This is a genomic window from Cytobacillus oceanisediminis (genome assembly GCF_004366035.1).
GTDB classification, from domain to species: domain Bacteria; phylum Bacillota; class Bacilli; order Bacillales; family Cytobacillaceae; genus Cytobacillus; species Cytobacillus oceanisediminis_C.
Window position 1 is genome coordinate 9,989 of the sequence record NZ_SOEE01000008.1, and the last position, 55,227, is coordinate 65,215.

Here is a 55,227-nt window from a genome sequence, read left to right on the forward strand (position 1 = left end):
TATTTTCGGCGTTAATCCCTCTGATTAACTACCATTTTCTCTCCCCTCTCCTATTTTCGGCGTTAATCCCTCTGATTAACTACCATTTTCTCTCCCTTCTCCTTTTTTCGGCGTTAATCCCTCTGATTAACTACCATTTTCTCTCCCTTCTCCTTTTTTCGGCGTTAATCCATCCGATTAACTACCATTTATCTCTTGCAGTCCTTTTTTCGGCGTTAATCCCTCTGATTAACTACCATTTTCTCTCCCTTCTCCTTTTTTCGGCGTTAATCCATCCGATTAACTACCATTTATCTCTTGCAGTCCTTATTTTCGGCGTTAATCCCTCTGATTAACTACCATTTTTCTCTCCCTTCTCCTTTTTTCGGCGTTAATCTATCCGATTAACTACCATTTATCTCTTGCAGTCCTTATTTTCGGCGTTAATCCCTCTCTGACCTCCATTCACTTTTTCTTCCATTTGGCATGCTTGGTAATAAGAACCTTTCCCCCTCCCCTTTTTCTCATAATTTCTCCCCAATATTCTCTGCACCACTTTCCCAGAACCAATACCACCGCACCAATCCACTATTGTATTTGTAGTCAGTTTCCTATCCGGAAACAAAACCGCAAATTCCTTTACACTTCTCAGTACCGCAGTGTCTACCTTTTCTTTCAATCCACATTCTCTGCAGGATAAGTAGCCTTGAGTAAAGGGGGCTAAAAACGAAGTACACGAACTGCATATTATCCCTTTCCTCAATTGGTCATAAGTGTATTCCGGAATTCGCACATAGGGGTTCTCCTTCAAGCAGCGGGCCTTTAACTGTTCAGCCAGCTTCAGGTTTCTCGATTTCGCCGCATTAGGAATAGTTTTTAATTTCTCCAGGAATCGTTTAATCTGCGCAGGAAATACTGCAGGAATAGTGATAGGAGCTTGATAAAGCTGAAAGCCGGGGTTAATGAAGATCAGATGTGACTTGATGGGAAGATGGTAGCCGAATTCTTTAAGAAGCCCTCGTAAAAGGGTTTCACTTCTTTGCAGCTGAAGGAGGGGATTTTTTATTTCTGTTTTGGATAGCAGTGAATACCATCTTTCATTTTCTATGTAATAGTCCCCTTCGTAGTTTTTAACTTCAAAGACGAATATAGTGCCGCCGGCGATAAGGAGTGTATCGATTTGGAAATGGGTATTGCTGTTTTCCAGCAATAGATCATTTAGAATAATGCAGGAGTCCGGCAAGTCCTGAAGCTCCCTGTCAAAATGCAGCTCGCCTGCATAGCCCTTCTCTAAATGCAGATACTGATTCTCATTTTTCAAAGGCAGCTCCAGGCGGCGGGACAGAAAGCGGAGCATTTCCAGCTCCTTTGGTTCGAAACGGAGTCTGTTTATCATCACTCACATCCTTTATTAAGATAATTTAATTTTATGAAAATTCCACCATGACTACAAGCAAAATCCCCTTGGTTTTAATAACAAGGGGATTTATAGTACATATTCAGCAAGCACGCTCTGCACTTCGTATATGTTCAAGTTCTTATTAAAATGCTTTTCAAGTGGTTCGCCTGATCCTGAGATCCAAATTTTTAATTCGGCCTCCAGATCGAAGCTGCCTGCGGTTTCAATGCTAAAATGGGTGATGTTTTTGTAAGGGATGGAATGATACTCGATTTTTTTCCCTGTAATTCCTTGCTTATCCACCAGAATCAGGCGCTTGTTTGTAAAAATGAATAAATCGCGGACGAGCCTGTAGGCTTTTTCAACCTGTTCACTCGGGGCAAGGACTGCTGAAAATTCCTCCTGAACCTCATTAATGTCCGCTTCAGATGCATTGCCGATAAAACCATCGAAAATTCCCATTTAACCAACCTCCATTATAAGGTTTAACTCCATTATACGAATCCTTCGGGAAAATTCCCAGTGATAAAGGCTCCCCCTCCCAGGAAAGCCTTCAATTATTTATTCTTCTGTTGATTGATCGTCCTGTGCTTTTTTCTGTCCTTCTTCTTCTTTATCTTTTGAAATCCGGCCGCAGGCAATGCGTTCTCCTGAGTCTCCTGCCGGCTGAGTCATGCCATCATCTGGTCCGTCATGAATGACAATGGAGGTCCCTTCCTTTGTCAGCAAAGAGTTTTTGTCTTCTTTTAACGTGACCTGGGGCGCCATAAAGTCAATCTTAGCCTTGCCGTCATCCTCAACTATCAGGTTGGGAAGATCACCCGCATGTGATCCTTTGGGGTGAAGCAGCCCATGCTCCTTATTGTCAGGATTGAAATGATTTCCTGCCGATTTAAAATCAGGTGGTTCACATTTTGCTTCTTCGTGGATATGTATGGCAAGTTCCCCCGGCGGAAGTCCGCTTAGATCCCCGCTCAATTTTACTCCGCTCGCCTGTTCCTGCACCTTAATTGTGCCTAATGAATCGCCTGCAGCATTAAACATTTCCACTTCCGTATTCGTAATGTTCTCTTCACCGCAGCCGGACAGAAGAAGAACAAAACCAAGCATCAGCGCTTTTCTCATAATTAAATCCTCCATCAAGACATTTTGTCTTTAGTGTTGCCCAATCACTTTATCAATAAACAAAAAAAGAAGAACAGCCGCTCAGCTGTTCCCCCCTTGTCTATTTTGCCTATCGATGCGCTCTTCAAGCTCTTTCGCCTTGGCTGCTTCGCGCTTTGACACACGGATAATTAATCTCATTGTAAGAATGGCCGCAACTAAAAAGATGGCAAACGTTACAGCTGCAGGGCCATATTCTGATTTATCTTCCGGAAAATATAGAAACAGCGACAGTACATACCATTGCAACATCCTAATCAATCCTTTCTGCTAAAAGCAGTGTCCACCCGAATTATTATATCAGCAATGATTACACAGTCCAATGTTTATACATTTATTTTAAAACCTCTATCTTTTCAATAACCACATCTTCCGCAGGCTTGTCCTGTTCAGCAGTTTCCACTGCTGCGATACTGTCGACTACATCCATTCCCTCAACAACCTGTCCAAAAACGGAGTGCTTATTGTCAAGCCAAGGTGTACCGCCTTTTTCATAAGCTTTGATAATTTCTTCCGGATAACCGGCCTTTTCCATTTGCTCTTTCAAGCTTGGATCAAGCGTTGTGTTCTGAACAATAAAGAATTGGCTTCCGTTAGTATTGGGACCAGAATTCGCCATGGATAAAGCTCCGCGGATATTATAAAGCTCATTGGAGAATTCATCCTCAAATGCTTCACCGTAAATGCTCTCTCCGCCCATGCCGGTTCCCTCAGGGTCGCCGCCCTGAATCATAAAGTCCTGAATGACCCGGTGAAAAATCAAGCCGTCGTAATAGCCATCTTCACTATGCTTAATGAAATTTTCAACCGCTTTGGGAGCATGATCCGGGAAAAGTTTAATTTTAATATTCCCTTTTGATGTCTGCATTTCCACCAGTCTTTCATTTCCCTCGACTTCTTCGGTTAATTGCGGAAAGCTGTCCGGTGCTTCTTCGCTTGCCTGGTTATCTGTCTGGCTTTCTTCAGCAGCAGAGCCATTTGCCTTGTCCTCTTCTTTTTCAGTGCTTGTCCCGCATGCTGCCAGAATCAGCATCAGAAAAAGAAGCGGTGTTAGAAAACGCCATTTCATTTTCTCATCCTCCTATGAAAAAACTAATCATTTTTTAGCTTACCTGATTTATTGAAAATTTGCACTTTGTTTTTTCAAGCTTCATAATAGGGCTAAAGAAAAATGAAAAGGAGAGGTTAGATTGGCAGAAGTAAAGATCGGCGACAAAGTAACAGCCATCTATAAAACAGGCAAATATATCGGGGAAGTTACAGATATCCGGCCACAGCATTACCTGGTCAGAGTGCTTGCGGTCATAAAGCATCCAATGCAGGGCGATTTGCATAATCCTAAAGAGGCAGACGTGATGCTTTTCCATGAGCGCCGCGCGCTTGCATTCAGAGAGCAGACCAATGTGCCTAAGCAGATGGTAAAGCCTTTTGAAGAAGAAATACCAGATTATAAGGATTCGCTGCAAATAGCTTTGGATAAAATGAGAACGGAGCTGGAAGGAGATTCTTCACCCTGGGCAGAACAAAGTATAAGGAATCTAGACTCATTGGAGAAGGATTATTTTAAGTAAATGAAAGCAAGCCAAATCGTTTTGATGGATTTGGCTTGTCAGGCAAATTTATTAAACAGTTTCGAGAAGTCCACCCGATCGCCAATTGTAGTAGGTTCCGGCTTCTGCAGATACTTCTTATCTTTTTCTACCAATCTGAAAATATTGTAAGTCGTTAAAGCATCATCCAAAGCTCGATGATGTTTTCCTGTTCCTTCTTTGCCGTATTCCTGAACGGCTTTCCATAATCCTGTCTGGTTTTGATCCCCGAAAAAACGTTTGTATTCCATCGAAAGATCCACTTCCCTGCCTCTGAACGGAAAGTCAACTCCCGCGTGGGCACAATTATTTCTAAGCACCTTCATATCCATATTTCCCCACGTAACGATCGTGCATGGACGGTTCCTGTTCATATCCATCATTTTTTTCACCAGTTCAAGAAAATCGATGCCCTGGTCTACCTGTTCCTGTGTTATATGCAGAAAGGATTTGCAACGCTCGGACAATTTCGGAAACCGGATGGGAGTTACATATGAAGAGAACTCTTCACAAACTTGATTGCTGATGACTGATACAATTCCCGCTTCGATAATTTCCGGAAAAAACCCTCTGAAAGCACTGCCTTTCTCAGGCATGGTAAATTCAAAATCAATAAATAGATATTGGTGTTCCTCCCCCATGTTTTCACCTGCTTTCCATTGAAAATTCACGCACATAATTTCTTATATTATAGCATGAAATATTTCAATTTTCTGAGTAAATTGTATTTAAACCGGAATTTTTCAGCAGGGTCTGTCTTCTTTAAAAAAACTTAACTCCTTAGAAAAAAAGCCGAAAAATAGGATAGAAGTTCAAAATATCGGAGGCGGATTCCTTTGCGTTCCTGGTCTGGATTTATGATTATCATTCTTTTGCTTCCTATTTTTTCTTTACTGATATTTGCTGTCTCTGCTGAATCGCAAAAGGTCCAGGGGTTTCATGAGCTGCTGGATGAAAAGCTTGAAATAAAAGAAGCCATCCTGCCCCAGACAAGTTATATTAAAGCAGGCAACGGCCAAGTAATCTCTGAAATGGATCATCCGGTAAACAGAATCAGCCTATCGCCAGGTGACATTTCCCCTTTTCTTAAAAATATATTTATCACAGCGGAGGATCAGCACTTTTATGATCATGCCGGATTCGATATCGCTGCCATTGGACGTGCCCTGGCCATCAACATCCAATCGGGTGATATCGAACAGGGTGCCAGCACCATTACTCAGCAGCTGGCTCGTAATATTTTTCTGAGTCATGAACAATCCTATAACCGCAAACTCAGTGAACTCCTATATGCATATGAGCTGGAGCGGAAATTATCCAAAGAAAAAATTCTGGAATTGTATATTAATGCAATTTATTTCCATAATGGAGCTTACGGAATTGAGGCTGCATCCCAGCTTTATTTTAAAAAAAGCGCCAAAGACCTGACCAAAGCTCAAGAAGCTTTTTTGGCCGCCATTCCAAACAATCCATCCTTATATGATCCTATAAAACACTTTGACCATACAAAAGAAAGACAAGAGCGGCTGATTGATCAACTAAAGGAAAAAGAGCTGATTTCCTCTAAGGTAGCAGAGACGATGAAAAGTGAACGGATTCAGCTTCAGGTCAAACAAAGAATAGATTTATATCCGGATTATGTTTCATTTGTCGAAGCGGAGCTGCGGGATTTAATTTCTATTAAAGAAGGCTATCAGGATAAGCTCCTTAAAGCAGGTGAACAGGAAAAAGCATCATTGAGCGCCAAGCTTGATAAGAGAATATCCCAAATAATGGAGCAAGGCATAATCATTGAAACTGCCCTGAATCCTGCCCTTCAGGAAAAGGCTGTAAATTCCCTTAATAAGCGCCTGACCTACAAGGATGTGGAAGGTGCAGCAGCCGTGATCGATAATGGATCACATGAAATTACAGCTCTCGCAGGCGGAAAAAATTATAAGAAATATAACTTTAATCGAGCTTTTCAGGCATACAGGCAGCCTGGTTCCGCTATTAAGCCGCTCCTTGTTTATGCACCCTATTTTGAGCACACCAGCGCAGGTATTCATGATCAAGTGAATGCAGGCCCTTTCTGCAAAAATGGGTATTGCCCCCAGAATTATGGCGGTGCCCGCTATGGATTGACCACACTCGAAAAAGCCTTTATTTATTCATATAATACACCTGCAGTAAGACTGCTGGACGACATTGGAATTGAAAATGGTTTTCGTGACTTAGATAAGTTTGGTTTTAAAATGGTTTCAGAGAAGGATCATGCTCTTTCTGCAGCTATAGGCGGATTTACATACGGAATGACACCGCTTGAGCTCACATCAGCATATACTGTGTTTGCAAATGATGGTTATTACCAGCCTGCAAGAGCCATCCGTAAAATCACTGACCTGAAAGGAAAATTGCTTTATAGCTGGGAGGATTCTAAAACGCAAGTTTGGAGCGAAAAAACGATAGAAAAAGTGAGGGATTTAATGGCCAGGACCGTTCAATCCGGCACTGCACGGAAAGCACGTCTGCCAATTGGATATGCCGGCGGCAAAACAGGAACCACTAATGGCTATCATGATTACTGGTTCGTGGGCTTAACAGGCCAGTATACAGCAGGTGTCTGGGTTGGAAAAGATCGGCCCGGCAATCTGGCTGCTATCGAAACGTCTTCTCCCCAGCTGCTGATTTGGAAGGATATAATGTCTGATTAAATTGAATTGTTTACCTTGAAAAGGAGGCCCTTTCTGCGGCCTCCTTTTCCTATATCGGCAGACTGGCCATGATGCTGTTGTATATTTTCAAAGAAAGATAGAGTATCCCTGTTAAAAGAGAAGACCAGACTATAACCTGAAAAAAAATCACACCAGCAATGCCTGCTGCAGTCAATGAAGAACTGGCTTTATAAACAAAATAACTGAAATAAATAAAGGTAGCGGCCGCAAAAAAGATGCCAATCCCGATATAACTGAACAAACTCAAAAGCGACAAAGCGCCTCCAATAAAATAGATGGCCGAACCTTGCCTTGACTTTGTCAGACTTTCCCCTTCCAGATCTTTAGAAAAGAACAGAAGTGACAGTCCATTGATTGTATCCGCCACCAATTTCAAGGCTGCAAACACCATAAAAAAAAGGACCAGGAGCAGGACCGTAAGTGACAGCTTTACGCCGCCTTCTGAAAAGAACTCTAGCATCCCCTGGTAAATCCCTGTCTTTTCCAGGAAATAGACTAACTCCATCTGAGTTTTTAATGCCAGAGAAGTACTAAACAAGACAATCGCCAAGAGCGGAAAATAACTCGTCAGATATGTATTTTTCATTTTTCCCCATCCATATATGTCTTTCTTTGCTCTAGCTATCTATTATCAGATATTTTCATAATTTTTACAATAGCTATCCAATCTGTATATTTCCATGTTTCCCGGCATAGACATAAACCATATTCTAGTAAGTTTTGCATTTAATAGAGAAAAAGGGGGAAGGAAATGAAAAAAGGAATATGCTGTTTTTTGTTTGCCGTCTTGCTGTCAGTTCAGTACCTTATGCCAGCAAAAGCTGCTGATGCTGAAAAAGAGTTCGAGGACATACTTGAAGAACAGCTTCGCAGCACTGTCCATTATTACAGCGAAGACTCTTTTTCAGTTATTGATGCATACGGGATACAGGGGCAAGTAACAAAGATTGTTACATCTGATGACCCTCAAACATCAGAAAATGAAGAGGAAATTGAAGAATATTCATCTCATATTGGAATTGTTTTTTTGGAATTAGAACAAAAAAGAGATGGCTTATTTATTTTTAAGAAAAAGGATTTCTTATACTATGATTATGACAATAATGAATTCCTGACAGCATCCAATGTACTCGGCAATGAATCAATCAGGGATTTTTTTGAACTGTATGCAGACGATATTGAGAAAAATATTACGCCCTTCTCCAAATTTCTCATCTTATTCTTTCTTTCCTTCATCATTACTGTCCCGCTATTCATCATGATCTTTCATAACCGTGGCCAAAGCAAATTTTAATACAGCAGTAAGAGAGGATGAGTCATATCTCATCCTCTTCTTGTTATGATGCTGTCTGTATCCTCACATATTCTCTCGGTTCAAATACCTTCAGCTTTTGCTTATTTTCAGCTTCCATTTCGTAATTTGCCGGTAATAATTCTACCACTTCTTCTTCGTCTGCCGGAATATAGAATTCCCTTTTGGTTTGGTGGTCCAATATCCAGGCGCCTGCAAACAGAAGGGCAAAGATTGTAATGGCTGCTGAAATTTTATGCTTAATCATGCACAACACCACCTAAGAGTAGTGTGCGTTGATCAATGTTTTTTTATACAAAAATGCTGTTTTTAGAGACATTTTTTCAAAAAAATTTTTCCTGATTAATTCGTGTTTCTACCTATTTAATAAGAATGGATAAATCCTTTACTGATAAGGGTTTGAAGAATGCACAGTCTTTATTTTTAGGTTATAATTTGTTCTGAGGTGCATGAGCGGATAGTAATGACGATTATGGCACGCCTGTCTTGCCTGCCCTGTCTGGATAATATGGGGGAAGGTGGAAAAACTTTTATTAAGCGCTTTTATCGCGGAAAAAGTTTTATACATGCTGCGGAAGAAAAATACAGTTTTCCAAATATGCTGAACTGTCAGATGCCATATAGCCGTTTCATTAAGCTGCATACTAGGATGCTTTGTTGGGTTAACACACAATTAATTTAAAGGGGGTAATGTTTTGTCTCTGCTTCACCTGGCAATAATTTCACCATTTTTGCTTGCCATCCTTGTGCCTATTGCGTACAAGCTGTTTAGGCAGATACATACGGGTTGGTTCGTACTTCCTCTGCCAATCCTTTTATTCAGTTATTTTATCTCTTATTTATCCATCACCTCCAATCAGCAATCCGTCACAAAATCTTTTTCATGGATTCCCACTCTTGGAATCGATTTCACGGCAAAAGTAGACGGTCTTGGTTTGCTTTTTGCTTTGCTGATCACCGGAATAGGAGCCTTGGTTGTTCTGTATTCCATCTATTACTTGGATAAAAATAAAGAAAAACTGAACACCTTCTATGTTTACTTGCTTCTATTTATGGGAGCTATGCTTGGAGTTGTCCTTTCGGATAACTTGATTGTGCTTTATACTTTCTGGGAATTTACGAGCTTTTCTTCATTCCTGCTAATCGGGTACTGGTACCACAGAGAGAAATCAAGATATGGTGCACAGAAGTCGATGATCATCACGGTTTTCGGCGGTCTTTCTATGCTTGGAGGCATCATACTTCTTTATTTGATGACAGGTACTTTCAGCATTTCCGAAATTATTGCTCAATCAGATGAGATATTTTCACACGCATTATTCGTTCCTGCTTTGCTCTGCATTTTGCTTGGGGCTTTTACCAAGTCTGCACAATTTCCATTTCACATCTGGCTCCCGGATGCCATGGAAGCACCAACACCCGTCAGTGCATATCTGCATTCGGCAACCATGGTTAAAGCAGGCATTTATTTAGTAGCACGTATGAGTCCGGTATTTGCGGAGCACTCGCTCTGGCTCTGGCTCATTGCAGGATTTGGCATTACAACATTATTCTGGGGTTCTTTCTCAGCTGTCAAACAGACTGACCTTAAAGCCATCCTGGCTTTCTCAACAGTCAGCCAGCTGGGGATGATCATGTCCCTTCTCGGCATTGGCGCTGCAGCACTTCACTTCGAAACAGTAGAAGACAGTATTTTTACGGTTGCCACTACAGCTGCTGTCTTTCATTTGATCAACCATGCCACCTTTAAAGGAAGTCTATTCATGGTTGCTGGAATCGTAGACCACGAAACCGGCACCCGTGATATCCGCAAGCTTGGCGGTCTGATGAATTTTATGCCGATTACCTTTACTTTGGCGATTATCGGCACATTTTCCATGGCCGGACTTCCTCCTTTTAATGGGTTCTTAAGTAAGGAAATGTTCTTCACAGGAATGGTCCGTGTTCTTGAAATGGATATTTTCAATTTGGATACATGGGGTTTCTTGTTCCCTGTTCTTGCCTGGGTGGCAAGTGTATTCACATTTATTTACAGCATGATTCTTGTATTCAAGACGTTCACAGGCAAGTTCCAGCCTGAACAATTAGAAAAGAAACCGCACGAAGCTCCAATCGGGATGCTCATATCACCGATTATCCTGGCTTCACTAGTGATCATTATCGGTTTCTTCCCTAATATTATTTCAAACACGCTCATCTCTCCTGCACAGGCAGCCATCATGCCTGTTGAAGGGTATGTGTATGATACTCATATATACTTCTGGCATGGATTCACGCCTGAGCTGTTCATGACTTTGGGTGTTATTACATTGGGCATACTGCTTTTTGTCACTCTGCCGAAGTGGAGAAGTGTGTATAATTTGTTCCCTGAGAAGTTGGCGCTAAATCGCTTTTACGATTCTATGCTGGAAGTATCACAAAGGGCTTCCTTCAACTTAACAAAATTATATATGAACGGATTTATCAGAACCTATCTTGTGTATATTTTTTCATTTTTTATTGTGGCTTTGGCTGCCACACTGGTTCTGAAAGATGCTTTTAAATTCGATACGAGCGAAGTGGCCACCATCCATTATGCGGAGGTTCTGCTGGCATTAGTCATCGCTGCTGCATCTGTCTCCATTCTTTTTGTAAAATCCAGAATGACATCCATCATTCTGCTGGGGGCAGTCGGATATACTGTTTCATTGTTCTTTGTTATTTTCCGGGCGCCTGACCTTGCATTAACACAGCTTGTAATCGAGACGATTTCTGTCTCTTTATTCCTGCTAGCTTTCTACCATCTGCCAAAGCTTCGGCATGAGGAGCGGATGGGATTTAAAATGACGAATGCCCTTATATCTGTAGGGGTGGGTGCGATTGTCACGATGATTGCCCTATCTGCCCACAGCAATAAGATGTTTCCTTCAATTGCAAAATATTACGTGGAGAATACGTATAAGGAAGCAGCCGGGAAAAACATGGTAAACGTTATTCTTGTTGATTTCCGGGGCTTTGATACCATGTTTGAAATTACGGTTCTTGGAATTGCAGCTCTTGGAATTTTCGCTATGATTAAACTTCGCCTGGAAGGAGGAAAGAAAAATGAAAACAAATGATATTATTTTGCAGACCGCTACGAAAGTAGTTTTGTTTCTCATTATTCTTTTCTCTATCCATATCTTTTTTGCCGGCCATTATACACCGGGCGGCGGATTCGTTGGCGGATTGCTGACATCGGGGGCAATTGTGCTGCTGCTGCTGGCTTTTGACATGAAAACAGTCTCAAAGATTCTTCCTGTCAATTATATTCACATGATTGCAGTTGGACTGCTTTTTGCAATTGGCACAGGGGCGGGAGCATTGCTATTTAATGTCCCTTTCCTTACTCATGCTTTTGGACATGTTGACTTGCCAATCCTGGGGGACACGTCCCTCCATACAGCTACACTGTTTGACCTGGGTGTTTTTCTGGTTGTTGTTGGCGTTACGATGACCATTATTCAAACGATAGGGGAGGATGAATAATGGAAATATTAATGGCTTTCGTAATTGGAATTTTATTTATGTCAGCTACTTATCTTATGCTGTCAAAAAGCTTGCTGCGCATTATTGTCGGGACCGGGCTTTTAAGTCATGGGGCACATATGCTGATTTTAACGATGGGCGGTTTAAAAACAGGATCTGCCCCGCTGCTGGGTGAAAACGCACCCTATACCGATCCGATTCCCCAGGCTCTTATCCTGACGGCAATTGTAATCAGCTTCGGGGTCACCGCGTTTTTCCTTGTACTGGCATACCGTGCCTACCAGGAGCTTGGCACTGATAATATGGATCGAATGAGAGGAACTGAAGGAAATGATTAACTTTTTGATATTGCCCATCCTGATCCCTTTAGTTACGGGTGTCCTTCTCATCTTCGCCGCTAAAAGAATCATGCTGCAAAGGTGGATTGCAGGCATTTCATCAGTGATTGCGATCATTCTTTCTGCCTTGCTGGTTCAGAAGGTTCGAGTTGACGGGATACAAACGCTGGATGTTTCAAGCTGGGAGGCTCCGTTTGGGATCACGCTTGTTTCTGACATGATGTCAGCTCTGCTGGTGCTGACAACCAGTATAATCGCATTTCTATGCTTGATTTATTCATTTTGGAGCATCGGGGAAGCCAGGGAGAAGTTTTACTATTATGCTGCGTTCAACTTTTTAATTGTTGGCGTAAACGGTGCCTTTACAACTGGAGATATCTTCAACCTTTTCGTATTTTTCGAGGTTATGCTGATGGCTTCCTATGTTTTGCTTGTACTGGGAGGAAAGAAGGCACAGCTTAGGGAGTCCATTAAATATATCCTTGTAAATGTTATATCTTCTGCACTGTTTGTTATAGCTGTAGCCTATCTTTATTCTGTTGTAGGAACGCTCAATATGGCGCATATATCCGTCCGCATCAGCGAAGCCAGCCAAGGGAATCCCCCAGGAATCATAACAGTGATTGCTGTGCTATTTTTAATCGTATTTGGATTGAAAGGAGCCATTTTTCCTTTATATTTCTGGATGCCGGGCTCTTACTATGCACCGCCTGCTCCTGTTTTGGCTTTATTCGGAGCTCTGCTGACAAAAGTCGGAGTTTACTCCATCACAAGAACCTATACGTTGTTCTTTTATCATGATACTGGCTTTACCCATCAGCTCTTGAGCTTTTTGGCGATTATGTCGATCATCGCCGGAGTCATTGGAGCAATTGCCTACTGGGATATTAAGAAAATAATCATCTACAATATCATCATTGCTGTAGGGGCGATTTTGTTTGGAGTATCAGCGATGACGACTGATTCCCTTACCGGGTCCATCTTCTATTTGATTCATGATATGATTATTAAGGCGGCTTTATTTTTACTTGCCGGCATCATTATAGCGATAGCGGGTACAAGCAACTTGCATAAGATAAGCGGGTTGATCAAGCGCTATCCTGGTCTGGGCTGGACCTTCTTCATCGCAGCGCTTGCACTTGCGGGGATCCCGCCGTTAAGCGGCTTTGTTGGAAAGCTTCTAATTATTAAAGGCGGTTTCGAAGCAGAACATTACTGGGGAGCAGGGATTGTTTTAATGTCCAGTCTTCTTGTGCTGTTTTCAATCATGAAAATCTTTATTAATGGCTTTTGGGGTACACCTCGCGCCTATAAAGGGGAAGACAAAGTTCCTGTCGGCAAAATGATGATTGCCCCAGTTATCCTTGTTGTCATTGCCGTTTTCTACGGAGCCGGCTCGGAGTATGTTTATCCGTATATCTTACAGGCTGCTGAAACTCTTGCAAATCCAGAAATATATATTGAAGCAGTTTTAAAGGAGTATTGAGTATGGCATTTCAAATATTATTAAATGTGTTCCTTGGGTTTATGTGGATGTTTTTAACAGGATCATACGAACCGGTTGCGTTCCTTAAAGGATACCTTTTTGGCCTGCTCATCATCTTTACTTTCAGAAGATTTTTCGATTCACGCTTTTATCTATTAAGAGTTGTGGCAGTAATCAATCTTTTGTTTCTTTTCATCAAAGAGCTTATCTTAGCGAACATCGGGGTGCTCAAAGTATTGTTAAGACCCCAGCTTGATATGCGTCCAGGCATTTTTGCCTACCCCACTGTCCTGAAAAAGGACTGGGAAATTACAGTGCTATCGAATTTGATCACATTAACTCCAGGGACATTGGTTGTAGACGTATCCCCGGATAATAAGATTCTTTACATTCATGCAATTGATATTGAAGATGCAGAGGAAACCATTGATTCAATAAGAAACTCGTTTGAAAAAGCAATCTTGGAGGTGAGCCGATAATGCTGAATACTATTGTTCTAAGTGCCATCCTTATCATTTCGGCTGCCACCATCGGTTTGGTTTACAGAGTGATTAAAGGGCCAACCACACCAGACCGTGTGGTTGCACTTGATGCAATTGGCATAAATCTTGTTGCAATTGTTGCATTGATTTCGATCGCCCTTAATACAAGTGCGTATGTGGAGGTTATCCTTCTGATCGGGATCCTTGCCTTTATTGGGACCGTAGCCTTCTCTAAATATCTGGAGAAGGGGGTTATTATCGAAAATGATCGAGATCGCTAATATTGTCATTATTGTGCTGATTATTCTGGGAGCCTTTTTAAGCCTTGTCGCAGCATATGGTGTTATCAGGCTTCCTGATATTTATACCAGGAACCATGCGGCATCAAAGTCCGCAACACTGGGGGTTATGTCCATACTGCTCGGAGCCCTGCTGTTCTTTTATATTAAAGATGGCTTTTTCAATTCCAGAGTGCTGCTCGGAATTATATTCATCTTCATGACATCACCTGTAGCCGGGCATTTAATCGCCCGGGCAGCTTATAACTCCGGTGTAGAGCTATGGGATAAAAGTGTACAGGATGACTTAAAAGATGCACCACATATGAAAAAGGCAGGCAGCAAGGAACAATCATAAATAGGAAAACCGCAAGAAATCCTCTTGCGGTTTTTTTATTTTATTTTCTTTTAATTACGGCCATTGTGCATCTGGATGTACAAATCAGCTTGTCATTTTCATCCGTTATTTTGATATCCCATACCATTGTGGTTCTTCCCTGATGCAGCACTGTTGCAACGGCCGTCACAATTCCATCCTTTTTAGCACGTATATGGTTGGCATTGATTTCAAGCCCTGCAACAGATTCCGTTTCTTTGTCGCAAAGTTCAAATGCTCCAATGCTTGCAACAGTTTCCGCAAGGGCGACAGACGCCCCTCCATGCAGCAGGCCAAACGGCTGGCGGGTGCGTTCATCAACAGGCATGGTAGCAACTACACGGCCCTTTTCAAGTGACACGATTTCCATTCCGAGTGTTTCGATTAATGTATCTTTCAGCTCCATTCCCCTATCCCCTTTCCATATGTAAAATGTTGTCATACTATACTTCATTATATAAGAACAAACTATGTATGTCCTGTAGGACAATCATAAAAAAGAGGTGACCGTCATGAATCGCGTTCGCGAAGGATTAATTCCAACTGTTCTCGGCACCGCTGTTACTGCGGCTGGATATGCAATGAAACAAAACCGCAGAACCAATAACATGTTATCAGATACCATCGTTGGTTTCGGGCTCGCCCATATTGTACTGGGAGCCATCGACCTGGTTGAGCACCGCAATCAGTATTAAATAAAAAAGGCAGCTTTCCAGGCTGCCTTTTTATATTACAGTCCCAACCCCTGATCATGCAGTTTTTCCTGCTCCTTCCCGCGCTTTCTTCTGGTGAAGCGGAAAATGAGAAAGAGCAAAGTAAAGCCTGCCAGGCCAAGCAGTAATTCTTTTTCATGTTTGATGATGGCATCAATATGATCTCCAAATATATAGCCGATCGTGAAAGTCACTGACAGCCAGATCAGAGCGCCGCTGTAGGCAAATAAAGCGAATTTTTTAAATGGCAATTTACTGAAGCCGTATAAGAAAGGGAGGAAATTTCTGATACCCGGAACAAAATAACTGAAGGAGAGGGAAAAGGCATGATACTTTTCCATTAGTTTTAAAGAAGCATCAATCATTTTAGACATTCTTTTACTTTTTTGAAAGTATTTCAGCAGTGGCCTCCCGATCAAACGCCCGATTGTATAACAGGTTGACAATGCAGCCAAGATGCCAAGATAAATGACAATGAAAGCAAGCACAGGGTGAAGTGTCTTTAAAGAGGAAGAAAGGCCAACAGTCATTACAATCACTTCATTTGGCACAGGAAAAATAAAGACCCCTACCCAAAGCCAAAGAAACAGCCCCAAATATCCGTTATTCTCAATGATCTCCAATATCAGTTCCAGTTCCATCCGGGGCCTCCCATCTATGCAAGCAGTGCTCACTTATTTATATTCATTACATTAATATATTCTTCATGCGGTTCTTTTACCCCTTTTCTAATTATATCAATCCTTATAAAAATTGCCTTTCTAATGCACACTATGCAAACCCTTTTTATCTATGCAGGGTGTAAGCCATATTTTTGCGAGAAAGCATTTCATTTTGTTTTCTCATAGGAATAGCCTTCATTTCATATATTGGGAATGCGTGCATTAATTATTAATCGAAAGGGGCAGAACCGGATGTACCCCTATTATTATTTTCGCTACCCAAAGCCTGGATACAATCCTCAGCTTCAAAACTGCTGGAATTATCCGCATGCATATCAGTCTTATTATCATCCTGTCCATTTCTACAGAACCTTTCCCGCTGTTAATCCTCAACTGTTCATGAGCTCCGCTAAAAAAATGGAAGTCCTCATGAGGGACGCCAGCACATTGCTTGTAAAAATGGCAGAATCAAAAAAGTTTTCATATGAACTTATGGCAGCCGCTCAGCAGTCAAAAAAGGATGCAGTCGAAAAAATGATAAAATCAACAGGTATTTCCCGAATTCCTGCGGTGTCCTATACACCTGACGGGCTCAGCCTCCATTTCGAATCTGATAAAGAGGATACCCAGAAATGCTGTGATCTTACACTAAAACTGAGATGGATGTAAGCAAACAAAAAAGCTCTCAATCAAGAGAGCTTTTACCTGTTCAGCGATAATAAGGGTTTCCATATGGTCCATAGCCAGGGTATCCGCCTCCGCCATAAGGAGCATATGGTGCAGCTGGCGGGCCATAGAATGGCGGCGGAGGGCCGTAAAATGGACGGGGAGCAAATAATGCTGCTCCCAGCCCCCCTCCCAGGAAACCGCCGAGCAGGCCGCCGACAAAAGGAGCTCCTAAAAAGAAGAACCTTTCGCCCCCGTTTCTATATGGGCCTCTATAATAATACATGCAGGGTAACCTCCTTAATTTTCAATGCCTTCTCTATTTAATATGCAGATGTCCGCATTTTGAGTGGGCTACAAGAAAAGCGGAAGCGCCTTTCCCACCCCCGACAAGCACAAGACGGGCCTCACGGATAGGCGACCTTTGCCTTTTTGGGAGGCTTGGCTTGTGACCTAGAGGGGGTAGGCGCTGGAGCTAGACAGCATTAGAAAAGCGGAAGGCGCCCGCCTATCGGCGACAGGCCTAAGACGAGCCGGCTAAAAGGTTGCTCTTTAACCTTTTGGACGGATTGAAGAATTGTTGAGGCGACTGCCCAGGGACAACAAGCATAAGACGGTCCCTGTAAGAAGTTTTTTTTTCCTTCTGGAAGAAAACGGCTTATGACCTCGAGCCGATTACTCCTGGAGCTAGACAGTACTTGAAAAGCGGAGGTCCCTTGCACACCCCCGACACCTCAAGGGGGGGAGGCGCTCGAGCTAGACAGCATTAGAAAAGCGGAAGGCGCCTTGGCTTCATAAAACAAAATCCCCTTAGCCTTTTGGCCAAGGGGATTTGATCTATTAGTTAGCTGCTATTACTTTAGCAAATGCATCTTCGACAGAAACATACTCATATCCAAGATCTTTCGCAACCGCTGGGTATGTGATACTGCCGTTTACAACGTTAACGCCAAGCTTAAGTGCTGCATTGTCTTCAATAGCTTTTGCAACACCTTTGTTTGCAATCTGCAGCGCGTAGTTGATTGTAACGTTTGTAAGAGCAATTGTAGAAGTTCTTGGAACGGCACCAGGCATGTTCGCAACAGCATAGTGAACAACGCCATGCTTATCGTAAGTTGGATTGTCATGAGTTGTAATGTGATCAACTGTTTCGAAAATACCGCCTTGGTCAATCGCCACGTCAACAACTACTGAACCAGGCTTCATTGTTTTAATCATTTCTTCCGTTACAAGCTTAGGTGCTTTAGCTCCTGGGATTAGAACCGCACCAATTACCAGGTCAGCATCTTTAACAGCTTGTGCAATGTTGAAAGGATTAGACATTAAAGTTTGGATGCTGTTTCCAAAAATATCATCAAGCTGGCGAAGACGTTCTGGGCTTAAGTCGATGATCGTAACTTGTGCGCCAAGCCCGATTGCCATTTTCGCAGCGTTGATTCCAACTACACCGCCGCCAATGATGGTAACTTTTCCGCGTGAAACACCTGGAACGCCTGCAAGAAGAATACCCATTCCGCCATTTGTCTTCTGAAGGAATTGAGCTCCAATTTGAGCAGACATGCGTCCTGCAACTTCACTCATTGGAGTAAGAAGAGGCAATGTGCGGTTTACTTCTACTGTTTCATACGCGATAGCTGTAACACCTTTTTCAGTTAACGCCTTTGCAAGCTCGGGCTCTGCTGCAAGGTGAAGGTATGTGAATAGAACCAAACCTTCACGGAAATAACCGTACTCAGAAGCCAGAGGCTCTTTAACCTTCATAACCATTTCAGCATTCCATGCTTCTGCAGCTGTATCTACGATAACAGCTCCTACTTCTGTATAATCTTCGTTAGTGAAACCGCTTCCAATTCCTGCCTCGATTTCTACAAGTACTTTATGTCCGGCTTTTACTAATGCATCAACGCTTGCTGGTGTCGCAGCAACGCGATTTTCGTTATTTTTAATCTCTTTAGGTACTCCAATAATCATGGAAAAATCCCCTTTCAATCTACCAAATATGATATTTACTATTGTCAGTATAATAATTTTAGTAAAGCGCTGTCATTGTTGAATCGGTAAAATAAAAGAGCCTCCATTTGTGAAAATCTACAAATGGGGGCTCTTCTTTTCGATTCTCCGGATTTTAAGCTCAAGGTATAAAGAAAGTTTTGTATTTGCATTCTTCAGATCAACTTCCCCGATATCGGTTATCCTCTTTAAGCGATAATTCAATGTATTCATATGGATATGCAGCTTTTTAGCTGTTTCATTCACATTGCTGTCATGATCAATAAAGGCTTCCAGAGTAGTGAGCAGATTGGTCCGATGCTCAAGATCATATTTGTTAAGCTTTTCGATAGCAGGATGCTCATATGGTTCCAGCCTTTTCTTTTCGAGAATGGCATCAAGATAGCGGAAAATGCCAAGCTGCTGATAGCTATAAACATGATGAATCTCTTCGGGAAATTGTTCTTTAAGACGCAGGACCTGCAGTGCCTCCTGATAGCTTTTTTCAACTTTTTCATAGTGTTGATAAGTTGTTCCAGTTGCCCCGCTAATATGATCAATGCTGAACCGCGTCTTCATTTGATCGATGAAAAAATGGATAAATTCTATAAAAGCACTTTCAGAAAAAGCAGGATCCGGCGGCGCTGCCAGAATAATAAATTCATTTCCCATCGCTGCATGAAAGGTGATATGAACCTTTTGGCTCGTCGTAATCAGATAAATGATATTTTGTTCTATTTTAGAGGTAACTTCTTCTTTAAACCTAAAGACAAGTACAGCAAACGGCGATGGCGGTTTAATGCTTAACTCGTCAAACCTTTCTGCAATTTCAGCATGGCTATGGAAATGGCCGGTTAACAGCTCCCAGAAAAAATCCCGGTATCCCTTAGCTCTTTTTTTCTTTTGGGCGTTTAATCTCAGCATTTCCGTCCTTGCAGACTGCGCAGCAAGCTTCAGCAGGTCCAGCTTGCTTTCTGTCAAGAAGGTTTCTTCTTCAACTGCCCATATGTAGCCTAGTACTTCATTATGATTGCGTATGGAAATGGCTACTCGATTTCCAAGTCCTATTTCCTTTATTTCAGAGATTCTAAGCGGTTCCCCGCTTTGCATCAGCTGCGGAATCACACGTTCCTTCCATAAACGATTAATCACTTTTTCAGGAACCTTTCTGCTGATAATCGTTGCGATTCTCGCGGTATCTGTCTGATCATCATGTGTACTATAGGCCAGCAGGCGATGGTTAACATCCTCTATTGTAACAGGGCATTCCAGGACATCGCGGATCTTATCTACCAATTCCTCCAGATCACTAAATGCCCTCTTAAACGGATCTTTTTCCAATTTATCATCACCCAATCGTAAAACTCCTTTAAACGGCATTTAACTTTTTGTATCCTATTATATTATACCTCAGGTCCTCCCTGTACTCTACCAAAGCCATCAAGTCCATACGGCAAAATTCGAGCGTTACCTGACATATTTTTTAAAAAATTTCTAATAGTTTTACTTTTTAAATTTGACTTGAAGTTATATTCAGATAATTTTACAATAGGAAATGCTCACAAAAAAAATCATATATTAATAGTTTTATTCACAGCAATTGAAAGCGTTAACATCTGGGAGGCGACGAATTTATGCTTGAGACGCTTAATAAAATTAACGGGGTGCTCTGGGGCACACCAAGTTTGATTTTGCTTTTTGGTACTGGTGTTCTTTTAACATTCATGCTGAAAGGCCTTCAATTCAGAAGGCTGATATATGCATTTAAATTAGGCTTTACCAAAGAAGGACAGGCTTCATCTAATGATGAGGGCGATGTCAGTAACTTTAAGGCGCTTATGACAGCACTGGCAGCAACCATTGGCAATGGCAATATCGCCGGTGTTGCCACTGCGATTACACTTGGCGGACCAGGAGCTATCTTCTGGATGTGGATCGTTGGTCTGCTGGGAATGGCAACCAAATATGCGGAAGCGCTGCTGGCAATGAAATACCGTGTAAAAAATGCAAATGGCGAGTACTCCAGCGGACCAATGTATTATGTAGAACGCGGTCTTGGCAAAAAGTTTAAATGGCTTGCAGTAGCATTTGCCGTCTTTGGCGCTTTTGCAGCACTAGGCATCGGAAACAGTGTTCAATCGAATACGATTGCAGCCGTTATGGATACTTCTTTTGGAGTTAATAATTGGGTTACAGGTGCCATTCTTGCTGTACTGGCTGCTTTAATCATCTTTGGCGGCATTCAGCGTATTAGTACTGTTGCTGGATTTTTTGTACCAGTCATGGCGGTGCTTTATATTGGCGGTGCTTTAATTATTCTGGCCGTTAATTATGATCAAATCATCCCTGGTTTCCAGACTATCTTCCACTATGCCTTCAATCCGGTTGCAGCGACTGGCGGTTTTGTCGGTGTTGTAGTATCTGAAGCAATCAAGAATGGTGTTTCAAGGGGTATTTTCTCTAACGAAGCCGGTCTTGGTACAGCAGCGCTTATCGCAGGCAACGCAAAGACCGACCACCCTGTAAAACAGGCTCTGGTTGCGATGACTGGTACATTTATTGTGACAATCGTTGTTTGTACGATGACTGGACTGGTACTTATCATGACTGGTTTCTGGGACACAACTGGCGGATTGATCTCTGGAGTGGCGCATGACGGCAGCCTTGACGGCGGGGCATTAACAAGTGCAGCCTTTTCCCATGTTCTTGGAACAGCAGGTGAATATATCGTTGCATTCTCTGTTATATTCTTCGGTTTCTCAACAATCGTCGGCTGGTATGTATACGGTGAAAAATGCTTTGAGTACCTGGTAGGCACAAAAGGAATTATGGGGTACCGTGCCATTTACATCTTAGCGACTGGCATCGGTGCGGTTGCCAACTTAACGACCGTTTGGGCTTTCGCAGATATGGCAAATGCATTAATGATGATTCCTAACTTAATTGCATTAATCCTTTTAAGCAAAGTGGTTGTTAAAGATACTAATGAATTCTTTGAAAATCACTATAAGGCAGCCAATAAGCAGCTTAAGAATGCTGGCTGATAAAAAAAGCGGAAGGTGCCTGCTTATCGCTGATGGCGCCTGGGGCTAGACAATTATCGAAGTTCAAAGTTTTATTCTTTCTTATTTTGTAAATGTAAAACAAACACAGGTCCTTGATCTGTGTTTGTTTTTTTTAGCTGTGTTCCTAAAATATCTGCCGCTGAAATAGCGAACTTTCATTTTTCCCATGAATATAGGCAAATATTCGATAGTGATAGAGAAGATCGTCAGTTAATATTCCTTCTCCTTCAAAAGAATAAGCATCTATAAAAGCTTCTATTTTGTCTTCATCCTCTTCATCCCATACCCCGGTCATCCAGACTTTATAGGCAAGTTTGCTGTTTAAACCGTGATATCCGCTTTCTTCAAAAAGATCCTCTATTTGCTCCCTTTCCACCTTTTAAGCCTCCCTCCTCGTATGTTATCCATCCTTTTCTGTTTATAACTTCTTTATACATTTGGGACAAGGCAAATATACAATTTTAGCACCACATGGGGTCAACTTGTCTATACTATATCGAAGTCTATTTTATTCAGAAGGATACATTTTTAAAAAGACTAAGGGAGGGATAACGATGGATTTGAACGAGTTATTTCATTTAGGCAATAAAACAGCTATTGTGACAGGCGGTGGCCGAGGACTAGGCGAGCAAATGGCAAATGCACTTGGGGAAGCAGGAGCAAATGTTGTCATCTGCTCACGCAGCATTGAAGCATGTGAGCATGTCAGAAAAGGCCTTGAAGCAAAGGGAATTAAATCTCTGGCGATTGAATGTGACATAACCAATGAGGAAGACATTCAAATGGTCATCAGCAAGACCCTAGAGACATTTGGAAGCATCGATATTCTCATTAATAATAGCGGGACATCCTGGGTTGCGCCATTTCTTGAACTGCCTGCTGATAAATGGGACAAAGTCATGAATGTGAATCTAAAGGGGCTGTTTTTATTTTCACAGGCTGCGGCAAAAGTGATGACGAAGCAGGGGAGCGGCAAAATCATTAATATTTCTTCTGTAAATGGAATGAGAGGTACTCATTCCGCATTTCTTGATGCAATTGCCTACAGTACAAGTAAAGGAGCTGTTATCGCACTTACAAAGGATTTAGCTGTAAAATTGGCACCTGCCGGCATTCAAGTGAACGCTATTGCTCCAGGCTTCTTTCCTACCAGAATAACAAAGGTCCTGGAAAAATCGAGTCCAGTTATTCTTGGAAAAATTCCTGCCGGAAGATTTGGAAATGAACATGACTTAAAAGGAGCAGCTGTCTTTTTATCATCCAATGCATCTGATTACGTGACAGGACAGGTTTTAGTCGTAGATGGAGGAATGACAGTATCCCTCTAAGCCCGTTGATTTCCTGGTTGACTTCATAGAAAGGAGAATGTTTATGTCTATTAACCATACTGAAGCCTTATTACAGGCAATAAAAAAGTTAGGGACAAAAGTGGAAAGAGAACTGAATGAATCCATTCAGAACTCTATTAACAAGGAAGAAATATTTAAAAATCTAATCACCCGTTCCGAGGTGACCGCAGCAAGCATGAAAAAACTCCAGGAAGCCATTGAGACACTATCCATCCCTCTTAATTTCCCTACCAAAACTGACGTAGCAAATGCAGCGAAATTAACTGTGCAGGCTGAAGAAAAAATGGACCTGATTGACGAAAAAGTCATGGCTTTGGCTCAATCAGTAGAGGAAATAAAAAAGGCACTTGGCAGCCCTGCCCCAAATTCTCAAGCAGACCCAGATAATATTCTTCAAGTCCTATCTGATTTAACGCAGTCACTGAATCAGGAATCGGAATCTTCCAGCAGCAGTGAAAGCGCGGGAAAATAAATGGAACATAATACCGCTTCCAAAAAACTGAATGGATTCTTTAAGACCATTCTCCAGCCCGATCCGGACACCAATTCAACTCCAAGGACTGCAGTTTGGAAAAGAAATAAGGCTACACTCTGGCACTATGCCCCTTCCAGTAAAAAATACAAAATTCCGGTTTTCCTTGTATATTCGCTCGTCAATCAGCCCTTTATTTTAGATCTTGGTCCGCAGAACAGTTTAATTGAGGCTCTGACCAACAGCGGATACGATGTCTACTTGCTGGATTTCGGGATTCCGGGTTATGAGGACAAAGAGATTACGATGGACGACTATATTACTGAATACATCCAAAAGGGGGTAAAAAGAGCTTTATATCACGCCAAAGCAGAAGAAATAACCGTCATGGGTTTTTGCCTTGGCGGCACTTTTTCAGCCATTTATGCGGCCATTGCGGATGAGCCAGTCAAAAACTTAGTATTGTCAGTCGCACCAGTTGACTTCAGCATCATACCTGTCTTTGATAAATGGGCAGAAGAATTGCGGAATGGAGAAGGCAGCCTGGACTCCATTTTTGAAGCATGGGGACTTATACCCCCCTTTGCCATCAAATCAGGAATGCGGCTATTTACTTCACCTATTTATTACTCCCCTTATTTGTCGCTTCTGGCCAGGGCTGACGATGAAGCATATGCCTCCCGGTGGAAACGTTTCAGCCACTGGACCGATGGCCATATTCCATTTGCCGGGGCAGCACTAAAGCAAATTAATCATGATCTTTTGAAAGAAAACAAGCTTGTGAATGGCACATTAACCGTCGGTGAAAGGAAGGCGGTGCTAAGCAATATCAAAGCCAATTTACTCGCTGTCGCTTCGGATCATGACCGCCTTGTCCCAAAAGAACAGATTTTTCCTATCATGAACCTGACTTCAAGTACTGATAAAACTTTCCATCTGCTTCAGGGGGGGCATGCCAATCTTACTTCTGAAGGAAAAGTTCCTGACTATCTGGACAAATGGCTGTCGTCGCGCTCAGGACAAATATAATATTCAAATTCCCCTGTCTCTGCAGGGGATTCACTTTTAAAGGAGGTATCTTAATGATTTTATGGAATTATCCAAGTTATATTATAAGTGACCACACTATCAGTGCCTATATGGGTTTTGCTTCATTTGTGTTTAAAGACTTATTCTATGTATAGCTTTTAAAACCATGCAATTGCTGCATGGTTTTATTAATTTTAATATCTTTACTAAATTGTGTTTTTAAGTTCTGAGTTGCAAATAATAAAAAAAGAACAAAAGGCAGAAGTCCCCTCCAAAAAGAGCGCCTGAGAGAGGCATCTGCCCAATGACAAGAACAGAAGGAGACTAATAATGGACATGAAGATTTTTAAGGCAATCAACCGGTTGTCCGGACGTATTGCTTTCATGGACTTTTTAATGATTCTTATATCAAATAGGGCAAGGTATTTATTTTTATTCGTATTGGCATGCATGTGGCTGGCAAAAGGTCCCTCCAAAACAGCCGCAAAAAAAGCTGCTATAGCTTCCCTGATCGCTATCCTGGTTAACAAGATCATTAAAATTTGTTATTTTAAGCCCCGCCCCTTCATAAAAAACAAGGTTGGCATATTGATCCCAGCCAAAAAAGATTCCAGTTTTCCAAGCAAACATACAGTAGTGTCGTTTGCTGCTTCTATCGTCATTTTTTACGGCAATCGATTTATAGGCCGTATTTTGCTGTTGGTTTCATCTCTTACAGGTTTCGCGCGTATCTGGGCAGGCCACCATTACCCTTCCGATGTAATGGGCGGTGCCCTTATTGGAGGAACAATAGGCTGGATGACAGAAAAATGTTTACATCTGAATTCAAAAGAAGGAAATCAGGATGATAAAAAAATGTAAAATCCGCACTTTCTTTGCCGAAAGAAAACTTGTTTTGTCAGCTTGAAGGACTTTCCGTTATCCGGATAGAATCAATTGTGAAAACGGGAGGGGATCAGAATGAATACAAGTGCTGCAGCCAAATTGTTAGGAGTTTCGCCTAGCACTATTCAGCGATGGGTTAAACAACTGGAGCTCCGGACGGAACGGAATGAATTAGGCCATTACTTATTTACCGAAGAAGACATTAACTTGCTAAAGCAGGTGCAGGACCAGCTGAACCAGGGGATTATATTGCAGGACGTTACGGTAAATGGCAAAAAGGCCAGAAAAGGTACGGTCCAAGGGGAAACAGCTGAACCAGCCATGGAGAAAATTTATTTGAAGATCAGCGAGCTTGAGCAGCGGCTGAACGGAAAAGCGGATGATGTTGTCTCCTATCAGCTGCTGCAGCACCGCAGTGAAATAGAAGAGCTGCAAAAGGAGAATGCACGCCTGCTTAAGCGGATTGACGTTCTTGAAGCTAGGACAGCTGTAAAGAGCCGAAGCATCCCCGCTGACACCCTTTTGGTTTTTGATCAGGAGAAACCCAGGAAGAAATTAAAAAAGAAAAATATTTTTACTATGCTATTTGGATTTTAAGGCATAAAAGCGTTACGGCATTGTAACGCTTTTATGTTTATTAATCATCCCAGCTGAATCGCTGCTCAAGGAAGGGGTCACCATAGTTGTGATAGCCATTTTTCTCCCAAAAACCAGGTTTGTCAGTTTCAGAAAACTCGATGCCTCTAATCCACTTTGCGCTTTTCCAAAAATAAAGATGCGGAATCACAGCCCTTAGTGGAAATCCATGCTCCGGAGTCAGGAGCTCACCGTTATGAGTATGGGCAAGCAGACTAGTGCTTTTTAAAAAATCTTTAATGGGAAGGTTCGTTGTCCACCCTTCTTCCGCATGGAGAATTACAAATTGGGCGGTTTCTTTTACAACTGTCTGCCTGGCAATTTCAGCGGCGGAGACTCCCTCCCAAACATTATCAAGCTTTGACCAGCCCGTAACACAGTGGATATCATTTTTGTACTGTGTCTGAGGAAGGTTCATTACCTCCTCATGCGAAAAGGATAATTCCTTTTCAACTTCCCCAAATATCTGCAGATTCCATTCCTGCATATCCTTATAGTGCGGTACATTTCCATAGTGCAGTACAGGAAAGGCAGTCGTCACATTTTGATTTGGCGGTACCCGGCTTGAGGTCTGTTTTCTGATTTTTCCAAAATACACTGAAGCCACCTCTGTTCTTTTTCCTTTATCGTACCCTACTTGATGGATTGATAAAAGCAAAGAGAAAGCAGCCCCATTATGGAAGCTGCTTACATTTATAAGATAATTGCCGCCAGCCATCCAAACAGGATGAGCGGAATGTTGTAGTGAAGGAATGTTGGTACACAAGTATCCCAGATGTGATTGTGCTGTCCATCTGCATTCAAGCCCGCTGTTGGCCCCAATGTGCTGTCTGATGCAGGCGAACCGGCATCTCCAAGAGCCGCGGCTGTCCCTACTAGAGCAATTGTTGCCATCGGGCTGAAGCCAACTTCTAGTGAAAGAGGCACAAATATCGTTGCAATAATCGGGATGGTTGAGAATGAAGACCCAATCCCCATTGTAACAAGTAAGCCGACTAGAAGCATAAGCAATGCTGCAAGTGATTTATTATCGCCAATGATTGCGGCTGCCTGTTCAACAAGGCTTTCAACATCGCCAGTTTCTTTTAATACATCGGCAAATCCAAATGCAGCCAGCATGACAAATCCAATAAATGCCATCATCTTCATGCCCTCTGTTAAAAGCTGATCTGCCTCGTTCCATTTAATAGCACCGCTGATATAAATAACGAAAATACCTGTCAGCGCCCCAAAGATCATTGAATCCAGCTGCAGCTGCACAATGAGAGCTGCTGCAATCGCAATGAAAGCAAAAATAATGCCCTTTTTTGAATAATTGCCTTTCTCTGTCTCCATTAATTCTGATGGACGATAATCCCTTTTTTTACGATAAACAAATAATGCAACTATAAGACCAGCTGCCATGCCGGCAACAGGAATAAGCATGGCTTTCGGGATGTCTGCCATTTCTACTGCCAGCCCGCTATTCTCCATATTTTCAGCGAGTATCCCTTGGAAAATTTGTCCAAATCCCGCAGGAAGCAAAATATACGGAGCTGTCAAACCAAATGTCAATACAGATGCTATCAGCCGGCGGTCCATCTGGAGCTCATTCATAACCTTCAATAAAGGCGGAATTAATATCGGAATAAACGCAATATGAATTGGAATCAGATTCTGAGAAAAAATAGACATTAATAAAATGGAAAATATGATGAGTGCCTTTGATAAGGTTTTCCCTCTGGATTCCCCGTTTTTTCCGACCTTTGCCAGGACCCATTCTACTAATAGATTCGGAAGTCCGGTTGCGGAAATGGCTAAGGCAAATCCGCCCAATAACGCATAACTTAATGCAACCTCTGCACTGCCGCCGAGCCCATTTGAAAAAACTTCTATTGTTTTATCTATGCTTAAACCGCCTGCCAGCCCGCCTGCCAATGCGCCAGCCACAAGGGCAAGAACAACATTGACACGCAGAAGGCTGAGAACAAGCATGATTAAAACTGCAAGTATAACTGCATTCATGATGATACCCTCTTTCTATACGTATGTTTCATTATACTTTACTCTGCTAAATCGGTAGAGAACTAAAATACAAATATAAAACTATCATACTTCCACTTTTCGTGTCAATGATTTCGGGCAGATTCAGAAATGGGAGTTTACGCCAGACACTGCTTTGGCCGGTATTTTTTAGGAATTGGGCCGGTAAATTGCCGATCTTGGCCGGTAAGATGAGGGTTTTGGCAGTTATTTCGGGTTAACCAGCCGGTAAAACTCATTTCTTACCGTTCCAATGCGAATTTTAGCTAAAAACTGCATAAAAAAAACTCCGGATCTCTCCAGAGTTCTGAATTCATCATTATTTTGCTTCAAATCTTTCAACCAGCAGTGCCAATGTACGCACCATAACGCCTGTAGCGCCGTCTGGTCCAAGATCATGGCTTTTTGCTGTTGTGGCTGTACCGGCAATATCAAGATGCACCCATGGTGTGTTCTCGGCAAATTCACCGACAAATCCTCCGCCCATTATGGCATGGCCGGCACGTCCTGGTGAATTGTTAAGATCCGCAACTTTACTGCTTCTGATTCTTTCTTTATCTTTTTCAAAAAGAGGCAGGCGCCAGATTGGTTCGCCAGCTTCATAGGATGCTTCCAGCACCTGCTCAAACCACTCTTCATTATTGGTTAATGCACCTGTTGTTTCTTCCCCCAGTGCAACAATGACACCTCCAGTCAGAGTTGCAACATCCACCAGGTAGTCCGCTCCATGATGCTTTGCATATGTTACTGCATCAGCAAGAACCAGACGCCCTTCTGCATCCGTGTTAAGAACTTCAATGGTTTTCCCGCTCATGGATGTGATGACATCATCCGGCTTAAACGCTGTTCCGCTCACCATATTATCTGTTGAAGGAATAACAGCGACAACATTTTGTTCAGGCTTCAGTTCGCCTATGACTTCCATTGCGCCAAGCACAGCCGCCGCACCGCCCATATCGGTTTTCATCCCGACAATGCCATCCTTCGGTTTAATGGAATAGCCTCCTGTATCAAAGGTAATCCCTTTGCCCACCAGGCCGATGACATCCTTCCATTCTTCCTTGCCCTGATATTTAATGACAATCATCTTAGGAGGCTCTGCTGATCCCTGATTAACTGCCAAAAGAGCACCCATCCCCAGTTTAAGCATATCCTCTTTTTCAAGTATTTCCACTTCAAATCCGTATCTCCATGCCAGTTCAGAAGAGTAATTTGCCAGATCAGTGGCGGTCAGCATATTACCTGGCAGGTTGACCAATGTACGGGCTGAGTTCGTTCCTTTCCCGTGTGCATACCCTACTGTTAGGGAAGCCTTTACCTCTTCCTCCTCTGCGGCTTCGCAATAAACAGCAATACTTTCAATATCTTTTTCGGGTTCATTCGATTTCTGTTTGTAATCTTCAAACTTATAGGTGGAAAGCGCAAACGCCTCGCTGGCTGCATGGGCTGCATCAAGCGCATCTACATTTCCTCCGATAAATGTATCAAGATAAACACCCGCATTTTGAAGCTTGGACGATTTCACTTCCTTAAATGCCCTGCCCAATGCTTCACGCAATCCTTCAAAGCTGAATTCTTTTTCTTTTCCAAGGCCTACTGTAATTAATCGTTTGGCCCCAATTTTTCCAAAAGTATGTATTTTTGCAATGGCTTTTTTCTTGGCAGAAATATCCCCGCTTTTGACCAGTTCTGTCAGCTGGCCGTCAAATTGGTCATCTGCACGGGACAGTACACCTTCAAACCTGGCTGGTTTATCGAAGACACCAACGATCAGGCATTCCTGTTCGGCTGAGAAGTCAAATTCTTTCTTTACTGAAAACATTCTGGCACCCCCATAATATCTTTTTCATCTTATTATATCGAAAATACTGAATTATTTCGACTATCTAATTTTATGGCGTTTCTATTTTTGTGCTAATCTTCCAAATATAGCACCAGCTGCGGCAGTTTAGGAAGGGATTCTATCATTTCAAATGGCAGCCGATCGATATTTTCCGGAAAAATAGAAAGGCATTCTTCAATAAACCCATACACATGCTCAAGATTAATCCCCCAGTGTTTAGGCCGGTAAGACTGCAAGTATTCCTGCGCCGCCTGCATCATCAGTCTTGCTCCTTTGACATTGCCGTATTCATAATGATAGATGCTGACACTCATTTGCAGAAGGCCTTTCAGAAATAAATTTCCTTTGTCCGTCATCCACATTTCCTCTAGAAGATCATGGCATGTGTAATAGTCACCTTCATTGAAGCTGACAAAGAATTCGTAGTATTCAAGAGGATAATCTTCCATGAAACCACCCCATGTTCTGGACTTCCTATCACTTTCATTTTAACAAAAAGAATAGAGATTATCCTATACATACAATCCTTAAGTATATTCTTTAATAATTGGGTAAAGAAAATAGAGACAGAAAGGAGAATGTTATGGATCCTCTATTATTTGCCGCCTTCTCAGCAGGAAATATCCTGTTGTTCTTCTGGGCGCTAAGCACTGTCAGGGACAGTGGCCTCATTAGTGCTGTCTTCCTGCTTCCTGTACTTCTCGGATTAATTTACGATAACGGAATTCTGGCTGCTGGCCGTTTTATCGGGGAGGGCAATACTTTAAAGCATCTGAATTATGCCCGTTTTTGGATCCATGCCTTTTTCACTCCGCTGCTTGTTCTATACTCCTGGAATACTTTAAAACAAGCAGATTTAGAATGGGCCAAAACAGGCACATTTAAATGGATTGCTTATTTGCTTACTGCAGGATTAATTATTCTGGAACTTTCTTCTGAGGTATTTGGACTTAAACTGGAAGCAAGGTGGGAATATGGTGTTCTTAGCTATTCAGATACAGAGGCACCAGACAGCCCTCCCATTATGGTGCTGATCGTATCTGCTGTGCTGCTGGCGGCATCTGTTGTTATTTGGCGCAAACAGGGCTGGTTCTGGTTTTTTGCCGGAGCTGTATTGATGATTATCGGAAGCGCCATTGATATTCCAATTGAAAGTGCAGCAGCAGTTAATGCCTTTGAGTGGCTTCTTTTGCTTTCCCTGACAGCAACTTCGTATTTTCAAAAAAAGCATCGTTTAACAAAAACTTAAAATAGATCAGCTTGCAGGAAGGAACAATCTGTTGGAGAATATTAGTTAGTATAGCTTTCGGCAGTTCCTTAAAAAATGCCTATTTGAAGCTGCAGCGGGAGTATCTTACAACTCATGAGGTGGTCTCATATGGAATTATTGACAAATTTTCCTTTATGGTCTGCATTGGCAGCCATCTTCTTTGCCCAATTTGTAAAGGTGCCCATTCAATTTATTGCCACCCGGAAAGTAGATTGGTCCCTTTTGACAAGTACTGGAGGAATGCCCAGCTCACATTCAGCAGCAGTAACTGCCCTTTCAACCGGAGTTGCATTAGAGACCGGAATGGAATCCGCTGTTTTCGCTGTCTCAGCCGTATTTGCCATTATCACAATGTTTGATGCTACCGGAGTACGACGTCAGGCTGGTGAACAGGCGATTGTATTAAACCAGCTTGTAGCCGACTTCAATAAATTTGTTGAAGAAGCAAAGACATGGCAGAAGAAAGAAGGCCAAGAAAAACAGAAAGAATTGAAGGAGCTGCTTGGCCATAAGCCGATAGAAGTTCTATTTGGCGGCCTGACTGGAATCCTATTGACTTTAGCACTTCATTATTTATTTTCCTGAAGGTGTGATTTATAGTGAAAATCCTTTCCTTATGCCCAAGCAACACGGAATTAGTGGAATACTTGGGATTTACTGATATGCTCGCAGGAGTGGACGATTATTCCGATTGGCCGGACCAAATATCCGTTCTGCCCCGGCTGGGCCCTGACTTGTCTATTAATATGGACAAAGTAGAGGAATTGAAGCCTGATCTTGTGCTGGCATCCCTTAGTGTTCCCGGCATGGAAAAAAATGTAGCGGAGCTTGAAAAAAGGCAGATTCCCCACATTGTGTTAAATCCTCAAAGCCTGGCAGATATTGAACAGGACCTGATTCTTGCTGCTGAAAAAATCGGTAAGCCTGAAAGAGGCATTTTGGCTGCTAAAGAGTTTGCGGAAAAAATAGAGGCACTTAAGCTCATCTCAAGCAGGATTGAAAAAAAACCAAGCCTCTATTGGGAATGGTGGCCTAAGCCCGTATTTACACCCGGCAAGGTCAATTGGCTGACGGAAATCAGTGAAATTGCCGGTGGAATGAATTTATTCAGGGACATTGAGCTTGCGAGTGTCCAGACCGATTGGGAGGATGTCCTGAATCGGCAGCCGGATTATGTCTGTCTCGCCTGGGTCGGTGTCAGAAGAGAAAAGATAAATCCAGAACTTGTCCTGAAACGTCCAGGCTGGAGTGAAATGGACGCAGTTAAGCAGAACAGAATTCTGGTTCTGGAAGAAGAACTTTTTTGCAGGCCTTCACCTCGGCTGATTGAAGGAGCCATAAAATTAGCTAAAAAAATCCACCCGCAGGCATTTTCTATGATGTAAAAATAAAAAGGCAAATCCGATTATTCCCGCGGATTTGCCTGCATTCCGTATTTATTTTTTCTCAGATTTAATATATTGCTGTCTAAATACCTGCATGGATTCATTTTCATTCAGTAACTTTAATTCTTCTTCGGTCAGGGTTCCATCGCCCATTTCAACGATGTAAACCTCGAGTGTTTTCTTTCCCCAGTTATTATAAACATCATCAACCGTTTCATAATAGAGATCCAATTTATTCCCCTTAATGGCACCGCCTTTATCGGCTACAACACCATATCCATAACCCGGGACAAACAGGATCGTTCCAATCGGAAAAACATTTAAATCTGCTGCAACTGTAGAGTATAAATCTCTTTTAACTTTAACCCCTGAGTATGTAATGCCAAAGGACGGGTGATCCGGATTTTTGCCTGTCGACTCGTAAAATGCCGTATATCCAGTAGCTATTACTTGTTTTTTCTGATACTGCGACCAGTCAATCGAATCTTCCAGTGTCGGTGGCTGTTCAATTGCCACAGCTTCACTCGCAGAAATCTTAGGTTCCAGACTCACTGCCTGCTTCAAAAACTTAAATGCTACGCCAACCGATTTTAATGTATGGTCAAACTTTGAATTTCCATCTTCGCCAGCTCGTTCAGCATCACTTTGATGCAGCTGAACAATTGATCGGGCTTCCACTCCGGAAATCGAATGGAAGGTTGTCAATAATGCACCTGCAAATAAGGCTGACATTACTGAACGTTTCATCCATATTTTTAATTTGCTCATCTATTACACTCCTCCCAAAGTTATTCATTTCCCATCTTTGAGAGAAATATTCATAACTAACGGGAGCAGAAGCCTCCGGGCATCCATTTCCAGACAGGCTTAAGCCAGTAATACCATAGGCTTGGGCGATTTGATCACACTAATCAAAAAAATAAAAAATCCCTGCCGCCAGCAGAGATTTCACAACAAATTTAAAACATCCGATATCCTTTTTTACGTAGAAGCCTAATGGTAATTCCGGCAACGATGGCGCCTGCCATTCCGCTGCTTAATATGAGGATGTCGGCCAGAGCAAGGCTGGATAATTCAGCGCCAAGACTGGAAAACGATTCCCACGGGTCCCGAAAATACTCAATAAAACGAACTTTATCGATGATAAAGATGGCGATAATAGGATAAATAATAGCCATGATCCAAGACATTCTTAATAACATATTTAATATAAAACCTATCCCAAAAAACAGCACAAAAAATAGAAGCATCGAAATAGGCAAAACGAAAATCGTCATTTGCATGAACTTGTTTCCTCCCTTAGCACATCAATATTTAGTGTACTTTAATGTTGATTGGGGAGTCAACAAGAAAAGCGGGTGGTGCCAGCATGCCCGCTAATTAAAAAGTGGAAGCGCCTTGCCCACCCCCCGGCACCTCGAGGGGATAGGCTGCTCAGTTATTTAACTTTTGAAAAGAAAAAACTTCGCATTCCGCGAAGTTTTTGGTTTATTCCTTTTTCTTTCCTGTACCGCCACAGCAGCTGCAGGTTTCAGATCCACCTAACAATAATTGAAAATACCCTTTCCCTGAACAATACATACACTCTTTATTTTCATAATTCTTAGCTGTCATTTCATCCATCTCCTTTTGAATTTTTCAACTGAATTTTCTGATAATATACCAAGGATATGAAGAAATGAAAAGCACCATATTTCATGAAAAACCGTCGTTGGAAACGCATACAAGCATTGTTTTCTTCTTATTTCTCGTTTTATCTCAAAATTTCAGAAAATTATAAAAATAATTTATATGCTGTGTATCCGAAAGTATCTCCGGGATTAATGCCGTTAATTAAAGGTTTTATGGAGGATTCAGAAGGATCCAATATGTATTTTAAAAGAACTGACGCATCCGGGTCATCAGCGAGCTCTTTTGGATCGCGATACTGCACGTCAAAAAGTTCACTTTCCTGAACTTTTAATGATTGTCCAGGCTCGGCTGCCAGCAAAAACAAAACCATATTATCGCTGACCTCCCCTTTGATCACACCTGTTCGCAATCCAAGTAAGCCTTTCACTGAACATTTAATCCCTGTCTCTTCTTCTACTTCCCGAACTGCAGCTTCATCAACTGTTTCGCCCGACTCGACAAATCCGGCAGGCAGAGACCATTTGTCTTTAAGGCCTCCATATTTCTTTTTAACGACAAGCCAATACCCTTCGGGTGAAATAACGAGCCCTGAAACCGCCAGCCATACCTTTCCCCGTTTATGTTCCACTCCCATCCTATAGCCTCCTTTTTAACTAATTCTATCACGAAAATTTGTCCATTAAAAAAAGGACAGACTAGGTAGTCCATCCCTTTACTATATATGATAGCCGATTTATTAAAGAACGTTGAATTTACCTTTTTTCAATACAAGTGAAGGCCCGCCAACCATGTAAAGAGCACGGTTATCGATCATCTTCTTCATGAATGAAGCTTTCGTACCAACCATTTTCTTGCCGAATGCAACACCGATGGCATCGTGTTCACCAAGAGAACATACAGTACCTTTAATATCTGGAGTAAATGTTTCAAGTTCAGTTTTATTGCGGATTAAAGCAGTAATGTTTCTTGCACATACTTCACCCTGCTGCATAGCGATTTGTGCAGTAGGAGGGTATGGACGGTTAATTTCTTCATTGATGATTAATGAGCAGTCTCCAATGATAAACAAATTATCATGGCCAGGAGCACGCAAATCAGGCTGTACTTTTACACGTCCGCGCATTGCTTCAATACCGGAATTCTCAATAATAGAATTTCCGCGTACACCCGCAGCCCAGACAACAGTTGCAGCTTTGATTTCTTCTACTTCATCTTCGCCCTTACCAACAATGATGCCTTCAGGCGTAGCTTCCTTAATAGCTGTTCCAATCATGAATTGTACGCCTTTTTTCTCCAAGTGAGAAACAGCGTAATTAACAAGCTCAGGATCGAAGCCAGGAAGAACCATTGGCGCTGCTTCCACGCAAATGATTTTCACTTTGTGGTAGTCCACATCGTACTCTTTGCAAAGCTCAGGAACACGGTTTGCCAATTCTCCAAGGAATTCGATGCCGGTAAAGCCTGCTCCGCCGACTACAATTGTCAGGCGTTCGTCTTTTTTCTCGGCGTCTGTATTGTACGTAGCAAATTGATATTCAATATGCTCGCGAATCTGACGCGCAGCATTTACATTGACAATAGAAAATGCATGTTCCTTAAGTCCTTTAATACCGAATGTTTCCGGCTCAGCTCCTAGAGAAACAACTAAATAATCATAGTCAATTTCGCCGCTTTCCAAAATGACTTTCTTTTCTTCTGTTTTAATTTCCAGAGCAGTTCCCTGAACGAATTCAACTTTGTTGCGGTCAATAACATCTTTTATATCATAGCGTACACGATCATGATGAAGTGTTCCGGCTGATGCTTCATGCAGCCATGTTGTTTCATAATGGTAGTCATTCTTGTTCACTAAAACGATTTCCGCTTCGTTTGTTCCTACAGATTTCTGCAAACGGGTTGCAACCATCAAACCGCCGTAGCCTGCACCGAGGATAACAATCTTTGGCTTTCTCAAGTGTATCACTTCCACCTTTTTTAAGTATTTTCTAATGTTTTCTTATCTTCCACTGCTTTATATTTTTTATAGCAAAAAACATAAAAAAACTTTGTGATGTTATTCACGAACTAGTTCAAAAAAACTCAACAAAATTGTCATAAAATATTAACATTATTCCTCCATTACATCTTATTCTACTTCATATAGTTTTTCAAGCCTAAAAAAATAGACGAAAAACTTAAAAATCTTAGGAAAACTTAAGGGAATATACGGGTTTTTAATTCACCTTCTTCATTTTAAATCTTCCAATTATTCATAATACTTACCTCGGTTGATGAGGTTTTAAACGATTTATGTTAGAATAAAGAGTGGAATTTCAATACATACGCGGGGGGATATTGCATGAAAGAAGATCAAAAGGTGTATGACATAACCATCATTGGCGGGGGGCCAACTGGTTTATTCACTGCTTTCTACGGGGGCATGAGACAAGCATCAGTAAAGATTATTGAAAGCTTGCCGCAGCTTGGGGGACAGTTATCTGCTCTTTATCCTGAAAAATACATATATGATGTTGCCGGCTTCCCGAAAGTCCGCGCCCAGGAATTAATTGATAACCTTAAGGAACAAATGGCTAAATTCGAGCCTACTGTATCACTTGAACAATCTGTCGAAAAATTAGAGAAACAAGCTGATGGAACATTTAAGCTTACAACCAATAAAGAAGTACATTACTCCAAAACCATCATTATCACTGCCGGGAATGGCGCGTTCCAGCCTCGCCGTCTTGAACTTGACAGCGCAGCTCAATACGAAGGCAGGAACCTGCATTACTTCATTGATGATTTAAATCAATTCGCCGGCAAGAAAACAGTTGTTTTCGGAGGCGGGGACTCTGCAGTAGACTGGGCATTAATGCTTGAGCCTATCGCTGAAAAAGTAACGATTGTTCACCGCCGCGATAAATTCCGCGCGCATGAGCACAGTGTAGAAAATCTTCAGAACTCTAAAGTCGAAATCAAAACACCTTATGTGCCTGCTGAGCTTATCGGTGACAGCGAAGGAATCAAACAAGTCGTCCTGGAAGGTGTTACTTCAAAGGAAAAAGAGGTATTCGATGTTGATGCTGTGATCGTAAACTACGGATTCGTTTCCTCCCTTGGCCCAATTAAAGAATGGGGTCTTGAAATCGAAAAGAACTCCATTGTTGTAAACTCAAGAATGGAAACAAATATCGAAGGCATATATGCTGCCGGTGATATCTGTACATACGATGGAAAAGTGAAGCTTATTGCCTGTGGTTTCGGTGAAGCGCCAACTGCAGTAAACCACGCAAAATCCTACATCGATCCAAAAGCGAAAGTTCAGCCGATGCACAGCTCTTCCATGTTTGGCAAATAAAGAAAAGCGGAAGCGCCTTGCTTACCTCCGATACATCGAGGAGACTGGCTGTCTGCGCTGGACAGTTAACGAAGTTTTCGATAGAAAAGGACGGCCCTTCAGGGACCGTCCTTTTAATTAGGCAGCAGAGAGATAGTTCGAAATTGGTCCAGTAACTGTCTTGAAGCGTAAAATGCTGTATTTAGCACTCTTCCGGAGTACCTGTATTTGAAGCGGTACGAAAAGAGGATCCACAGCCGCAGGATGCAATGGCATTGGGATTGTCTATTGTGAATCCGCCGCCCATCATAGATTGTTTGTAATCAATTTTTGTGCCTTTTAAGATGGGTGCGTCTTCCTTGCTGACAAGAACCTGGATACCATAGTGCTCTGCCTGGATATCATCCTCCTCGACTTCATGGGCAAACCCCATTCCATAGGAAAGTCCGCTGCACCCGCCTCCTTTAACGGCTACACGCAAGAATGCATCTTCTTCCTCATTTTGTTTCATCATTTCTTTTATATGCAAAGCTGCTGCTTCTGTTATATCCACAACTTGTTCCATGTTATTCCCTCCTGTACATGTAAGGATACTTCTATATTAATAGTATATACAGTAAAAGGTATGTGCTCAACTTAAGAGGCTTTTTCTTTTTATTGTCTTTTCTGAACAGTGTTTAACAAATAGTTCTTTATGCCCTCAAATCAAACGATTAATGGTATAATAGTCATAATCATTATCTTCGGAGGTGGCATTCTATGCAGCAATTAAAGCCTACTTATGATAAAAATTGCGGATGCAGAGTCTGCAAAGAAAGTTTCACCACAAAAAAAATCCGCTCCCGATTTGTAAAGGTATTTAATTATGACAGTGACTTTTGCCCAAATTATTCTGATGAATACATGAATCCTCTTTTATATCATATTAATACTTGCCCTCATTGCGGCTACTCAGAATCAGAGGACTTTTCCCCTTATTTTCCGCCTGGAGCCCTGGACATGATCAATTCTAAAGTTGTGGATGCCTGGATACCCCAGGATTATTGCAGGGACCGCACCATCACTGTTGCAATCAACACCTATAAGCTTGCTATTTATTGCGGAACTTTAAAAAGGGAGAAGCATATTATTATGGCTGGTTTATATATCAGACTGGCCTGGCTCTTCCGGAGTATAAAGAATGATAATCAGGAACAAAGATTTTTGAAACTTGCTCTAAAAGAATATTCGGAGTCTTATATGTCTGATGATTTTAAAGGATCATCCATTTCTGAAACGAGGATTTTCTATCTGATCGGAGAGTTATCCAGAAGGACACATCAGTCTGAACAGGCTGTTAAATACTTTTCGAAAGTAATTGAACTGCAAAGCCGCTCCACTGAGCCTAAATTAATTGAAATGGCAAGAGAACGGTGGTATGAGATGAGACAGGAACAAAAAGCTGCCGCCAATTAAGGAAAGCAGAAGAACCCTGCCCGCCCCCGGCTTCTCTAGGGGCAGGCACTGGAGCTAGACAGTTATTCAAATTATTGTTTTCTAACCTTTGAAACAAGAAAAAGGAGCGAAATTTAATCGCTCCTTTTCTATATTAAAACATAGGATTTTCATCCAGATATTGATATATATTTTCAACCAGTTCATCTGGCGTTTCTCCAGTAACCACTTCTCCATTCACAAGCGCAAAAAGAGTGCTTGCACATTTGCCGCAATACCCAAGACAGCCATATTCTATGACATCCAGGTCATAATCCTTTTCCAGCTTTTCAAGCGCTTTTTGAGAGCCGCTGGCCAAATTGCTGATGCAAAATTCGATGATTGGCTTAATCACATCTTTCACCTCTCTACCATGTTAATGCTACCTTTTTTACTTGAATTGTGCAAGAAATGGATTCCATTCTCTCCTTTAAAAGTGCACATATTTACCACTTCATGTCGTTTATTGTCAAGTTTCCTGCTGATATGTGTTGTGATTTTGACACAATTTCGTTATACTTTTTATGGGTTTGAGGTTATTAATATCATTTATTTATTTTTTTAAGATAACTAATTAACGTTATTTGAGTTCGGCGAAAGTAAACAGTACGGACATAAAGGGGAAATATACTATGAAAAATCTTGTGATACTTGGCGGAGGTTATGGCGGTATGAGGGCGCTTGCCCGACTTTTGCCTAATCAGCTTCCTGATGATGTCTCCATTACACTAATAGATCGTGTGCCTTATCATTGTTTAAAAACTGAATATTACGCTCTTGCTGCAGGTACCATTTCCGATCAGCATGTGCGTGTATCCTTCCCTGAACATCAAAGATTGACCATTAAATACGGTGAAGTGACAAAAATCAGCATCGAGGAAAACAAGGTATATCTTCAAGGCGAAGAACCTGTTTCGTATGATGATATAATAATAGGCCTTGGATGCGAAGATAAATACCATAATGTCCCGGGAGCCGACATTCACACATATAGCATTCAAACAATAGAAAAATCCCGAAGAACGTATGAAGCTTTAAATAATCTTTCACCAGGCTCTGTTGTTGGAATTGTCGGTGCAGGATTAAGCGGAGTCGAACTGGCTTCTGAATTGAATGAAAGCCGTCCAGATTTGAAAGTCAAATTGTTCGATAGAGGGAAGCACATACTTTCTGCGTTCTCTGAAAGATTAAGCACATATGTAGAAAATTGGTTTTTAGAACATAATGTAGAAATTATTAACCAGTCAAACATTACTAAAGTAGAAGAAAAAACCCTTTATAATCATGACAAAGCCATCCACTGTGATGCCATCGTATGGACCGCCGGCATCCAGCCAAACAAAGTGGTTCGTGATATGAATGTGGAAAAGGATCAGCAAGGACGTGTAGTTTTAACCAAGCATCACAATATCCCTGGAAATGAACATGTCTATGTCGTCGGGGATTGTGCAAGCCTTCCGCATGCACCAAGTGCCCAGCTTGCTGAAGGGCAGGCAGAGCAAATCGTTCAAATCCTATTGAAACGCTGGAAAGGTGAGGAACTCCCTGAAACATTGCCGGTAATCAAGCTTAAAGGAGTTCTTGGATCATTGGGCAAGAAGCACGGCTTCGGTCTAGTCGCAGAACGCCCTATCACAGGACGCGTTGCCCGCCTGCTAAAATCAGGGATTTTATGGATGTATAAATACCATAATGGATAAGAGGGCCCATTGCGGGCTCTTTTTTTTTATGTTTTAACCCATAGCGGATAACGATAAAGATTAATTTATATTTGCACCATGACTTTGCTGAAAAATTGATTTGAAAGAAAGTGACCGATAAAATCAATCTGGTATAAATGCCAGAGAGATGAAAATTAAACTGCAATATCCAGCAGAAAACAAAAAGGTGAAATCACTACTGTCAAAAAAAGTTAGAATCTAACCTCTAATGCAGCAGAATCAGCTGATAATATAAACAATCTTTCCAAATAAAAAAATGAGCATCCCTTTCGATGCCCATTTTTTTATTAAACTGCCTGGTATCCGTACTTTTCCATTTCCGCATAGATCGTTTTTAATTTCGGATTGCCTTCACCGACAATTTCATCCTCAATCAGGACAACCGGGTAAAACATATCCTCCTCTATCACTCTCAAGGCGAACTCCTTTTTGTTCTCTTCTTCGGGCGGATTATGAATGTCAACATACACGATTTTAAAAGGCTGATTGGCAAATTTGCGGGATACAGCCGCCTCCAGCCATTCATATGTCTCCTTGGATGATGGGAGATTCACACAGCTTGGACAAAGCTGTTCCGCACCATACACAGTGATTTCAATCTCTTTTTTCAATCTTCTTTCCCCCTAGCAAAACTTGTTCTTACCTTCATTTTACAACATTAACAAAGAGCAAACCTAATAAATATTCTCCTAGTGAGTGGAAATTACGCTCTTGGAATAGATTTTTAAGACTGATTTGATTATAATAAATATATGGAAAGGAGTCGATTTCACATGGCAGAACAAACGACTATGACTGAACAAGTTCAGGAAGTATTAGATAAATTACGCCCATTCCTTCTTCGCGATGGCGGGGACTGTGAATTGGTGGATGTTGAAGATGGCATCGTTAAATTGCGCCTTCTTGGTGCATGCGGCAGCTGCCCAAGTTCAACGATTACGTTAAAAGCCGGTATTGAGCGCGCTCTTTTGGAAGAAGTACCTGGTGTAGTCGAAGTAGAACAAGTATTTTAATTTTACCTTACAAAAAGCGATGTCGGCATGACATCGCTTTTTTTTATTTATACTGTATGGCCGAACTCCAGCTCAGCTAGGCTTTTTTTTAAAACAGTGCTGCCTTCCTGATCAATTTTGAGGCAAAGGATTTCCATTTCCGGGAAAGCCCGCTGAAGCCCTTCAGCCACTGCTGAAGCACTTTCCGACTCAGCAAGGCAGAGAACCGCCGGTCCGGCACCGCTTAAGGCAACTCCAAATGCTCCGAGTCCTGGTGCTGCTTTCTCTATGGCCTCCAAATGGGGAACCATTTTCTTTCGGTAAGGATGGTGGAATAAATCTTCACTCATCATCTTTCCTGCCAGGGAATAATTTCCGCTAAGCAGTGCTGCTACCATGACATTGCCGACTGCCCCAGCCTGTACGGCTTCTTTAAAAGACCATTCTTCAGGCAGGACTCCTCTGGATTCCTTTGTAAGGAGCTCTTCTTTTGGCACCACTGCTATAACTTCAAATTTTATATTTTTAATGCTTTGAACAGAAACCTCTTCCTCTGACATGCAGCCAATAACAAGGCCTCCGAGAAGGGAAGCTCCAGCGTTATCAGGATGCCCCTCCATTCGTGATGACAGTTCAAGCTTTTCATACTGGCTCAGTTGAAGATCACAAAGAGCGTCAGCCAATTCAATTCCCGCTACAATGGCTGCAGCGCTTGATCCAAGTCCGCGCGTTAAGGGAATATCACTTGCAATTCTAGCTTTGCATCCTGGAAGCTCTCTTCCATATTTCTTTGCGGTATCTATTGCAACTTGAAAAATAAAATTCGATTCATCTGCAGGGTAGATGCTTAGCGGCTCTGATAAAGGAATCATTTGAAACTTATCTGCCCTCTCGGCTTCAAGCGTCAAATATAAATTTAATGCGAGACCGATCGAGTCGAAGCCTGGCCCAAGATTTGCAGTGCTGCCCGGTACTTTGATGACAACCATTTCACCTTCGCTCATATGTGAACGGCTCCTTTAATATGATCCGCTACTGCTTTTTCATCATTAGGAAGCAAAACTGGCTGCACAGGGCTGCAATCAATGGCTGTATTAGGATCCTTAAGCCCATTCCCAGTCAGGATGGCCACAACCTTTGTTTTATGCGGAATCTCCCCATTGCGAAGCTGTTTATATATTCCCGCAAGCGAAGCACATGAAGCTGGCTCAGCAAAAATCCCTTCAGAAGAAGCAAGTTTACGATACATGCAAAGAATTTCTTCATCGCTGACCTCTTCAATCTTCCCATTTGATTCTGATAATGCTGCATTGGCTAAGAGCCAGCTCGCAGGATTTCCGATTCGGATGGCTGTGGCGATCGTTTCGGGATTTTCAAACACACGGTTATGAACGATGGCCGCTGCACCTTCAGCCTGTACTCCATGCATTTTTGGAAGACCAGTGCCTCGCAGCTCATTATATTCTTTGAACCCTTTCCAATAGGCAGAAATATTACCTGCATTGCCCACAGGCAGGGCAAGGATATCCGGGGCGCCACCAAGCTGGTCGCAGATTTCAAAGGCCGCTGTCTTCTGGCCCTCTAGACGATATGGATTAACCGAGTTTACGAGAGTAATAGGTTCTGTTTCGCTTATTTTCCGCACCATTGCCAGTGCCTGGTCAAAGTTGCCTTCAATAGATACAACTTCCGCTCCATACATAACTGCCTGCGCCAGCTTTCCCATAGCGATTTTTCCTTCAGGGATGACAACCACACATCTCATGCCGGCTCTGGCTGCATATGCAGCGGCTGCTGCAGAGGTATTGCCGGTGGAGGCACAGATGATGGCATCACTTCCTACTTCTTTCGCCTTTGCAACAGCCATAACCATGCCTCTGTCTTTAAATGACCCTGTTGGATTTGCTCCTTCCGTTTTCACATAAAGGTCAACGCCCCAGTCCCTTGAGAGTTTATCCAGCCTGATCAGGGGAGTGTTGCCCTCATTTAAGGTAAGCATTGGTGTATTTTCATTAACAGGCAAAAAATCTTTATATGTTTTTATAAGGCCTTCCCATCTCATACTCTGGCACTCCCTTCCACACGATACGAACTTTTGATTGTTTGGACTGCCGGTAAATCTCTTAAACTTACTAATATATCCTCATAATCCTTAAGAGATGCCTGGTGGGTAACCAGCACAATCTCTGCAAGCCCTTTTTCTTTTAAAGGAAGCTGCAGGATTTTTTCGAAGCTGACATGGTGCTCTGAAAATATGGATGTGATGTTTGCAAAAGTCCCTACCTCATCTTTGACATGCAATCTTAAGAAATACTTCGAATAAATTTCATCTGCACCTTTTAATTTCTTATCATATTGAGGGGCTACCGCGCTTTTTCCATTTACCCCAAGACGCATGTTTTTCATGACACCCACGAGATCCGATACCACTGCTGTAGCTGTAGGCAGACTGCCCGCCCCAGGTCCGTAGAACATTGTTTCCCCTACCGCTTCACCGTAAACATATACAGCATTATATTCATCCTGAACCGATGCAAGCGGGTGAGACTCGGAGAGCAAAGTCGGCTGAACGCTTACCTCCACCTTCTCCCCCTCCCGATGTGCAATCCCGATCAGCTTCATGGTGTATCCAAGCTGCTTGCCGTACTGCAGGTCCTCTTCTGTAATATCTGTAATGCCTTTAACCTTTACATCATCAAGGTCAATATTCATGGAAAAACCAAGTGTTGACAGGATAGCCATTTTCCTTGCTGCATCAAGGCCCTCCACATCTGCAGTCGGATCGCTTTCCGCATATCCCAGCTCCTGGGCTTCTTTCAGAACTTCCTCATAAGCGCTCCCATTCTTGCTCATCTTTGTCAAAATAAAGTTTGTTGTCCCATTCACAATTCCCATCATTTTTGTAATTCTGTCTGAAGCCAAACCATCTACCAGCCCTCTTAAAATGGGAATGCCGCCGGCCACACTTGCCTCATAAAAGAGGTCACACCCATTTTGCGTGGCAGCAGCCAGCAATTCAGGTCCATAAACAGCCATTAGGTCCTTATTTGCCGTCACCACATGCTTGCCATTATCCAAAGCTTTCTTTAAGTGATTTCTTGTTTCTTCTATGCCGCCCATTACTTCAATTACTACATCTATATCAGCATCATTTAAAATGTCTTCAGGATTTAGCGTCAGCAGATCCCTGTCCACTTTAACGGCTCTTTCTTTATCTGCATCTTTAACAAGAACTCTCTTTACAACAACCGGACAGCCGACTTGGTGCATGAGTTTATCCTGGTGCTTCTCAATGATTTGCACCACACCTGATCCAACTGTTCCTAATCCTAATAAACCGATTGAGATTGATTCCACGCTAGCTCCCCCTTCAGTGTTCGCTATGAAAATACATTTGTATTTGTATAGTAGACATTATAGGGCTCGAGCGGTGTTTTTACAATAGGCAATTTTCCGAAAATAATGAGTGGAAGCGCTTAACACACTGTTATATTGCGATTTTATTTTTTATTTTTTTTATCTATCAATAAAGGCACCCTGCTTTGGGGTGCCGTCATCACTTCTATTTGACTGGTGTCTTCGGTTTCTTTTCTGAAAGGACTAGATCAATGTTTTCCACACACAGCTGCATCATGGCATAGCGCGTTTCAATGCTGGCACTTCCGATATGGGGCATAGCCACTACATTCCTCAGCTCCAGCAGAGGGTGGTCTTCGCCAATTGGCTCCTCCGCAAAAACATCCAATCCTGCCGCTGCAATCTCTCCTGCCTTCAGTGCTTCATATAAATCATGTTCATTCACAACCGGCCCTCTTGAGGCATTTACAAAAACAGCCATGTCCTTCATCTTCTGGAAAGCATTTCGGTTAAATAAATTCCTTGTTTCTTCTGTCAAAGGAGTCAGGCAGACAACGAAATCTGAGCGTTCGAGCAATTCATCAAAGCTGACATATTGGGCTCCCAGTTCCTGTTCCGCATCCGGCTTCCTCGAACGATTGTGATATAATATCTCCATATCAAATCCAACTGCACGCTTTGCAACTGTTTTCCCGATATTCCCCATCCCTACAATTCCGATTGTTTTATGATGCACATCCTGCCCTGCCAAAAGCAGCGGACTCCAGCTCTTCCAATTGCCTTTCTTCACAAACTCAGCAGCCTCCACCATTCTGCGTGCAGCAGCAAGCACAAGTGCAAACGTCAGGTCGGCAGTTGAATCATTTAATACCTCTGGCGTATTGGTCACCGTGATTCCGAGACTTTTTGCTGTCTCAACATCCACATTATCATAGCCGACAGCCATATTGGCTATGATCTTCAGCTTCCCCCCTGCTTTTAGAACTTCCTCATTCACCGGCTCTGATAGCATAGTTAAAAGGGCATCTGCTTTTCTTGCCTCCTGTAAGAATACACCGTAAGGAACCGGCACATCTTCTCGATCCCACATTTCAACTCTGTACTTTTCTTTTAAAATGGCAATAACATCTTCAGGCAGCTTCCTGCTGATAAATACGTATGGTTTCATTAAAATATCCCCTCTTTACATTCTCAGCTTTATGTTCCATTCGCCAAGAAAGAGGCATTTCCCTGCCTTTTTTCAGCTCTTGATCCAATTCACCAGAGGAATCCTGAGCTTTTTGAAGGGGACCTCGGCAAATTCAAAAAATCCGCCCAGAAAACGCTCATGATCATCAGACTGCCAGAGATATTTCTGCAGGCGCTCCTGAAGCCCAAGCTTCTGCTGTTCAGAATCTGCACCATAATAATTTTCTATTGTTTCAAAATAATGGAGAGGAAATAATAGACGAGCGTAGTATAGCCGCCATGAAAAGGAGGATAATGGCCCTACACTTTGATATTCGGATAAAAATTGCCGCAGATCCGGCTGATACGTTTTTATATTATGGAAATATTTCTCTCTCGTCCATTCCGCCAAATCTCTGGATGAATGATCAAATACCCAGTCAAATGGGTTTTTCATATAATAACTGTCTCCCCAGGTGGCCGATGTTAGTCTTATATGACAAACGGTTCCGCTGTCTGCCAATCCGGGTTCGTCATCAAGCTCTGTATCCACAAGGTATTGAATAGAATTTTCAGCAAGCCCCATATAGTATGGAAACGACTCTAAAAACATTCTCTCAAAATCATTTTCAGGCTTTTGAAAGAGCATCTCATTCCACACCTTTTCCATTTGGTCCAGCCGCTGTTCCCAAAGCTGTTTCCACTGCCCGATTCTGCTCGTTTTTTTCACTGGAAACGAAATGCTCCTGCCTCTGTAATGGAACTTTGCCAGCTTTCGCCCAAACTGATTTTGTTTTCTGCTCAGTGTATGCCGATTAACCAGAATGCAAAAGCGGCTATCGTTCCAATCAATTGACTGATTACCTTCCTTCGTTTTCAAAAAAGTGCTTATGTTCCTATCCCCGCAATTGGAAAGGTGTTCAGCCATTTGGTCCAGTTCTTTGAGTTCTTCTTCATCTGTATGACCCGCAGGCACAAGCAAATAGAGCTGTCCCTGCTTTCGGCACGCATCATATTTTCCGATTCTCATCGTATCCTCTGCTTCTATGCCAAATTGTTCTTTCAAAAGTTTTCTAAACATTATACCACCTCATTTTAGAGAGATCCTTAAAGGATATATATGATAGAAGACTTTAAAACTTGTTGTTTTCTTGGATAAGACTGTGTACCTTGGAAATGATATAGGAAATGAAATTTTTCTGTTTCAGCGGCATCGGGCATATTTGATAAAAAAAGGGTATATACATAGTGGAAAGATCTAAAACACAGGACCTTACGCTAAGACTGGACTTTCACGCAATTATTTAATAACCAGAAAAGGTGAAGCCAATGAATGAAGAAAAAAAAGCAGTTAACGTTACAGAGCAGACAGCACGTAAATGGCTCCATGAAAGAGGGGTAGAAATTCAGGATATAGCTGATTTAGTGTTCTTCCTCCAAGAGAAATATCACCCCGATTTACAAATGAAAGATTGCATTCATAATGTTGAGCGTGTTTTATCAAAAAGAGAAGTCCAAAACGCCATTTTAACGGGTATTCAGCTTGATATGCTGGCTGAGGAAAAGAAACTTTTAGAGCCGCTGCAGTCGATTATCGCTACAGATGAGGGTTTATACGGAGCGGATGAAGTATTGGCCTTATCTATTGTAAACGTATATGGTTCCATCGGGTTTACCAATTTTGGGTATATCGATAAATTGAAGCCTGGCATTCTGAAGGATCTGAACGATAAGAGTTCAGGAAGATGCCATACCTTCCTCGATGATATTGTAGGAGCTATCGCTGCAGCAGCTTCGAGCAGGCTGGCACACAGTGCCGAAAATGCGGAATAAAAAAGGATGGAGAGCTTTTCTCCATCCTTTTCTATTTAAAGTCCCAATCCGCTAATGAATCGAGCACATAGTCAGGCTTTTTGTTATAACCCTTTAATAACTCTTTCGTTGTTACACCCGTATGGACAAGCAAGGTATCCATACCGGCATTCATTCCTGCTAAAATATCTGTATCATAGTTATCCCCAACCATCAGGGTTTCTTCCTTAGCTGTTCCCAGCACCTTTAAAGCCTGCTCCATGATTATCGATTCAGGTTTTCCGATAAACACAGGCTCTGTTTGTGTCGATACAGTGATGACAGAGGTTAGTGACCCATTACCCGGAAGCAGCCCTCTTTCTGTCGGAATAGCAATGTCTCCGTTTGTGGAAATGAATGCTGCTCCATTCCGGACAGCCAGACAGGCGATGGATAGCTTTTCATAGTTAATGGAGCGGTCAATCCCCACCACAACGTAGTCCGCATGCTCTTCAGCAAAGCTTAGCCCCTTTTCAGCCAGCGCTTCCCTTATTCCTTCTTCTCCGATTACATATACCGAAGCATCGGTTTGCTTTTCATATATGTAGTTAGCAGTAGCCATGCTCGTTGTAAAAACCTGCCCCTCTTCAGCAGGGATGCCAAACTTCACAAGCTTCTCCGCTACCTGGGCAGGTGTTCTGGACGAATTATTCGTCACAAACAAATAGGGCAAATCCAGTTCCCGAAGCATATTGACAAAATCAGCTGCCTCACTGATCAGCACTGTCCCGCGATACATGGTGCCATCTAAATCGATTAAGTATCCTTTATATTTTTTCACAGCCATCTCTCCTAAATGATCTTGCTTTTATTAGTATCCCTATTTTTTAACTGAACTATCGCCCATAAAAGCTATCTTAAAGGAACGTGGTGAATTGTGCAATTTTTCACTATTGCACGGATAAATAATACAGTAATTCGCGTAAAAAACCCTTGAACCGGAGTCCTCGCTTAACCTTGTTTTATTATATAATGACAGCACCCATCACCGGCAGCCATACAGGATTTGATATCAACATGATCAGCAGAAAGAAAATCTTTGATAAACTCTTTTTCAGACCTGCAGATTTGTCTAAATTCTTCTGCTGTTTCAATATACGGGCAATTAAACTCTTTGAGATGGACTTGGCCTTCCTCTATTCGCACTTCCGGCATAAAGCCTTCAAGCAGGAGAAGGTCCTCAAGCACCTGGAGCTTTTCTGAAAAAGACTTCCCGACTGTCTGAATCTCATACTGCTGTACGAGGCGGTTCTTCCTTCTGGAAAACAACTCTGTAATTAAATGGCCCTGCCCCATGCTTTTTAGTTCTGTTAATAATTCAACACTTAACTGCTTGTATTTTTTCGGAAACAGATCTTCGCTTTTTGCTGTTAGCTGGTAAAGCTTCGAAGGGCGCCCTTTTGTTTGCCTCTGGATTGCAGATTTAATAAAACCATCTTTTTCAAGTGCCTGAATATGCTTTCTGACGGCCATTTCTGATATTCCCAGTTCTTTGGCCATTTCCAGTATGGAAAGTTTCCCCGTTGTTTTAATCAACCCCAAGATCACTTCTTTTGTTGAATTTTCGCCAACATGCATGACATTCACCGCCCTTCTCTTTATTCAAACCTAATATGCTCCCTAGGTACAAAAGCGAGCGCCTGGATCAGATGAGCTCCAACTAAAAACCGCCACGTCCTGTGGCGAACGTTGAAGCCAGCACATCCTGTACAAGTCCGACAGGCATAAGACGAATCACGCAGGAAACCTTCCAAAGCAATCTTTGGTCGGGCGATGTATCGCTGACGTAGCGTTCCTTGTCCTGATTTCTGGAGTGATTTGGCTTATGACCCGAGGGGCTAGGCGCTGGAGCTAGATGCAAACAACCTTTCCACAGAGTCAGTTCCATTTTAAAGTTTCCTATACAGAGAAAAAGATCGGATTTCTCCGATCTTTATTGAGGTTTAAAAGCAGAAACCGGTCCCAGTTCATTGATTAGATACTCCCTGACCCTGCCAGGAAACTCTTTAATCATGGGCATATGACTGCTTATAGCTGTTATTAGGCCCTCATGATTGACGTCTGTGTAATTTTGGACGAGCATTTTACGATATGTAATGAACTGTTTAAAGCTATTGCTCATTTCTTTGCTGATAACCTTTTCGTCGTCAAGAATATCCACGATATCATCGTAGCTGCCTGGATCCCTCATGATAAAGCCGTCAATCATCGTATTTCCAGTATCAAGGATAGCTTCGATCATAATTTGGGCAATTCGTTCCAAGGCTGCCTTTTCAATAGGGGATGTCCACTCTTTCACTTCTTCAAAAAGGGAGATTTGCTGTTCCAGATAACTGAGTGTGTCTTCGATCTTTTCCCTGTCTACGAAATACATAATGCTTCCTTCCTCCTATGAAGATTTCAGGCTCTTGGTTAAAGTATCCGGCCGAGCGTAGAAATATCCCTGAGCTAAATCGACATTGTTTCTGGAGAGAACCGATGCCTCCCCTTCACTTTCAATTCCCTCGGCAACCACCAGTGAACCCGCTTCTTTCGCCACTAAAAGGAGACCCTTCAGCATGGATTCTTTTACCCTGTTCGTATCAATGCCTTTAATGACGGAACGGTCGATTTTTATTATATCCGGCATAATCTCACTTATGGAATTTAAACTGGCATAACCTGCACCGGTGTCATCCACAGCCACCCGAAATCCTAATGTTCTTAATACCTTTATATTGTATATAAAGTTTTCAATACCTTCAATGGGATCACGTTCAGTAATTTCAAGTGTGATCTGTTCAGGAGGAATATTTTTATAGCCGGTGAGCATTTTCTTTACATCCCTCACAAACCTTTCATTCCCTATTGTTATCGGGGTGAAGTTAATAAATATATCCTGGGTGCAGCCTGTCTTAGTTATCTGTTCAAGTGTTTTCTCAAGTACGATAAGCTCCAGATCATAAAGGCTGCCGGTCTGCCGTGCAATGGTAAAAAGCTGTAGAGGGCTTTCCAGGGAAGTGCCGCTCGGACCTCTTGTGAGCATTTCCCATGCCTTTACCTCGCCTGTAGCCACATTAATAATCGGCTGCGCCAGCATTTTGATATCCTTTTTAGCCACAATTTTATTTATTTTGTACATCATTTCATTAAACTCGGATCTGACTCTTTTTTCAGCCATTGCGAGTGCATGCTGATGGGCTTTGTAAACTGCTTCCTGAACAGACGAGTAATACTTCTTTTCAACAAACATATAACCCGCATCAATAACAGGCCTTATATGAGGTGTATCATTATGTATGTATTTTTCAGCTTCTTTGACAATTTTTTTCAGTGTTTGATCAATTTCTGTCACACAATCCCTGCCAGGGTCCACTTTCAATATCAAGGCAAGGCCATCACTATAATGATCATGCACGATAATGATTTGATTATCTTCAAGTTCCCGCTGAATGACTGCCAAAAATATCTCCTTAATGTTTTTTATAAACTGTCTGAAAGAAAGCTCACCCAGCTGTTCGGACAGGTCTTGCCAATTTTTAAAATTAAAAACAGCAACGGCCACTTCAAAACCTTGTTTCAGCACCAGATCTACTCCTTCTGCAACCGGGTCACGAATAATGAACTGAGGAGGGAAATACTTTATCTTATTTAAAGGAAGCATAAGTTTGCCCCAATTTCCAACAGGCTTAAATCTTTTTATGTAATGGTGGACCATACCTTTCATTCCTCTCAGGTGCCAGCTTTATTTTTGTATTGCCTATAAGCCTTTATTACTATGCTACCCTACCAGCTATTGTATCACAATATTTTGAATTGAGTATTTTTACCTTTAATAGAAAAAAATATATATTTAGCCATTCATGGGTGAAAAGATGATAAAAAGATTCATCCCCTTCGAACATAAACCTAACAAGGACATGCTATAATCGGTTATATAAAACAACTGAGGAGTGTTATATTTGGCAGAACGCTTTTTCTTATATGATGATCTTGAAGAAACAAAAACCAGATTTGTCAGCTTTATGGGAGAAAATCAGCGATTCGATTTGGCTATTGTCCGTTCCGATCGCTATTATGGCAAACAATTGGTCCTTGATATCCAAGGAAGCAGATTTGCCATTATAGGGGAAGATGATTTAAAGGAAGAAGGCTATCTCGAGCATGTTTTTCAGCTTTCTGAGGAAGATGCAGAGGAGCTTAAGTCATTTCTCATGGAAATTGTTTAATATACGATAATAAACAGATACTAAGGGAGAACCTATTTTGCTGGGTTCTCTTTTTTCTTCTTTAAAGACCCTGCTGCATATAACTTCCTAAGGAGTGATAGCATGGACGATAAAGAAAGACGCACATACACCGATTTCTCAAATGTGGAAACGCAAAGGAATTTCCTTATTCCCGAGGACTTGCCTGAAGGTGCCTATGGCTCTCCCAGAAATGCCGATGAGCCGGTAGAGAACAAAAGCACCCCATGGCGGGAGGGCCAGCGCTACTATAGTGCCTTCAACTATGAGTTCAAGTCCCTCCACCAGAACTTGCCGCGGCAAATGCCAGGGGCGCACCCGCCGCATGATGACCCTGATAAAAATGAAGAACCGCCATATACAGAGACTTAAAAAAGCGTATGTGCCCCCACAAAGGGCTAGACAGCACCAAAAAAGGGCCGGGTTCCCCCCTGCCCTTTTTAACTTTTCACTTTTTTCACAACAAAATAGGCACATCCGAAATTACAGAATTCGTAAAGATACTCGGTCAGAGTACTTATTTTTGTATCAAATGAAGCCTTTTGGTTCTGATCGTCGAAAAAGCCGCGGAGACGAAGCTGACCATATCCCCAGTCGCCAACTATATAGTCATATCTGGATAAAATTTCGCTGTATCTCCCTCGAAATGCTTCCTCATTGAAACCATTCCGTTCTTCATGAATCAATTCATAGCAGATGTTATTAATGCAGACCAATTTATTCACCTCATCTTAAAAAGCATATGTACTGGTATTATATTGGAAATCACAGGATATGAAAACAAACCAATATTTGTCCTAATTAAATTATAACTGATTCCCCATCAATTACTAAGAGAAAAAAATTCAGCAGTGGCAATTCTATAGATGAGGAGGTGTTTATAGTGAAAAAATCACTAATAATTCTTGGCATCAGCAGCATCGCTGCACTGACTGCCTGTCAAAACAATGCCGCAAAAGAAGATATCTATGAAGAAACCGGTCACACCATAAATGTAAATGACCAGCGTGCTGATTTATACAATAGGGATATGGGCAACGGCCGAAACGGCCGAAACAATATCGGTGAAGACTTCGGATATGTGCGTCATCAAAAAAGCCCAATTATGGGAGACAACGTTTCAGCGGATCACTATGCTGCCATTGATCGGGAGCAGGTTGCAGATATTATCGGAAAATATTGCACCGAAGTTCCGAATGTGGACGATATTTCAACTCTTGTAACAGATGAAGAAGTCCTGATCGTATATAACACGGACACAAAAAATCGCAATCAGACAGCTGATCAGGTGAAGAAGATGGCCATGTCTGTTGTCCCAAGATGGTATCATGTCTATGTAAGTGATGATACTTCATTAAGAAAAAATGTTGAAAACTATGCAACAGTTGATTCTGATGGACGAAATGCAGAAAATGGCATTAACCAGTTAATTAAACAAATGCTTAAATCTCCTCAAGGAGAAAGAATGAGTGAGAGTGAAAATGAAAACGGTGAAATGCAGGGCGAAAGAAACGATGATATAGATAAAGATGATCTGGGAGAAACCGTCAAAAAAGCAGGAAATCGTTAACCAAGAAAAGCGGAAACAGTCATCGACGTTTTAAATTTTGTACTTCCTTACTTTGAAAAAAGAGTCCAGCGATGGCGCTGAACTCTTTTTTTCATCTTATGCTTCCTGGATTTCCTTTTCTCCCATAAGCTGCTTTTGCTTGGATGCGGCATTTACCTGCTCATCAGCATGATAGGAAGAGCGGACAAGCGGGCCTGCTTCACAATGGCTGAATCCTTTGCTCATTGCAATGTCCTTCAGCTCCTGGAATTCTTCAGGTGAATAATATTTCAATACCTTAAGATGTTTCTTAGAAGGCTGCAAATATTGTCCAATTGTCATAATGTCTACATCATGAGCACGGAGATCATCCATTACTGCAATAATTTCCTCTTTTGTTTCGCCGAGCCCGATCATCAAGCTGGATTTTGTAGGGATATCCGGCTGCATTTCTTTTGCGCGCTTTAAAAATTCAAGAGAACGCTTATACTTCGCACGCGCTCTAACTCTTGGAGTCAGACGCTCGACTGTTTCGATATTATGGTTAAGAATATCAGGACGGGCATCCATAAGCATTTTCAGGTTTTCATACACACCGCCCATGTCTGAAGGCAATACTTCAATTGTAGTGAACGGGCTTTTTCTCCTGATGGCACGGACCGTTTCTGCGAAAACAGCAGCACCGCCATCCTTTAAGTCATCTCTTGCTACCGCTGTTACAACCGCATGCTTTAAGTTCATGAGTGCAACAGAATCCGCCACTCGTTCTGGCTCCTGAAGATCCAATTCAGTCGGCAGGCCCGTTTTAACTGCACAAAAACGGCAGGCACGCGTACAAACATCCCCAAGAATCATGAACGTAGCAGTCCTTCTTACTGCCCAGCATTCATGAATGTTGGGACATTTAGCTTCTTCACAAACAGTATGCAGATTCTTTTCCCTCATCATTTTTTTAAGGCCAGTATAATTTTCATTTGTGTTTAACTTTATTTTCAGCCATTCCGGCTTTCGCAAGTACTCTTCTTTTTTGCTCATTTTCCCACTCCTTAAAAGACTGAAGCTAGACGTGTAGAAAAGCGGAGGCGCCTTGTTCACCCCCGACAAGCACAAGACGAGCCTCACAGAAAGGCGTCCTTTGCCTTTTGGGGAGGATGGGCTTGTGACCTCGAGGGGGTAGGCGCTGGAGCTAGACAGTAATCTAATTTCAGAATTTATACATTCTTGCCAATTAAAAAAGCCAGTCATAAGCAAATTCCGACTAAGCTGATTAGGCTTCACCTGATGCCACTTTATCATAATGAATTGAAGAGGACAAGCCGAAGTTTCTGGTATT

The 55,227-nt window shown here is 42.1% G+C and carries 65 protein-coding genes and 1 pseudogene; 29 read left to right on the forward strand and 37 right to left on the reverse strand.

Features of this window, described 5'->3' with window-relative positions; all coding sequences use genetic code 11:
- Positions 1-394 precede the first annotated feature (394 nt).
- The 5 genes from DFO72_RS19485 to DFO72_RS19505 form a co-directional block, all read right to left on the reverse strand.
- A complete protein-coding gene (locus DFO72_RS19485) occupies positions 395-1,375 on the reverse strand; it encodes a nuclease-related domain-containing protein (protein WP_113883575.1) in 981 nt (326 codons plus the stop codon).
- A gap of 90 nt (positions 1,376-1,465) precedes the next feature.
- A complete protein-coding gene (locus DFO72_RS19490) occupies positions 1,466-1,840 on the reverse strand; it encodes a PH domain-containing protein (RefSeq protein ID WP_113883576.1) in 375 nt (124 codons plus the stop codon).
- 99 nt (positions 1,841-1,939) lie between these two features.
- Complete coding sequence (locus DFO72_RS19495) at positions 1,940-2,503, reverse strand: superoxide dismutase family protein (protein ID WP_113883577.1); 564 nt, start codon at positions 2,501-2,503, stop codon at positions 1,940-1,942.
- 81 nt (positions 2,504-2,584) lie between these two features.
- Complete coding sequence (locus DFO72_RS19500) at positions 2,585-2,794, reverse strand: hypothetical protein (protein WP_009331645.1); 210 nt, start codon at positions 2,792-2,794, stop codon at positions 2,585-2,587.
- An 82-nt stretch (positions 2,795-2,876) separates the two neighbouring features.
- Complete coding sequence (locus tag DFO72_RS19505; protein WP_113883578.1) at positions 2,877-3,611, reverse strand: peptidylprolyl isomerase; 735 nt, start codon at positions 3,609-3,611, stop codon at positions 2,877-2,879.
- Between the two features lie 121 nt (positions 3,612-3,732).
- Between DFO72_RS19505 and DFO72_RS19510 the strand changes: the two genes are divergently transcribed.
- On the forward strand, positions 3,733-4,113 hold the full coding sequence (locus DFO72_RS19510; protein WP_113883579.1) for a kinase-associated lipoprotein B: 381 nt from the start codon (positions 3,733-3,735) through the stop codon (positions 4,111-4,113).
- Between the two features lie 38 nt (positions 4,114-4,151).
- Here DFO72_RS19510 and kapD read toward each other — a convergent pair whose 3' ends face one another.
- Positions 4,152-4,772 carry a 3'-5' exonuclease KapD gene (kapD, locus tag DFO72_RS19515; protein WP_113883580.1) on the reverse strand — a complete coding sequence of 207 codons (621 nt, stop codon included), beginning with the start codon at positions 4,770-4,772 and terminating at the stop codon, positions 4,152-4,154.
- Between the two features lie 195 nt (positions 4,773-4,967).
- Between kapD and DFO72_RS19520 the strand changes: the two genes are divergently transcribed.
- Positions 4,968-6,824 (forward strand): transglycosylase domain-containing protein, encoded by a 1,857-nt coding sequence (locus tag DFO72_RS19520; protein WP_113883581.1) that lies wholly within the window; start codon positions 4,968-4,970, stop codon positions 6,822-6,824.
- Positions 6,825-6,873: 49 nt separating this feature from the next.
- Here the strand turns inward: DFO72_RS19520 and DFO72_RS19525 are convergent, their stop codons facing one another.
- Positions 6,874-7,431: a DUF5366 family protein gene (locus tag DFO72_RS19525; RefSeq protein WP_113883582.1), complete on the reverse strand. Its 558-nt coding sequence runs from the start codon at positions 7,429-7,431 to the stop codon at positions 6,874-6,876.
- 165 nt (positions 7,432-7,596) lie between these two features.
- Here DFO72_RS19525 and DFO72_RS19530 point away from each other — a divergent pair, with 165 nt between their 5' ends.
- A complete protein-coding gene (locus tag DFO72_RS19530) occupies positions 7,597-8,139 on the forward strand; it encodes a hypothetical protein (RefSeq protein ID WP_113883583.1) in 543 nt (180 codons plus the stop codon).
- Between the two features lie 43 nt (positions 8,140-8,182).
- On the opposite strand, the gene DFO72_RS19535 is transcribed toward DFO72_RS19530, so the two are convergent.
- The gene (locus tag DFO72_RS19535) at positions 8,183-8,404 is read right to left on the reverse strand and encodes a hypothetical protein (protein ID WP_019380053.1); all 222 of its coding nucleotides are present in this window, start codon (positions 8,402-8,404) and stop codon (positions 8,183-8,185) included.
- A 448-nt stretch (positions 8,405-8,852) separates the two neighbouring features.
- On the opposite strand from DFO72_RS19535, the gene DFO72_RS19540 reads away from it, so the two are divergent.
- From DFO72_RS19540 to mnhG, 7 genes are read left to right on the forward strand one after another with little or no spacing between them, the layout of a single operon-like run.
- Positions 8,853-11,255, forward strand: coding sequence for a Na+/H+ antiporter subunit A (locus DFO72_RS19540; RefSeq protein ID WP_113883585.1), 2,403 nt, complete (start codon positions 8,853-8,855; stop codon positions 11,253-11,255).
- Positions 11,242-11,664, forward strand: coding sequence for a Na(+)/H(+) antiporter subunit B (locus DFO72_RS19545; RefSeq protein WP_113883586.1), 423 nt, complete (start codon positions 11,242-11,244; stop codon positions 11,662-11,664). Before DFO72_RS19540 ends, DFO72_RS19545 begins: the two co-directional genes overlap by 14 nt.
- A complete protein-coding gene (locus tag DFO72_RS19550) occupies positions 11,664-12,002 on the forward strand; it encodes a Na(+)/H(+) antiporter subunit C (protein ID WP_113883587.1) in 339 nt (112 codons plus the stop codon). The genes DFO72_RS19545 and DFO72_RS19550 overlap by 1 nt, the downstream gene beginning before the upstream one ends.
- A complete protein-coding gene (locus DFO72_RS19555; RefSeq protein WP_113883588.1) occupies positions 11,995-13,488 on the forward strand; it encodes a Na+/H+ antiporter subunit D in 1,494 nt (497 codons plus the stop codon). Before DFO72_RS19550 ends, DFO72_RS19555 begins: the two co-directional genes overlap by 8 nt.
- Positions 13,489-13,490: 2 nt before the next feature.
- The gene (locus DFO72_RS19560) at positions 13,491-13,967 is read left to right on the forward strand and encodes a Na+/H+ antiporter subunit E (protein ID WP_113883589.1); all 477 of its coding nucleotides are present in this window, start codon (positions 13,491-13,493) and stop codon (positions 13,965-13,967) included.
- Entirely contained in the window at positions 13,967-14,251 is a 285-nt protein-coding gene (locus DFO72_RS19565) for a Na(+)/H(+) antiporter subunit F1 (RefSeq protein ID WP_113883590.1), read from the forward strand. The genes DFO72_RS19560 and DFO72_RS19565 overlap by 1 nt, the downstream gene beginning before the upstream one ends.
- Positions 14,235-14,606: a monovalent cation/H(+) antiporter subunit G gene (gene mnhG / locus DFO72_RS19570; RefSeq protein ID WP_113883591.1), complete on the forward strand. Its 372-nt coding sequence runs from the start codon at positions 14,235-14,237 to the stop codon at positions 14,604-14,606. The genes DFO72_RS19565 and mnhG overlap by 17 nt, the downstream gene beginning before the upstream one ends.
- A 40-nt stretch (positions 14,607-14,646) precedes the next feature.
- Here the strand turns inward: mnhG and DFO72_RS19575 are convergent, their stop codons facing one another.
- Complete coding sequence (locus DFO72_RS19575; protein ID WP_009331660.1) at positions 14,647-15,030, reverse strand: hotdog fold thioesterase; 384 nt, start codon at positions 15,028-15,030, stop codon at positions 14,647-14,649.
- A 106-nt stretch (positions 15,031-15,136) separates the two neighbouring features.
- On the opposite strand from DFO72_RS19575, the gene DFO72_RS19580 reads away from it, so the two are divergent.
- Positions 15,137-15,319, forward strand: coding sequence for a hypothetical protein (locus tag DFO72_RS19580; RefSeq protein WP_009331661.1), 183 nt, complete (start codon positions 15,137-15,139; stop codon positions 15,317-15,319).
- 35 nt (positions 15,320-15,354) lie between these two features.
- Here DFO72_RS19580 and DFO72_RS19585 read toward each other — a convergent pair whose 3' ends face one another.
- Entirely contained in the window at positions 15,355-15,978 is a 624-nt protein-coding gene (locus tag DFO72_RS19585; RefSeq protein WP_113883592.1) for a DedA family protein, read from the reverse strand.
- A gap of 273 nt (positions 15,979-16,251) precedes the next feature.
- On the opposite strand from DFO72_RS19585, the gene DFO72_RS19590 reads away from it, so the two are divergent.
- The gene (locus tag DFO72_RS19590) at positions 16,252-16,668 is read left to right on the forward strand and encodes a hypothetical protein (RefSeq protein WP_113883593.1); all 417 of its coding nucleotides are present in this window, start codon (positions 16,252-16,254) and stop codon (positions 16,666-16,668) included.
- A gap of 40 nt (positions 16,669-16,708) precedes the next feature.
- On the opposite strand, the gene DFO72_RS19595 is transcribed toward DFO72_RS19590, so the two are convergent.
- The 3 genes from DFO72_RS19595 to DFO72_RS19605 all read right to left on the reverse strand — a co-directional run bounded on the left by DFO72_RS19595 (position 16,709) and on the right by DFO72_RS19605 (position 20,010).
- A complete protein-coding gene (locus DFO72_RS19595; protein WP_019380049.1) occupies positions 16,709-16,951 on the reverse strand; it encodes a hypothetical protein in 243 nt (80 codons plus the stop codon).
- A gap of 554 nt (positions 16,952-17,505) precedes the next feature.
- Positions 17,506-18,636: an alanine dehydrogenase gene (gene ald / locus DFO72_RS19600; protein ID WP_113883594.1), complete on the reverse strand. Its 1,131-nt coding sequence runs from the start codon at positions 18,634-18,636 to the stop codon at positions 17,506-17,508.
- Positions 18,637-18,753: 117 nt separating this feature from the next.
- Entirely contained in the window at positions 18,754-20,010 is a 1,257-nt protein-coding gene (locus DFO72_RS19605) for a PucR family transcriptional regulator (RefSeq protein WP_113883595.1), read from the reverse strand.
- A 278-nt stretch (positions 20,011-20,288) separates the two neighbouring features.
- Here DFO72_RS19605 and DFO72_RS19610 point away from each other — a divergent pair, with 278 nt between their 5' ends.
- Positions 20,289-21,698: an alanine/glycine:cation symporter family protein gene (locus DFO72_RS19610; protein WP_113883596.1), complete on the forward strand. Its 1,410-nt coding sequence runs from the start codon at positions 20,289-20,291 to the stop codon at positions 21,696-21,698.
- 145 nt (positions 21,699-21,843) lie between these two features.
- Here DFO72_RS19610 and DFO72_RS19615 read toward each other — a convergent pair whose 3' ends face one another.
- Positions 21,844-22,095, reverse strand: a complete 252-nt coding sequence (locus DFO72_RS19615; RefSeq protein WP_113883597.1) for a hypothetical protein — start codon at positions 22,093-22,095, stop codon at positions 21,844-21,846.
- A gap of 178 nt (positions 22,096-22,273) precedes the next feature.
- Here DFO72_RS19615 and DFO72_RS19620 point away from each other — a divergent pair, with 178 nt between their 5' ends.
- The 5 genes from DFO72_RS19620 (at position 22,274) to DFO72_RS19640 (ending at position 26,051) form a co-directional block, all read left to right on the forward strand.
- A complete protein-coding gene (locus DFO72_RS19620) occupies positions 22,274-23,047 on the forward strand; it encodes an SDR family oxidoreductase (protein ID WP_113883598.1) in 774 nt (257 codons plus the stop codon).
- A gap of 43 nt (positions 23,048-23,090) precedes the next feature.
- Positions 23,091-23,540 carry a hypothetical protein gene (locus tag DFO72_RS19625; protein ID WP_243856215.1) on the forward strand — a complete coding sequence of 150 codons (450 nt, stop codon included), beginning with the start codon at positions 23,091-23,093 and terminating at the stop codon, positions 23,538-23,540.
- On the forward strand, positions 23,541-24,569 hold the full coding sequence (locus DFO72_RS19630; protein WP_113883600.1) for an alpha/beta fold hydrolase: 1,029 nt from the start codon (positions 23,541-23,543) through the stop codon (positions 24,567-24,569). It begins immediately after the preceding gene.
- A 330-nt stretch (positions 24,570-24,899) separates the two neighbouring features.
- The gene (locus tag DFO72_RS19635) at positions 24,900-25,430 is read left to right on the forward strand and encodes an undecaprenyl-diphosphatase (protein ID WP_113883601.1); all 531 of its coding nucleotides are present in this window, start codon (positions 24,900-24,902) and stop codon (positions 25,428-25,430) included.
- Positions 25,431-25,529: 99 nt separating this feature from the next.
- Positions 25,530-26,051, forward strand: coding sequence for a MerR family transcriptional regulator (locus DFO72_RS19640; protein ID WP_113883602.1), 522 nt, complete (start codon positions 25,530-25,532; stop codon positions 26,049-26,051).
- A 40-nt stretch (positions 26,052-26,091) separates the two neighbouring features.
- On the opposite strand, the gene DFO72_RS19645 is transcribed toward DFO72_RS19640, so the two are convergent.
- From DFO72_RS19645 to DFO72_RS19660, 4 genes are all read right to left on the reverse strand, one after another.
- Positions 26,092-26,688 carry a sulfite oxidase-like oxidoreductase gene (locus tag DFO72_RS19645; protein WP_166672522.1) on the reverse strand — a complete coding sequence of 199 codons (597 nt, stop codon included), beginning with the start codon at positions 26,686-26,688 and terminating at the stop codon, positions 26,092-26,094.
- A gap of 95 nt (positions 26,689-26,783) precedes the next feature.
- Entirely contained in the window at positions 26,784-28,094 is a 1,311-nt protein-coding gene (locus DFO72_RS19650) for a Na+/H+ antiporter family protein (RefSeq protein WP_113883604.1), read from the reverse strand.
- 337 nt (positions 28,095-28,431) lie between these two features.
- Positions 28,432-29,934 (reverse strand): leucyl aminopeptidase, encoded by a 1,503-nt coding sequence (locus tag DFO72_RS19655; RefSeq protein WP_113883605.1) that lies wholly within the window; start codon positions 29,932-29,934, stop codon positions 28,432-28,434.
- A 92-nt stretch (positions 29,935-30,026) separates the two neighbouring features.
- Positions 30,027-30,404, reverse strand: a complete 378-nt coding sequence (locus tag DFO72_RS19660) for a DUF309 domain-containing protein (protein ID WP_113883606.1) — start codon at positions 30,402-30,404, stop codon at positions 30,027-30,029.
- 134 nt (positions 30,405-30,538) lie between these two features.
- Here DFO72_RS19660 and DFO72_RS19665 point away from each other — a divergent pair, with 134 nt between their 5' ends.
- The 3 genes from DFO72_RS19665 (at position 30,539) to DFO72_RS19675 (ending at position 32,610) form a co-directional block, all read left to right on the forward strand.
- The gene (locus DFO72_RS19665) at positions 30,539-31,204 is read left to right on the forward strand and encodes a hypothetical protein (protein WP_113883607.1); all 666 of its coding nucleotides are present in this window, start codon (positions 30,539-30,541) and stop codon (positions 31,202-31,204) included.
- Positions 31,205-31,333: 129 nt separating this feature from the next.
- Positions 31,334-31,810 carry a divergent PAP2 family protein gene (locus DFO72_RS19670; RefSeq protein ID WP_009331680.1) on the forward strand — a complete coding sequence of 159 codons (477 nt, stop codon included), beginning with the start codon at positions 31,334-31,336 and terminating at the stop codon, positions 31,808-31,810.
- Positions 31,811-31,824: 14 nt separating this feature from the next.
- Positions 31,825-32,610: a cobalamin-binding protein gene (locus DFO72_RS19675; protein ID WP_113883608.1), complete on the forward strand. Its 786-nt coding sequence runs from the start codon at positions 31,825-31,827 to the stop codon at positions 32,608-32,610.
- A 51-nt stretch (positions 32,611-32,661) separates the two neighbouring features.
- Here the strand turns inward: DFO72_RS19675 and DFO72_RS19680 are convergent, their stop codons facing one another.
- The 5 genes from DFO72_RS19680 to DFO72_RS19695 all read right to left on the reverse strand — a co-directional run bounded on the left by DFO72_RS19680 (position 32,662) and on the right by DFO72_RS19695 (position 36,196).
- Positions 32,662-33,378, reverse strand: coding sequence for a 3D domain-containing protein (locus tag DFO72_RS19680; protein WP_113883609.1), 717 nt, complete (start codon positions 33,376-33,378; stop codon positions 32,662-32,664).
- A 191-nt stretch (positions 33,379-33,569) separates the two neighbouring features.
- The gene (locus tag DFO72_RS19685) at positions 33,570-33,893 is read right to left on the reverse strand and encodes a YuiB family protein (protein WP_113883610.1); all 324 of its coding nucleotides are present in this window, start codon (positions 33,891-33,893) and stop codon (positions 33,570-33,572) included.
- Positions 33,894-34,098: 205 nt separating this feature from the next.
- On the reverse strand, positions 34,099-34,224 hold the full coding sequence (locus DFO72_RS29600) for a YuiA family protein (RefSeq protein WP_019380032.1): 126 nt from the start codon (positions 34,222-34,224) through the stop codon (positions 34,099-34,101).
- A 160-nt stretch (positions 34,225-34,384) separates the two neighbouring features.
- Positions 34,385-34,876 carry an NUDIX domain-containing protein gene (locus DFO72_RS19690; RefSeq protein ID WP_113883611.1) on the reverse strand — a complete coding sequence of 164 codons (492 nt, stop codon included), beginning with the start codon at positions 34,874-34,876 and terminating at the stop codon, positions 34,385-34,387.
- A gap of 102 nt (positions 34,877-34,978) precedes the next feature.
- Positions 34,979-36,196, reverse strand: coding sequence for an NAD(P)/FAD-dependent oxidoreductase (locus DFO72_RS19695; RefSeq protein ID WP_009331685.1), 1,218 nt, complete (start codon positions 36,194-36,196; stop codon positions 34,979-34,981).
- Positions 36,197-36,580: 384 nt separating this feature from the next.
- Between DFO72_RS19695 and DFO72_RS19700 the strand changes: the two genes are divergently transcribed.
- Positions 36,581-37,579: an NAD(P)/FAD-dependent oxidoreductase gene (locus DFO72_RS19700; protein ID WP_113883612.1), complete on the forward strand. Its 999-nt coding sequence runs from the start codon at positions 36,581-36,583 to the stop codon at positions 37,577-37,579.
- Between the two features lie 181 nt (positions 37,580-37,760).
- Here DFO72_RS19700 and DFO72_RS19705 read toward each other — a convergent pair whose 3' ends face one another.
- Positions 37,761-38,123, reverse strand: coding sequence for a HesB/IscA family protein (locus tag DFO72_RS19705; RefSeq protein WP_113883613.1), 363 nt, complete (start codon positions 38,121-38,123; stop codon positions 37,761-37,763).
- A gap of 194 nt (positions 38,124-38,317) precedes the next feature.
- On the opposite strand from DFO72_RS19705, the gene DFO72_RS19710 reads away from it, so the two are divergent.
- Entirely contained in the window at positions 38,318-39,013 is a 696-nt protein-coding gene (locus DFO72_RS19710) for a DUF2225 domain-containing protein (protein ID WP_113883614.1), read from the forward strand.
- 133 nt (positions 39,014-39,146) lie between these two features.
- On the opposite strand, the gene DFO72_RS19715 is transcribed toward DFO72_RS19710, so the two are convergent.
- The gene (locus tag DFO72_RS19715; RefSeq protein ID WP_009331689.1) at positions 39,147-39,386 is read right to left on the reverse strand and encodes a YuzB family protein; all 240 of its coding nucleotides are present in this window, start codon (positions 39,384-39,386) and stop codon (positions 39,147-39,149) included.
- A gap of 277 nt (positions 39,387-39,663) precedes the next feature.
- Between DFO72_RS19715 and DFO72_RS19720 the strand changes: the two genes are divergently transcribed.
- On the forward strand, positions 39,664-40,731 hold the full coding sequence (locus DFO72_RS19720) for an NAD(P)/FAD-dependent oxidoreductase (RefSeq protein WP_113883615.1): 1,068 nt from the start codon (positions 39,664-39,666) through the stop codon (positions 40,729-40,731).
- 308 nt (positions 40,732-41,039) lie between these two features.
- Here the strand turns inward: DFO72_RS19720 and DFO72_RS19725 are convergent, their stop codons facing one another.
- Positions 41,040-41,363 carry a YuzD family protein gene (locus DFO72_RS19725; protein ID WP_009331693.1) on the reverse strand — a complete coding sequence of 108 codons (324 nt, stop codon included), beginning with the start codon at positions 41,361-41,363 and terminating at the stop codon, positions 41,040-41,042.
- Positions 41,364-41,543: 180 nt separating this feature from the next.
- On the opposite strand from DFO72_RS19725, the pseudogene DFO72_RS19730 reads away from it, so the two are divergent.
- Positions 41,544-41,765, forward strand: a pseudogene (locus tag DFO72_RS19730) (NifU family protein); the annotation flags it as partial.
- 47 nt (positions 41,766-41,812) lie between these two features.
- Here the strand turns inward: DFO72_RS19730 and thrB are convergent.
- From thrB to yutH, 5 genes are all read right to left on the reverse strand, one after another.
- Positions 41,813-42,748 (reverse strand): homoserine kinase, encoded by a 936-nt coding sequence (thrB, locus tag DFO72_RS19735; RefSeq protein WP_113883616.1) that lies wholly within the window; start codon positions 42,746-42,748, stop codon positions 41,813-41,815.
- Positions 42,745-43,806, reverse strand: a complete 1,062-nt coding sequence (gene thrC, locus DFO72_RS19740; RefSeq protein ID WP_113883617.1) for a threonine synthase — start codon at positions 43,804-43,806, stop codon at positions 42,745-42,747. The genes thrB and thrC overlap by 4 nt, the downstream gene beginning before the upstream one ends.
- A complete protein-coding gene (locus DFO72_RS19745) occupies positions 43,803-45,101 on the reverse strand; it encodes a homoserine dehydrogenase (RefSeq protein ID WP_113883618.1) in 1,299 nt (432 codons plus the stop codon). The genes thrC and DFO72_RS19745 overlap by 4 nt, the downstream gene beginning before the upstream one ends.
- A gap of 205 nt (positions 45,102-45,306) precedes the next feature.
- Positions 45,307-46,269 carry a 2-hydroxyacid dehydrogenase gene (locus DFO72_RS19750; protein WP_113883619.1) on the reverse strand — a complete coding sequence of 321 codons (963 nt, stop codon included), beginning with the start codon at positions 46,267-46,269 and terminating at the stop codon, positions 45,307-45,309.
- 72 nt (positions 46,270-46,341) lie between these two features.
- Positions 46,342-47,349, reverse strand: coding sequence for a spore coat putative kinase YutH (gene yutH / locus DFO72_RS19755; protein WP_113883620.1), 1,008 nt, complete (start codon positions 47,347-47,349; stop codon positions 46,342-46,344).
- 248 nt (positions 47,350-47,597) lie between these two features.
- On the opposite strand from yutH, the gene DFO72_RS19760 reads away from it, so the two are divergent.
- Positions 47,598-48,101 (forward strand): phosphatidylglycerophosphatase A family protein, encoded by a 504-nt coding sequence (locus DFO72_RS19760; RefSeq protein ID WP_113883621.1) that lies wholly within the window; start codon positions 47,598-47,600, stop codon positions 48,099-48,101.
- A gap of 31 nt (positions 48,102-48,132) precedes the next feature.
- Here DFO72_RS19760 and DFO72_RS19765 read toward each other — a convergent pair whose 3' ends face one another.
- The 4 genes from DFO72_RS19765 to DFO72_RS19780 form a co-directional block, all read right to left on the reverse strand.
- Entirely contained in the window at positions 48,133-48,900 is a 768-nt protein-coding gene (locus DFO72_RS19765) for a TIGR01457 family HAD-type hydrolase (RefSeq protein WP_113883622.1), read from the reverse strand.
- A gap of 170 nt (positions 48,901-49,070) precedes the next feature.
- Positions 49,071-49,697, reverse strand: a complete 627-nt coding sequence (locus DFO72_RS19770) for a helix-turn-helix transcriptional regulator (protein WP_113883623.1) — start codon at positions 49,695-49,697, stop codon at positions 49,071-49,073.
- 355 nt (positions 49,698-50,052) lie between these two features.
- Positions 50,053-50,493 carry a DUF86 domain-containing protein gene (locus DFO72_RS19775; protein ID WP_113883625.1) on the reverse strand — a complete coding sequence of 147 codons (441 nt, stop codon included), beginning with the start codon at positions 50,491-50,493 and terminating at the stop codon, positions 50,053-50,055.
- Between the two features lie 15 nt (positions 50,494-50,508).
- Positions 50,509-51,762 (reverse strand): EAL domain-containing protein, encoded by a 1,254-nt coding sequence (locus tag DFO72_RS19780; protein ID WP_243856216.1) that lies wholly within the window; start codon positions 51,760-51,762, stop codon positions 50,509-50,511.
- Between the two features lie 298 nt (positions 51,763-52,060).
- Between DFO72_RS19780 and DFO72_RS19785 the strand changes: the two genes are divergently transcribed.
- On the forward strand, positions 52,061-52,327 hold the full coding sequence (locus tag DFO72_RS19785) for a DUF3055 domain-containing protein (RefSeq protein ID WP_009331714.1): 267 nt from the start codon (positions 52,061-52,063) through the stop codon (positions 52,325-52,327).
- A 102-nt stretch (positions 52,328-52,429) separates the two neighbouring features.
- Positions 52,430-52,717, forward strand: coding sequence for a cytosolic protein (locus DFO72_RS19790; protein ID WP_113883627.1), 288 nt, complete (start codon positions 52,430-52,432; stop codon positions 52,715-52,717).
- Positions 52,718-52,785: 68 nt separating this feature from the next.
- Here DFO72_RS19790 and DFO72_RS19795 read toward each other — a convergent pair whose 3' ends face one another.
- A complete protein-coding gene (locus DFO72_RS19795; protein ID WP_113883628.1) occupies positions 52,786-53,061 on the reverse strand; it encodes a YutD family protein in 276 nt (91 codons plus the stop codon).
- 167 nt (positions 53,062-53,228) lie between these two features.
- On the opposite strand from DFO72_RS19795, the gene DFO72_RS19800 reads away from it, so the two are divergent.
- A complete protein-coding gene (locus DFO72_RS19800; RefSeq protein WP_113883629.1) occupies positions 53,229-53,915 on the forward strand; it encodes a YhcN/YlaJ family sporulation lipoprotein in 687 nt (228 codons plus the stop codon).
- 96 nt (positions 53,916-54,011) lie between these two features.
- On the opposite strand, the gene lipA is transcribed toward DFO72_RS19800, so the two are convergent.
- A complete protein-coding gene (lipA, locus tag DFO72_RS19805; protein WP_113883630.1) occupies positions 54,012-54,929 on the reverse strand; it encodes a lipoyl synthase in 918 nt (305 codons plus the stop codon).
- Between the last annotated feature and the right edge of the window lie 298 nt (positions 54,930-55,227).

Bases quoted from the DNA above. Each gene is read 5' to 3' on its own strand.
- DFO72_RS29600 (WP_019380032.1), bottom strand. From the start codon at position 34,224: ATGACAGCTAAGAATTATGAAAATAAAGAGTGTATGTATTGTTCAGGG.
- DFO72_RS19585 (WP_113883592.1), bottom strand. From the start codon at position 15,978: ATGGAACTGGAACTGATATTGGAGATCATTGAGAATAACGGATATTTG.
- DFO72_RS19575 (WP_009331660.1), bottom strand. From the start codon at position 15,030: ATGGAGCTGAAAGATACATTAATCGAAACACTCGGAATGGAAATCGTG.
- DFO72_RS19525 (WP_113883582.1), bottom strand. From the start codon at position 7,431: ATGAAAAATACATATCTGACGAGTTATTTTCCGCTCTTGGCGATTGTC.
- DFO72_RS19530 (WP_113883583.1), top strand. From the start codon at position 7,597: ATGAAAAAAGGAATATGCTGTTTTTTGTTTGCCGTCTTGCTGTCAGTT.
- mnhG (WP_113883591.1), top strand. From the start codon at position 14,235: ATGATCGAGATCGCTAATATTGTCATTATTGTGCTGATTATTCTGGGA.
- DFO72_RS19700 (WP_113883612.1), top strand. From the start codon at position 36,581: ATGAAAGAAGATCAAAAGGTGTATGACATAACCATCATTGGCGGGGGG.
- DFO72_RS19620 (WP_113883598.1), top strand. From the start codon at position 22,274: ATGGATTTGAACGAGTTATTTCATTTAGGCAATAAAACAGCTATTGTG.
- DFO72_RS19565 (WP_113883590.1), top strand. From the start codon at position 13,967: ATGCTGAATACTATTGTTCTAAGTGCCATCCTTATCATTTCGGCTGCC.
- DFO72_RS19580 (WP_009331661.1), top strand. From the start codon at position 15,137: ATGAATCGCGTTCGCGAAGGATTAATTCCAACTGTTCTCGGCACCGCT.
- DFO72_RS19590 (WP_113883593.1), top strand. From the start codon at position 16,252: ATGTACCCCTATTATTATTTTCGCTACCCAAAGCCTGGATACAATCCT.
- DFO72_RS19610 (WP_113883596.1), top strand. From the start codon at position 20,289: ATGCTTGAGACGCTTAATAAAATTAACGGGGTGCTCTGGGGCACACCA.
- DFO72_RS19500 (WP_009331645.1), bottom strand. From the start codon at position 2,794: ATGTTGCAATGGTATGTACTGTCGCTGTTTCTATATTTTCCGGAAGAT.
- lipA (WP_113883630.1), bottom strand. From the start codon at position 54,929: ATGAGCAAAAAAGAAGAGTACTTGCGAAAGCCGGAATGGCTGAAAATA.
- DFO72_RS19625 (WP_243856215.1), top strand. From the start codon at position 23,091: ATGTCTATTAACCATACTGAAGCCTTATTACAGGCAATAAAAAAGTTA.
- yutH (WP_113883620.1), bottom strand. From the start codon at position 47,349: ATGTTTAGAAAACTTTTGAAAGAACAATTTGGCATAGAAGCAGAGGAT.
- DFO72_RS19670 (WP_009331680.1), top strand. From the start codon at position 31,334: ATGGAATTATTGACAAATTTTCCTTTATGGTCTGCATTGGCAGCCATC.
- DFO72_RS19775 (WP_113883625.1), bottom strand. From the start codon at position 50,493: ATGTATTTCGTAGACAGGGAAAAGATCGAAGACACACTCAGTTATCTG.
- DFO72_RS19660 (WP_113883606.1), bottom strand. From the start codon at position 30,404: ATGGAAGATTATCCTCTTGAATACTACGAATTCTTTGTCAGCTTCAAT.
- thrB (WP_113883616.1), bottom strand. From the start codon at position 42,748: ATGAGCGAAGGTGAAATGGTTGTCATCAAAGTACCGGGCAGCACTGCA.
- DFO72_RS19545 (WP_113883586.1), top strand. From the start codon at position 11,242: ATGAAAACAAATGATATTATTTTGCAGACCGCTACGAAAGTAGTTTTG.
- kapD (WP_113883580.1), bottom strand. From the start codon at position 4,772: ATGGGGGAGGAACACCAATATCTATTTATTGATTTTGAATTTACCATG.
- DFO72_RS19780 (WP_243856216.1), bottom strand. From the start codon at position 51,762: ATGCTTCCTTTAAATAAGATAAAGTATTTCCCTCCTCAGTTCATTATT.
- DFO72_RS19635 (WP_113883601.1), top strand. From the start codon at position 24,900: ATGGACATGAAGATTTTTAAGGCAATCAACCGGTTGTCCGGACGTATT.
- ald (WP_113883594.1), bottom strand. From the start codon at position 18,636: ATGATTATTGGAGTACCTAAAGAGATTAAAAATAACGAAAATCGCGTT.
- DFO72_RS19685 (WP_113883610.1), bottom strand. From the start codon at position 33,893: ATGCAAATGACGATTTTCGTTTTGCCTATTTCGATGCTTCTATTTTTT.
- DFO72_RS19555 (WP_113883588.1), top strand. From the start codon at position 11,995: ATGATTAACTTTTTGATATTGCCCATCCTGATCCCTTTAGTTACGGGT.
- DFO72_RS19650 (WP_113883604.1), bottom strand. From the start codon at position 28,094: ATGAATGCAGTTATACTTGCAGTTTTAATCATGCTTGTTCTCAGCCTT.
- thrC (WP_113883617.1), bottom strand. From the start codon at position 43,806: ATGAGATGGGAAGGCCTTATAAAAACATATAAAGATTTTTTGCCTGTT.
- DFO72_RS19750 (WP_113883619.1), bottom strand. From the start codon at position 46,269: ATGAAACCATACGTATTTATCAGCAGGAAGCTGCCTGAAGATGTTATT.
- DFO72_RS19550 (WP_113883587.1), top strand. From the start codon at position 11,664: ATGGAAATATTAATGGCTTTCGTAATTGGAATTTTATTTATGTCAGCT.
- DFO72_RS19760 (WP_113883621.1), top strand. From the start codon at position 47,598: ATGAATGAAGAAAAAAAAGCAGTTAACGTTACAGAGCAGACAGCACGT.
- DFO72_RS19655 (WP_113883605.1), bottom strand. From the start codon at position 29,934: ATGTTTTCAGTAAAGAAAGAATTTGACTTCTCAGCCGAACAGGAATGC.
- DFO72_RS19640 (WP_113883602.1), top strand. From the start codon at position 25,530: ATGAATACAAGTGCTGCAGCCAAATTGTTAGGAGTTTCGCCTAGCACT.
- DFO72_RS19680 (WP_113883609.1), bottom strand. From the start codon at position 33,378: ATGAGCAAATTAAAAATATGGATGAAACGTTCAGTAATGTCAGCCTTA.
- DFO72_RS19485 (WP_113883575.1), bottom strand. From the start codon at position 1,375: ATGATAAACAGACTCCGTTTCGAACCAAAGGAGCTGGAAATGCTCCGC.
- DFO72_RS19630 (WP_113883600.1), top strand. From the start codon at position 23,541: ATGGAACATAATACCGCTTCCAAAAAACTGAATGGATTCTTTAAGACC.
- DFO72_RS19490 (WP_113883576.1), bottom strand. From the start codon at position 1,840: ATGGGAATTTTCGATGGTTTTATCGGCAATGCATCTGAAGCGGACATT.
- DFO72_RS19665 (WP_113883607.1), top strand. From the start codon at position 30,539: ATGGATCCTCTATTATTTGCCGCCTTCTCAGCAGGAAATATCCTGTTG.
- DFO72_RS19595 (WP_019380049.1), bottom strand. From the start codon at position 16,951: ATGTATTATTATAGAGGCCCATATAGAAACGGGGGCGAAAGGTTCTTC.
- DFO72_RS19710 (WP_113883614.1), top strand. From the start codon at position 38,318: ATGCAGCAATTAAAGCCTACTTATGATAAAAATTGCGGATGCAGAGTC.
- DFO72_RS19790 (WP_113883627.1), top strand. From the start codon at position 52,430: ATGGACGATAAAGAAAGACGCACATACACCGATTTCTCAAATGTGGAA.
- DFO72_RS19505 (WP_113883578.1), bottom strand. From the start codon at position 3,611: ATGAAATGGCGTTTTCTAACACCGCTTCTTTTTCTGATGCTGATTCTG.
- DFO72_RS19770 (WP_113883623.1), bottom strand. From the start codon at position 49,697: ATGCATGTTGGCGAAAATTCAACAAAAGAAGTGATCTTGGGGTTGATT.
- DFO72_RS19535 (WP_019380053.1), bottom strand. From the start codon at position 8,404: ATGATTAAGCATAAAATTTCAGCAGCCATTACAATCTTTGCCCTTCTG.
- DFO72_RS19560 (WP_113883589.1), top strand. From the start codon at position 13,491: ATGGCATTTCAAATATTATTAAATGTGTTCCTTGGGTTTATGTGGATG.
- DFO72_RS19690 (WP_113883611.1), bottom strand. From the start codon at position 34,876: ATGGGAGTGGAACATAAACGGGGAAAGGTATGGCTGGCGGTTTCAGGG.
- DFO72_RS19495 (WP_113883577.1), bottom strand. From the start codon at position 2,503: ATGAGAAAAGCGCTGATGCTTGGTTTTGTTCTTCTTCTGTCCGGCTGC.
- DFO72_RS19720 (WP_113883615.1), top strand. From the start codon at position 39,664: ATGAAAAATCTTGTGATACTTGGCGGAGGTTATGGCGGTATGAGGGCG.
- DFO72_RS19705 (WP_113883613.1), bottom strand. From the start codon at position 38,123: ATGGAACAAGTTGTGGATATAACAGAAGCAGCAGCTTTGCATATAAAA.